The organism is Spirabiliibacterium falconis (assembly GCF_014885015.1).
GTDB lineage: Bacteria > Pseudomonadota > Gammaproteobacteria > Enterobacterales > Pasteurellaceae > Spirabiliibacterium > Spirabiliibacterium falconis.
Genome location: NZ_JABMIJ010000004.1, coordinates 173,015 through 228,765 on the forward strand (window position 1 = coordinate 173,015; position 55,751 = coordinate 228,765).

At 42.5% G+C, this 55,751-nt stretch carries 66 protein-coding genes and 4 tRNA genes (2 of these 70 running past the window's edge); 16 read left to right on the forward strand and 54 right to left on the reverse strand.

Annotated features, from left to right (window positions below; translation table 11 throughout):
- The 4 genes from HPC40_RS01820 to rsmC form a co-directional block, all read right to left on the reverse strand.
- A protein-coding gene (locus HPC40_RS01820) for a hypothetical protein (protein WP_208117776.1) crosses the window boundary here: on the reverse strand, positions 1–42 show its 5' portion. Its footprint begins 1,242 nt before the window's first position; only the first 42 of its 1,284 coding nucleotides appear in the window; its start codon is at positions 40–42; its stop codon lies off the left edge, out of view.
- Positions 39–626, reverse strand: a complete 588-nt coding sequence (dcd, locus tag HPC40_RS01825; RefSeq protein WP_208117777.1) for a dCTP deaminase — start codon at positions 624–626, stop codon at positions 39–41. Before dcd ends, HPC40_RS01820 begins: the two co-directional genes overlap by 4 nt.
- A 15-nt stretch (positions 627–641) precedes the next feature.
- Positions 642–1,289, reverse strand: coding sequence for a uridine kinase (gene udk / locus HPC40_RS01830; protein WP_208117778.1), 648 nt, complete (start codon positions 1,287–1,289; stop codon positions 642–644).
- Positions 1,290–1,350: 61 nt separating this feature from the next.
- Positions 1,351–2,349 (reverse strand): 16S rRNA (guanine(1207)-N(2))-methyltransferase RsmC, encoded by a 999-nt coding sequence (rsmC, locus tag HPC40_RS01835; protein WP_208117779.1) that lies wholly within the window; start codon positions 2,347–2,349, stop codon positions 1,351–1,353.
- 81 nt (positions 2,350–2,430) lie between these two features.
- Here rsmC and HPC40_RS01840 point away from each other — a divergent pair, with 81 nt between their 5' ends.
- Together HPC40_RS01840 and rimI are read left to right on the forward strand one after the other, a co-directional pair.
- Positions 2,431–2,856, forward strand: a complete 426-nt coding sequence (locus HPC40_RS01840; RefSeq protein WP_208117780.1) for a DNA polymerase III subunit psi — start codon at positions 2,431–2,433, stop codon at positions 2,854–2,856.
- On the forward strand, positions 2,846–3,286 hold the full coding sequence (gene rimI, locus HPC40_RS01845; RefSeq protein WP_208117781.1) for a ribosomal protein S18-alanine N-acetyltransferase: 441 nt from the start codon (positions 2,846–2,848) through the stop codon (positions 3,284–3,286). Before HPC40_RS01840 ends, rimI begins: the two co-directional genes overlap by 11 nt.
- A 38-nt stretch (positions 3,287–3,324) precedes the next feature.
- Here rimI and HPC40_RS01850 read toward each other — a convergent pair whose 3' ends face one another.
- Positions 3,325–3,663 (reverse strand): zinc ribbon domain-containing protein YjdM, encoded by a 339-nt coding sequence (locus HPC40_RS01850; RefSeq protein WP_208117782.1) that lies wholly within the window; start codon positions 3,661–3,663, stop codon positions 3,325–3,327.
- A gap of 54 nt (positions 3,664–3,717) precedes the next feature.
- On the reverse strand, positions 3,718–3,981 hold the full coding sequence (locus HPC40_RS01855) for a GrxA family glutaredoxin (protein ID WP_208117783.1): 264 nt from the start codon (positions 3,979–3,981) through the stop codon (positions 3,718–3,720).
- A gap of 131 nt (positions 3,982–4,112) precedes the next feature.
- Between HPC40_RS01855 and HPC40_RS01860 the strand changes: the two genes are divergently transcribed.
- Both HPC40_RS01860 and ycfP read left to right on the forward strand, forming a co-directional pair.
- Entirely contained in the window at positions 4,113–5,015 is a 903-nt protein-coding gene (locus HPC40_RS01860; RefSeq protein ID WP_208117784.1) for an ATP-grasp domain-containing protein, read from the forward strand.
- Between the two features lie 74 nt (positions 5,016–5,089).
- Positions 5,090–5,635, forward strand: a complete 546-nt coding sequence (gene ycfP, locus HPC40_RS01865; RefSeq protein ID WP_208117785.1) for an alpha/beta hydrolase YcfP — start codon at positions 5,090–5,092, stop codon at positions 5,633–5,635.
- Positions 5,636–5,649: 14 nt separating this feature from the next.
- On the opposite strand, the gene HPC40_RS01870 is transcribed toward ycfP, so the two are convergent.
- The 3 genes from HPC40_RS01870 to nfo all read right to left on the reverse strand — a co-directional run bounded on the left by HPC40_RS01870 (position 5,650) and on the right by nfo (position 8,209).
- A complete protein-coding gene (locus HPC40_RS01870) occupies positions 5,650–6,606 on the reverse strand; it encodes a hypothetical protein (RefSeq protein WP_208117786.1) in 957 nt (318 codons plus the stop codon).
- Between the two features lie 206 nt (positions 6,607–6,812).
- Complete coding sequence (gloA2, locus tag HPC40_RS01875; protein ID WP_408021814.1) at positions 6,813–7,202, reverse strand: SMU1112c/YaeR family gloxylase I-like metalloprotein; 390 nt, start codon at positions 7,200–7,202, stop codon at positions 6,813–6,815.
- Positions 7,203–7,348: 146 nt separating this feature from the next.
- Complete coding sequence (nfo, locus tag HPC40_RS01880) at positions 7,349–8,209, reverse strand: deoxyribonuclease IV (protein WP_208117788.1); 861 nt, start codon at positions 8,207–8,209, stop codon at positions 7,349–7,351.
- A gap of 79 nt (positions 8,210–8,288) precedes the next feature.
- Between nfo and HPC40_RS01885 the strand changes: the two genes are divergently transcribed.
- Positions 8,289–8,837 carry a TorD/DmsD family molecular chaperone gene (locus tag HPC40_RS01885; RefSeq protein WP_208117789.1) on the forward strand — a complete coding sequence of 183 codons (549 nt, stop codon included), beginning with the start codon at positions 8,289–8,291 and terminating at the stop codon, positions 8,835–8,837.
- Here the strand turns inward: HPC40_RS01885 and yccS are convergent.
- The 4 genes from yccS to HPC40_RS01905 all read right to left on the reverse strand — a co-directional run bounded on the left by yccS (position 8,834) and on the right by HPC40_RS01905 (position 12,657).
- Positions 8,834–10,990 carry a YccS family putative transporter gene (yccS, locus tag HPC40_RS01890; RefSeq protein ID WP_208117790.1) on the reverse strand — a complete coding sequence of 719 codons (2,157 nt, stop codon included), beginning with the start codon at positions 10,988–10,990 and terminating at the stop codon, positions 8,834–8,836. The genes HPC40_RS01885 and yccS overlap by 4 nt on opposite strands.
- A gap of 18 nt (positions 10,991–11,008) precedes the next feature.
- The gene (locus HPC40_RS01895) at positions 11,009–11,458 is read right to left on the reverse strand and encodes a YccF domain-containing protein (RefSeq protein ID WP_208117791.1); all 450 of its coding nucleotides are present in this window, start codon (positions 11,456–11,458) and stop codon (positions 11,009–11,011) included.
- Between the two features lie 9 nt (positions 11,459–11,467).
- Positions 11,468–11,929: a methylglyoxal synthase gene (locus tag HPC40_RS01900; RefSeq protein WP_208117792.1), complete on the reverse strand. Its 462-nt coding sequence runs from the start codon at positions 11,927–11,929 to the stop codon at positions 11,468–11,470.
- Positions 11,930–11,997: 68 nt separating this feature from the next.
- The gene (locus HPC40_RS01905) at positions 11,998–12,657 is read right to left on the reverse strand and encodes a curli polymerization inhibitor CsgI-related protein (RefSeq protein ID WP_208117793.1); all 660 of its coding nucleotides are present in this window, start codon (positions 12,655–12,657) and stop codon (positions 11,998–12,000) included.
- A 127-nt stretch (positions 12,658–12,784) separates the two neighbouring features.
- Here HPC40_RS01905 and HPC40_RS01910 point away from each other — a divergent pair, with 127 nt between their 5' ends.
- Positions 12,785–13,060 carry an acylphosphatase gene (locus HPC40_RS01910; protein ID WP_208117794.1) on the forward strand — a complete coding sequence of 92 codons (276 nt, stop codon included), beginning with the start codon at positions 12,785–12,787 and terminating at the stop codon, positions 13,058–13,060.
- 7 nt (positions 13,061–13,067) lie between these two features.
- On the opposite strand, the gene HPC40_RS01915 is transcribed toward HPC40_RS01910, so the two are convergent.
- The 8 genes from HPC40_RS01915 to rluD all read right to left on the reverse strand — a co-directional run bounded on the left by HPC40_RS01915 (position 13,068) and on the right by rluD (position 19,452).
- Entirely contained in the window at positions 13,068–13,910 is an 843-nt protein-coding gene (locus tag HPC40_RS01915; protein WP_408021816.1) for a metal ABC transporter permease, read from the reverse strand.
- Positions 13,911–13,914: 4 nt separating this feature from the next.
- Positions 13,915–14,766, reverse strand: coding sequence for a metal ABC transporter permease (locus HPC40_RS01920; RefSeq protein WP_208117888.1), 852 nt, complete (start codon positions 14,764–14,766; stop codon positions 13,915–13,917).
- Entirely contained in the window at positions 14,766–15,656 is an 891-nt protein-coding gene (locus HPC40_RS01925) for an ATP-binding cassette domain-containing protein (RefSeq protein WP_208117796.1), read from the reverse strand. Before HPC40_RS01925 ends, HPC40_RS01920 begins: the two co-directional genes overlap by 1 nt.
- On the reverse strand, positions 15,657–16,541 hold the full coding sequence (locus HPC40_RS01930; protein WP_208117797.1) for a metal ABC transporter substrate-binding protein: 885 nt from the start codon (positions 16,539–16,541) through the stop codon (positions 15,657–15,659).
- An 84-nt stretch (positions 16,542–16,625) separates the two neighbouring features.
- A complete protein-coding gene (locus HPC40_RS01935) occupies positions 16,626–16,937 on the reverse strand; it encodes a TusE/DsrC/DsvC family sulfur relay protein (protein ID WP_235972267.1) in 312 nt (103 codons plus the stop codon).
- Positions 16,938–17,021: 84 nt separating this feature from the next.
- Positions 17,022–17,681 (reverse strand): Bax inhibitor-1 family protein, encoded by a 660-nt coding sequence (locus tag HPC40_RS01940; protein WP_208117798.1) that lies wholly within the window; start codon positions 17,679–17,681, stop codon positions 17,022–17,024.
- Between the two features lie 62 nt (positions 17,682–17,743).
- Entirely contained in the window at positions 17,744–18,475 is a 732-nt protein-coding gene (pgeF, locus tag HPC40_RS01945) for a peptidoglycan editing factor PgeF (protein ID WP_208117799.1), read from the reverse strand.
- Entirely contained in the window at positions 18,475–19,452 is a 978-nt protein-coding gene (gene rluD / locus HPC40_RS01950) for a 23S rRNA pseudouridine(1911/1915/1917) synthase RluD (RefSeq protein ID WP_208117800.1), read from the reverse strand. Before rluD ends, pgeF begins: the two co-directional genes overlap by 1 nt.
- A gap of 166 nt (positions 19,453–19,618) precedes the next feature.
- On the opposite strand from rluD, the gene HPC40_RS01955 reads away from it, so the two are divergent.
- Positions 19,619–20,422 carry an outer membrane protein assembly factor BamD gene (locus tag HPC40_RS01955; protein WP_208117801.1) on the forward strand — a complete coding sequence of 268 codons (804 nt, stop codon included), beginning with the start codon at positions 19,619–19,621 and terminating at the stop codon, positions 20,420–20,422.
- Between the two features lie 77 nt (positions 20,423–20,499).
- Here the strand turns inward: HPC40_RS01955 and secF are convergent, their stop codons facing one another.
- The 12 genes from secF to murQ form a co-directional block, all read right to left on the reverse strand.
- Positions 20,500–21,468: a protein translocase subunit SecF gene (gene secF, locus HPC40_RS01960; RefSeq protein WP_208117802.1), complete on the reverse strand. Its 969-nt coding sequence runs from the start codon at positions 21,466–21,468 to the stop codon at positions 20,500–20,502.
- A 9-nt stretch (positions 21,469–21,477) separates the two neighbouring features.
- Positions 21,478–23,325 carry a protein translocase subunit SecD gene (gene secD / locus HPC40_RS01965; protein ID WP_208117803.1) on the reverse strand — a complete coding sequence of 616 codons (1,848 nt, stop codon included), beginning with the start codon at positions 23,323–23,325 and terminating at the stop codon, positions 21,478–21,480.
- Positions 23,326–23,349: 24 nt separating this feature from the next.
- Positions 23,350–23,649 (reverse strand): preprotein translocase subunit YajC, encoded by a 300-nt coding sequence (gene yajC, locus HPC40_RS01970; RefSeq protein ID WP_208117804.1) that lies wholly within the window; start codon positions 23,647–23,649, stop codon positions 23,350–23,352.
- A 127-nt stretch (positions 23,650–23,776) separates the two neighbouring features.
- The gene (gene tgt, locus HPC40_RS01975; protein ID WP_208117805.1) at positions 23,777–24,922 is read right to left on the reverse strand and encodes a tRNA guanosine(34) transglycosylase Tgt; all 1,146 of its coding nucleotides are present in this window, start codon (positions 24,920–24,922) and stop codon (positions 23,777–23,779) included.
- A gap of 44 nt (positions 24,923–24,966) precedes the next feature.
- Complete coding sequence (gene queA / locus HPC40_RS01980; RefSeq protein WP_208117806.1) at positions 24,967–26,049, reverse strand: tRNA preQ1(34) S-adenosylmethionine ribosyltransferase-isomerase QueA; 1,083 nt, start codon at positions 26,047–26,049, stop codon at positions 24,967–24,969.
- A gap of 71 nt (positions 26,050–26,120) precedes the next feature.
- On the reverse strand, positions 26,121–29,366 hold the full coding sequence (gene recC / locus HPC40_RS01985) for an exodeoxyribonuclease V subunit gamma (RefSeq protein ID WP_208117807.1): 3,246 nt from the start codon (positions 29,364–29,366) through the stop codon (positions 26,121–26,123).
- A gap of 56 nt (positions 29,367–29,422) precedes the next feature.
- Entirely contained in the window at positions 29,423–29,725 is a 303-nt protein-coding gene (locus HPC40_RS01990; protein WP_208117808.1) for a DUF5374 domain-containing protein, read from the reverse strand.
- Complete coding sequence (locus HPC40_RS01995; protein ID WP_208117809.1) at positions 29,706–30,368, reverse strand: DUF2572 family protein; 663 nt, start codon at positions 30,366–30,368, stop codon at positions 29,706–29,708. Before HPC40_RS01995 ends, HPC40_RS01990 begins: the two co-directional genes overlap by 20 nt.
- Positions 30,365–31,096, reverse strand: a complete 732-nt coding sequence (locus tag HPC40_RS02000; RefSeq protein ID WP_208117810.1) for a hypothetical protein — start codon at positions 31,094–31,096, stop codon at positions 30,365–30,367. Before HPC40_RS02000 ends, HPC40_RS01995 begins: the two co-directional genes overlap by 4 nt.
- Entirely contained in the window at positions 31,086–31,604 is a 519-nt protein-coding gene (locus HPC40_RS02005) for a prepilin-type N-terminal cleavage/methylation domain-containing protein (RefSeq protein ID WP_208117811.1), read from the reverse strand. Before HPC40_RS02005 ends, HPC40_RS02000 begins: the two co-directional genes overlap by 11 nt.
- Before the next feature lie 112 nt (positions 31,605–31,716).
- On the reverse strand, positions 31,717–33,138 hold the full coding sequence (gene murP, locus HPC40_RS02010) for a PTS N-acetylmuramic acid transporter subunit IIBC (RefSeq protein ID WP_208117812.1): 1,422 nt from the start codon (positions 33,136–33,138) through the stop codon (positions 31,717–31,719).
- 10 nt (positions 33,139–33,148) lie between these two features.
- Positions 33,149–34,057: an N-acetylmuramic acid 6-phosphate etherase gene (murQ, locus tag HPC40_RS02015; protein ID WP_208117813.1), complete on the reverse strand. Its 909-nt coding sequence runs from the start codon at positions 34,055–34,057 to the stop codon at positions 33,149–33,151.
- Between the two features lie 185 nt (positions 34,058–34,242).
- Between murQ and HPC40_RS02020 the strand changes: the two genes are divergently transcribed.
- Positions 34,243–35,592, forward strand: a complete 1,350-nt coding sequence (locus HPC40_RS02020; protein ID WP_208117814.1) for a GntP family permease — start codon at positions 34,243–34,245, stop codon at positions 35,590–35,592.
- Positions 35,593–35,618: 26 nt separating this feature from the next.
- Here HPC40_RS02020 and rsmI read toward each other — a convergent pair whose 3' ends face one another.
- Positions 35,619–36,467, reverse strand: a complete 849-nt coding sequence (gene rsmI / locus HPC40_RS02025) for a 16S rRNA (cytidine(1402)-2'-O)-methyltransferase (protein WP_208117815.1) — start codon at positions 36,465–36,467, stop codon at positions 35,619–35,621.
- A 78-nt stretch (positions 36,468–36,545) separates the two neighbouring features.
- Between rsmI and HPC40_RS02030 the strand changes: the two genes are divergently transcribed.
- The 7 genes from HPC40_RS02030 to HPC40_RS02060 are packed head-to-tail and all read left to right on the forward strand — an operon-like array spanning position 36,546 to position 42,430.
- On the forward strand, positions 36,546–38,297 hold the full coding sequence (locus tag HPC40_RS02030; protein ID WP_208117816.1) for a penicillin-binding protein activator: 1,752 nt from the start codon (positions 36,546–36,548) through the stop codon (positions 38,295–38,297).
- Positions 38,297–38,662, forward strand: coding sequence for a YraN family protein (locus HPC40_RS02035; protein WP_208117817.1), 366 nt, complete (start codon positions 38,297–38,299; stop codon positions 38,660–38,662). Before HPC40_RS02030 ends, HPC40_RS02035 begins: the two co-directional genes overlap by 1 nt.
- Complete coding sequence (locus HPC40_RS02040) at positions 38,659–39,267, forward strand: D-sedoheptulose-7-phosphate isomerase (protein ID WP_208117818.1); 609 nt, start codon at positions 38,659–38,661, stop codon at positions 39,265–39,267. Before HPC40_RS02035 ends, HPC40_RS02040 begins: the two co-directional genes overlap by 4 nt.
- Before the next feature lie 33 nt (positions 39,268–39,300).
- Entirely contained in the window at positions 39,301–39,897 is a 597-nt protein-coding gene (gene dolP, locus HPC40_RS02045; protein ID WP_208117819.1) for a division/outer membrane stress-associated lipid-binding lipoprotein, read from the forward strand.
- A gap of 27 nt (positions 39,898–39,924) precedes the next feature.
- Entirely contained in the window at positions 39,925–40,551 is a 627-nt protein-coding gene (gene lolB, locus HPC40_RS02050; RefSeq protein WP_208117820.1) for a lipoprotein insertase outer membrane protein LolB, read from the forward strand.
- Complete coding sequence (ispE, locus tag HPC40_RS02055) at positions 40,539–41,429, forward strand: 4-(cytidine 5'-diphospho)-2-C-methyl-D-erythritol kinase (protein WP_208117821.1); 891 nt, start codon at positions 40,539–40,541, stop codon at positions 41,427–41,429. Before lolB ends, ispE begins: the two co-directional genes overlap by 13 nt.
- Before the next feature lie 53 nt (positions 41,430–41,482).
- On the forward strand, positions 41,483–42,430 hold the full coding sequence (locus HPC40_RS02060; protein ID WP_208117822.1) for a ribose-phosphate pyrophosphokinase: 948 nt from the start codon (positions 41,483–41,485) through the stop codon (positions 42,428–42,430).
- Between the two features lie 106 nt (positions 42,431–42,536).
- On the opposite strand, the gene HPC40_RS02065 is transcribed toward HPC40_RS02060, so the two are convergent.
- From HPC40_RS02065 to HPC40_RS02130, 14 genes are all read right to left on the reverse strand, one after another.
- A tRNA-Lys gene (locus tag HPC40_RS02065) sits at positions 42,537–42,612 on the reverse strand.
- 17 nt (positions 42,613–42,629) lie between these two features.
- Positions 42,630–42,705, reverse strand: a tRNA-Lys gene (locus HPC40_RS02070).
- A gap of 15 nt (positions 42,706–42,720) precedes the next feature.
- Positions 42,721–42,796, reverse strand: a tRNA-Lys gene (locus HPC40_RS02075).
- Between the two features lie 15 nt (positions 42,797–42,811).
- A tRNA-Lys gene (locus tag HPC40_RS02080) sits at positions 42,812–42,887 on the reverse strand.
- Positions 42,888–43,060: 173 nt separating this feature from the next.
- Positions 43,061–43,528, reverse strand: coding sequence for a peptidoglycan-associated lipoprotein Pal (gene pal / locus HPC40_RS02085; protein ID WP_208117823.1), 468 nt, complete (start codon positions 43,526–43,528; stop codon positions 43,061–43,063).
- A gap of 12 nt (positions 43,529–43,540) precedes the next feature.
- Positions 43,541–44,845, reverse strand: coding sequence for a Tol-Pal system beta propeller repeat protein TolB (gene tolB, locus HPC40_RS02090; protein WP_208117824.1), 1,305 nt, complete (start codon positions 44,843–44,845; stop codon positions 43,541–43,543).
- A gap of 26 nt (positions 44,846–44,871) precedes the next feature.
- On the reverse strand, positions 44,872–45,963 hold the full coding sequence (gene tolA / locus HPC40_RS02095; protein ID WP_208117825.1) for a cell envelope integrity protein TolA: 1,092 nt from the start codon (positions 45,961–45,963) through the stop codon (positions 44,872–44,874).
- A 14-nt stretch (positions 45,964–45,977) separates the two neighbouring features.
- Positions 45,978–46,400, reverse strand: a complete 423-nt coding sequence (gene tolR / locus HPC40_RS02100; protein ID WP_208117826.1) for a colicin uptake protein TolR — start codon at positions 46,398–46,400, stop codon at positions 45,978–45,980.
- A gap of 11 nt (positions 46,401–46,411) precedes the next feature.
- Positions 46,412–47,098, reverse strand: coding sequence for a protein TolQ (gene tolQ / locus HPC40_RS02105; protein ID WP_208117827.1), 687 nt, complete (start codon positions 47,096–47,098; stop codon positions 46,412–46,414).
- A gap of 8 nt (positions 47,099–47,106) precedes the next feature.
- Positions 47,107–47,517 carry a tol-pal system-associated acyl-CoA thioesterase gene (gene ybgC, locus HPC40_RS02110; protein ID WP_208117890.1) on the reverse strand — a complete coding sequence of 137 codons (411 nt, stop codon included), beginning with the start codon at positions 47,515–47,517 and terminating at the stop codon, positions 47,107–47,109.
- Positions 47,518–47,667: 150 nt separating this feature from the next.
- On the reverse strand, positions 47,668–47,952 hold the full coding sequence (locus tag HPC40_RS02115) for a cyd operon YbgE family protein (RefSeq protein WP_208117828.1): 285 nt from the start codon (positions 47,950–47,952) through the stop codon (positions 47,668–47,670).
- Positions 47,942–48,055 (reverse strand): CydX/CbdX family cytochrome bd oxidase small subunit, encoded by a 114-nt coding sequence (locus HPC40_RS02120; protein ID WP_208117829.1) that lies wholly within the window; start codon positions 48,053–48,055, stop codon positions 47,942–47,944. Before HPC40_RS02120 ends, HPC40_RS02115 begins: the two co-directional genes overlap by 11 nt.
- Before the next feature lie 9 nt (positions 48,056–48,064).
- Positions 48,065–49,201: a cytochrome d ubiquinol oxidase subunit II gene (gene cydB / locus HPC40_RS02125; RefSeq protein WP_208117830.1), complete on the reverse strand. Its 1,137-nt coding sequence runs from the start codon at positions 49,199–49,201 to the stop codon at positions 48,065–48,067.
- Positions 49,202–49,215: 14 nt separating this feature from the next.
- A complete protein-coding gene (locus tag HPC40_RS02130) occupies positions 49,216–50,766 on the reverse strand; it encodes a cytochrome ubiquinol oxidase subunit I (protein ID WP_208117831.1) in 1,551 nt (516 codons plus the stop codon).
- Positions 50,767–51,213: 447 nt separating this feature from the next.
- Between HPC40_RS02130 and HPC40_RS02135 the strand changes: the two genes are divergently transcribed.
- Entirely contained in the window at positions 51,214–51,513 is a 300-nt protein-coding gene (locus tag HPC40_RS02135; RefSeq protein ID WP_208117832.1) for a DUF5339 domain-containing protein, read from the forward strand.
- Here HPC40_RS02135 and ruvB read toward each other — a convergent pair.
- The 6 genes in view from ruvB to HPC40_RS02165 are tightly spaced (at most 60 nt apart) and all read right to left on the reverse strand, a layout consistent with a single transcriptional unit that may run on beyond the window.
- A complete protein-coding gene (gene ruvB / locus HPC40_RS02140; RefSeq protein WP_208117833.1) occupies positions 51,510–52,526 on the reverse strand; it encodes a Holliday junction branch migration DNA helicase RuvB in 1,017 nt (338 codons plus the stop codon). The genes HPC40_RS02135 and ruvB overlap by 4 nt on opposite strands.
- Positions 52,527–52,533: 7 nt before the next feature.
- Positions 52,534–53,136 carry a Holliday junction branch migration protein RuvA gene (gene ruvA, locus HPC40_RS02145; protein WP_208117834.1) on the reverse strand — a complete coding sequence of 201 codons (603 nt, stop codon included), beginning with the start codon at positions 53,134–53,136 and terminating at the stop codon, positions 52,534–52,536.
- 60 nt (positions 53,137–53,196) lie between these two features.
- Complete coding sequence (gene ruvC / locus HPC40_RS02150; protein WP_208117835.1) at positions 53,197–53,763, reverse strand: crossover junction endodeoxyribonuclease RuvC; 567 nt, start codon at positions 53,761–53,763, stop codon at positions 53,197–53,199.
- Positions 53,760–54,737, reverse strand: coding sequence for a DNA cytosine methyltransferase (locus HPC40_RS02155; protein WP_208117836.1), 978 nt, complete (start codon positions 54,735–54,737; stop codon positions 53,760–53,762). The genes ruvC and HPC40_RS02155 overlap by 4 nt, the downstream gene beginning before the upstream one ends.
- A gap of 7 nt (positions 54,738–54,744) precedes the next feature.
- A complete protein-coding gene (locus HPC40_RS02160) occupies positions 54,745–55,584 on the reverse strand; it encodes an NgoPII family restriction endonuclease (RefSeq protein WP_208117837.1) in 840 nt (279 codons plus the stop codon).
- Between the two features lie 58 nt (positions 55,585–55,642).
- A protein-coding gene (locus tag HPC40_RS02165; protein WP_208117838.1) for a YebC/PmpR family DNA-binding transcriptional regulator crosses the window boundary here: on the reverse strand, positions 55,643–55,751 show its 3' portion. 632 nt of this gene lie beyond the right edge of the window; the window shows 109 of its 741 coding nt (coding positions 633–741); the start codon falls outside the window, past its right edge; it ends in the stop codon at positions 55,643–55,645.

Below are 55,751 nucleotides of genomic sequence, written 5' to 3' on the forward strand. Positions count from 1 at the left end.
TGCCAGCAATGCAAGTAAGCCATAGCGTTTCGCTTTGCTCACACTTTATCCTCACTAATACGGCTGGCGACCGCACTTTGCTGATTTTTATATTTAGCATTTGGGCGGTGATTATATGGGCGTGCGGCTTCACCACTTAAAATTTCAAAGCTCAAGGCACCAATCACCATTTTCGGGCGCAATGCCAATGGCAACTTACCAGAGTTGTAAAACTCCAGCACAATTTTACCTTCCCAGCCTGGGTCAATACGGTGAGCGGTTACATGCACCATCAAACCGAGCCGCGCTAATGATGAACGCCCATCAAGCCAACCAATAATATTCGCAGGCAATGTTACTGATTCATAGGTAGTTGCCAGTGCCAATACCCCAGGATGCAAAAAAAATGCTTCATCATCTTGCAAGATAATTTCATCGCTCATTACACTATCAAGCTGGCGTGAAACTTCTTCTTTTTCCCCGCTCAAGTCAATGTAGGGGGCACTATACTCTCGAAATACACGAAACGAATGCCCCAAGCGCACATCTACTGTCGCGCCATTAATTTTGTCATTATCTGGTCGCGGATCTAAACGAATAATGCCATCATCTAAGTACTTTTCAATATCACGATCACATAATCTCATAGCCGCTCCTGATGCTTATTTCAAAATTTGTAAAATCTGCGCTTTTAACATATTGATTGCAATGCGATTTTTTCCACCACGCGGCACAATCACATCGGCAAATTGTTTAGACGGCTGGATAAACTGCAAAAACATTGGGCGAACAGTCTTGCGATATTGTGATACCACCGATTCCATCGACCGCCCACGCTCTTGCATATCACGCTGTAAACGGCGAATAAAACAAATATCCAACGGCGCATCCACAAAAATAGAAGTGCTAATTTCATTGCGAATACGCTCATCCGTCAGTAGCAAAATCCCTTCTAAAATAATGATACGCTTCGGCTTAAATGTGTAAGTGCGGTTGGTCCGTGTGTGTTCGACGTAATCGTACTCAGGCACTTCAATCGCCTGACCTGCCTTGAGCTGCTGCAAATGTTGCACCAGTAAATCGTGATCCATTGAACTAGGATGATCATAGTTGGTTTGAATCCGCTGCTCAAACGTCAAATGGCTTTGGTCTTTATAATAAGAATCCTCACTGATGATGCCAATTTGGTCATCCCCCCCCACTTCTTCGCATAATTCTTTATGGATAGTAGAAGCAATAAGGCTTTTGCCCGACGCTGAAGCACCAGCAATGGCAATAATAACGGGTTTATTCGGCATAGTTTCGATCATAATGGTTTCCTGCAACACGTTTTGGCAATTATAGCAACTTTCTCGGCTAATTACAGCTAGCTTAAACAAACGCCGAATAGACTTTAAATTTATTACTCTGTGCAATCACCTTAAAGCTGCCAAAAGTGCGGTCTAGCACGTCAGGATAAGGCAAGAAAGCATTAGCAACAATTCGCAACTCGCCCCCTTTAAACAGATGATTTTTACTTTCATGAATTAAGCGTTCAGTGGCAGAAAATGCCGTAGTGAGCCCATCATGAAATGGCGGATTGGAGATAATTACGTTAAATTTTCCGTCAATATGAGAAAATACATCACTGGCCACCACTTGCCCTTGCAAATGATTTTCTGCCAATGTGCGTGTGCATGATGCGATTGCCATTGCATGAATATCACTTTGCACCAAATCAATCGCAGGATTATGCTGCTTCAAATAGGCACCAATCACGCCCGCACCACACCCCACATCAAGCACCCGCCCTGTCACCGCACTTTGCAATGTCGACAGTAAAAGTGCGGTGCCAGTATCCAATTCTGCACTGCTAAACACACCTGGAAGGCTGAAAATGCGTAACGTATTCAAATTTGGATGTTGATAAGTGCGCCAAAAGTCTTCTTGTGAAAAGGTAGGCACTCGCTCAAGTGTGAAATGATAAAGCCCACAACGGCGGGCAGAATCTATTTTTTGAACACGTCCAAAGGGGGCAAGTAACGTTTCTACTGAACGCACACCCGCACGGTTTTCGCCAACAATCAAGACCGTTTGCCCCACGCTCGCACCGCTTAATAATTGCAAGAGTTCAAACCGCACTTCTTGCTTATTTTTCCCCCAATAATATATCAGCATATCCGCCTGCCATTGGCTGTCTAAACCAAAATATAACTGAGGTAAAGTGCGGTTTTGCTGAATATAATCAAAATAAAAATTGCTCACAGACACGTTCTGAACACTCGCCTGTTGTGTGGGGAAATCATCACGCAAAAAACCGGCAAAATGCAATGATTTTCCTGCAAGCACCTCTCGATGACGTGCAATGACTTGACTTTCAACACTTAACACTACAAATCCTATTCTTTATTCGCTAAAATTGTGTCATTATACCGTTTTTTCTCGTAAATAACTCACTTTCAAGGGGCTTTTATGTCGCGCCAGCAATTTTTATTAGCCCAGATGGGCATTAGCACATGGCACATCCGTCGCCCTCAAGTGTTTCAAGGCGCAAGCCAATTGCAATTGTCGCACGACATCAAATTGCTGATTGTGCAAGATAACGCACAACTGCCCCACCCGTTTTTCGCCGACATTTTGCGTACACTCACTATCCAAGCACAACACTGCCATGTAGCAACGCCAGAGCAATTATCCCGCCTTGCCTGCCAGCATCCCATTTCGCTTTGGTTTGTTGGTACGCAAGCTAAGCTACACGCATTCAATGCTTCGTATGTCCAAAGCCAACTTGAGTTACCTGATTGGACGACATTAAAAACCGATAAACACGCCAAGCGACAACTCTGGCAACAACTGCAAGAAAGCCCGTTGCTAAGGGAAGATAATCATGCACATTAGCCCCGTCAACGAACATGATTTTACCGCACTTTATGCCATTGAATGCGCTGCTCATCACGTGCCATGGTCAAAAGGTACTCTGCTAAACAATTGCGGGGAACGTTACTGTAATCTCAAAATCTGTATGCAAAATCGTATTGTCGGCTTTGCTATTTGCCAAGTCGTGCTGGATGAAGCAACCCTATTTAATCTCGCCATCGATCCAAACGTCCAAGGGCAAGGCTTCGGGCAAGCATTGTTATCTGCCTTAATGGATACATTACGCGCAAAAGGCGTTACCACACTTTGGCTTGAAGTGCGCCAATCTAACCATAAAGCACAAAAACTGTATGACAAATTAGGGTTTCATCAGGTTAGCATTCGCCCCAATTACTATCCAACGCAAGAAGGTAAACGAGAAAATGCGATCATAATGGCGGCATATTTGTAACCGCACTTTAAAAGTGCGGTTAGTATGAAGATGAGAGATTAATTCGCTTTTTTCAAAAATTCTGACTTGAGCATCATGCTCACACCGTCGATTTTGCAATCCACATTGTGATCACCATCAACTAAACGGATATTTTTCGCTTTGCTGCCTTTTTTCAGCACTAGTGATGATCCTTTGACTTTCAAATCTTTGATTAAAATGACGCTATCACCATCGCTGAGTAAATTGCCATTTGCATCTTTGACGACAAGGCTGTCATCGTCCGTTATACGTTCATCAGGATGCCACTCAAAACCACAACTCGGGCAAACGAGATGTACGCCATCGCTGTAAACATATTCACCCTGACATTGTGGGCAGTTTGGTAAGGTTTCCATAATTCTCCTTAAAACGCCAAACGCACTGTCATAACAGTGCGTTTTATCCATCGCCTATGCCACAACTCCGAATTTTTCTTTTACAAAGGCTTCAAAATCCGTGCAACCGCCAATTGGGGTTTCATCAACAAAAATTTGTGGTACGGTTTCCACAGGTTTGCCAACTGATTTGGACAAATCTGCTTTGCTAATACCTTCTGCGATAATATCCACATAGCGATAGCTAAAGTCATCTTGATTTTTTTCCAATTTTTCCGCTAATTCTTTTGCACGCACGCAATATGGGCAGCCTGGACGACCAAAAATAACGACAAACATATTTGCTCCTTCAATAAAGTACATTAAAACAGCTTTATTTTAACTGAAATTGCCTTAAAATCGAAAAGTTTTTTCCCATTGCCGTAATTGGTGTAACATATCAATCAAATTAAACCGATAGAACAAAAAAGATGAACTTATTAATGTTGTGCCGTGAACCCCGCTTGTATAGCTGTCAACGGTTATTAGAGGCGGCGAAAAATAGTGGGCATCAGCTCGATATTCTTGACCCTAATCGATTTGTACTCAAGATCTGCAACAATCAACTTGCCTTTTTCTATCAACCGAAATACAACGAGCCTGCAACACCATTAGCCGAATACGACGGCATAATCCCCCGCTTTGGGGCTGCAAGCACGAAAATGGGTTGTGCGGTACTCAATCATTTCCACGCCCAAGGCACGCCTTGCCTTAACACCGCGCAAGCTGTTATCAATGCCCGCGATAAATGGCATAGCCTGCTTATGTTGCATCAACACCACATTCCCGTACCAAATAGTGTATTGGCTGGGCTAGAATGTGAAGCCAAATATGCGTTGGACTATATTCAAAGTCCCACCATTTTAAAAACGCTCTCTGGCGCGCAAGGCATCGGCGTGATGCTGGCAGAAAAAAAGCAAAGTGCGGTCAGTATTTTAGAAACGCTCAACAGTGCTAATATCCCGACGTTATTACAAGATTTTATTAGTGAAGCGCAAAGTGCGGATATACGCTGTTTCGTGGTGGATAATCGCATTATCGCCAGTATGCAGCGAAATGGGCAAAATGGGGAATTTCGTGCCAACGCACATCGTGGCGGGCAAGCCTGTCAAATTGAACTCAGCGAACAAGAAAAAACAATCGCATTGCAAGCCACGCAAGTGCTGGGGCTTGATGTTGCGGGCGTCGATCTCATCCGTTCGGCGAATGGCCCGCTTGTGCTAGAAGTCAACGCCAGCCCAGGGCTTGAAACCATTGAACGTGTCAGCAAAATTGACATTGCATTGCAAATGATCATCGCACTGGAAAAACGCATGGCACAAAAAAGCGATTAAGCACACACTTTTGATCTTTGCACATTGCAGCACAGGTCAAAATTAAGTAAGGTTAACACAAAAAGGAAAGCATTATGATTATTTATCTTCACGGATTTGACTCTAGCAGCCCTGGCAATCATGAAAAAATTATGCAATTAAAATTCATTGATCCCGATGTGCGCTTTATCAATTACAGCACGCTCCACCCGCGCCATGATATGCAATTTTTACTCAATGAAGTGCATAAATTGGTCAGCGAAAGCCAAGATAAATCGCCTTTAATTTGTGGCGTGGGCTTAGGCGGTTATTGGTCTGAACGCATTGGCTTTTTGTGCAATATCAAACAAGCCCTGTTCAATCCAAACCTCTTCCCACAAGAGAATATGCAAGGGAAAATTGACCGCCCCGAAGAGTACGAAGACATCAAAACCAAATGCGTAAGCCAATTCCGTGAGAAAAACCGCAACAACTGCATTGTTTTCCTCTCCACTAATGACGGCGTACTTGATTCTAACCGCACTTTTGAGGCACTCTCGCCTTACTATCAAATTGTTTGGGACGAAAATGAAACCCATAAATTCGCCAAAATCTCCCAACACCTACAACGCATCGCGAAATTTAAAAAAGGCGAATCGTAAATGAAAAAGTGCGGTCAAACCGCACTTTTACTCCCACCACAAACGGCCATTAGCCACTCAAGCAAGCCTGTAGTGATGGTAAATTGAGCAATATCACGTCCATTGATTAATCGTACACATTCACTGTATCCTTGTGGTACTGTCAAAGGTTTATCACTGGTATGATAGACATAATAAAATGCTTCGTAGTTATGCCTTTCTTGATCAAATTTTTGCAGATATGCCTCGAATTGTTCTTGTGATGTTTGCGATTTCACCTGAACGGCTGTATTTTGATTGGTTATAGGCATTCGAATCTCAAAATCAATAAATTCAATTTTTGCACCCAATGCGGAATAACGCTGCATGCCAAGACGAGAGAAAATCATATCTGCCAACATTTCAAATGTTTTAGGGTCAACAGAATACACTAATTCCTCAACGGATTTCATCAAGAGAGCATAACTCTCTTTCGCTTTTTTTACCGCTTCTGGCTCTTCGCCGTTAATTAGCATAAGAATACGCTTCTTATTTTCTTCAGAAAATTCACAAATTGTGCCTCGATAACCTGCTGTTTTAGTAATTCTGCCGTCAATTTCGCTGATCTTAAATATTCTGCCATTATCTATGGCACAGTTATGCCAGCCATCTACGGCTTGCCGAATCCGATAACCATCATCAACTTCAATAACCTCTTTTTTCGCACGGCACCAATACAGAGTTTGATTGTGAAACGTGATCCAAATAGCGTTTTCGTCAGCCGTGTAAAATGTTTTTATTTGGTTTAAATCTTGAGAAGCCACCCTCTCATTTTGATTCCGCTCTTTAACCCAATAATCTTTAACTTTATCCCAATCACCATTTAAACACATCTGGTGTTGATGGCTTATATACTTGAATTTAAGATAACCGCCCTCAATACATTCTTGGGCGAACTGACTCCCTTCCCCTAAACGGATAAAAAAAACATTGCTAGCAGTTATTTTATTCATAGCATCACCATAATTTGAGTATTAATTGACCAAATATCAATAAATTTCGCGAGTTTGCTTTCCATTTTAATTAACCTAATTAATGAAAAATGATAAGTTTTTCTTTTTTTGATAAAAAAACACTTGACATATTGACATTAAAGTCGGTTAATTTTACAGCACAGCACAGCACAGCACAGCACAGCACAAGCACTTCTTGTGCTTTTTTATATTTGGTAAAGCTCTAATGGGAGGTTGTCGGGGTCTTTGAAAAAGGTGTAGGCCTTTTGGGTAAGTGGATCAATGCGGATAGGTTCGCATATCACGCCTAAACGTGCCAGTTCAGTAACCGCACTTTGGATATTTTCCACCTTGAACGCAAGATGGCGCAAGCCGCAGGCTTCAGGCTGGTTGGGGCGTGCAGGCGGATTAGGAAATGAAAAGAGCTCAATTTGCACGCCATCTGGCAAAGCGAGATCAAGTTTGTAACTTTTTCGCTCAGCACGGTAAGTTTCTGCAATAATCTTCGCACCCAAAATGTCGGTATAAAACTGCTTCGATTTTGCATAATCTGAGGTAATAATCGCAATGTGATGTACTCCCAATAAAATAGCCATCAATACACCACCCGTCTCGCTTGGGCGTCATGTCGTTTCAAAATCACGCTGGCTAACACAATCATCAACCAATTTTGCCACATAGTTGTTCTCTTCTGATGTTAAGGTTATAACGTTGGCATTGTATAACCATTAGCCTTCCGTTGTCAGCCACAAACCGCATTTTTCGTTTCTAAACTGCGTAACCATGCAATTTCTGCTGCCCAATTTTCAGGCTCAATCGTTTCTAAAATCAATGGCATATCATCAAAGTGCGGTTGATTCATAATATAGTCAAATACTGCTGTGCCGAGTAATCCTTGTTGTAAACAATGGTGGCGATCAACACGGCTACCTAGTTCGGTTTTGCTCCCATTGAGGTGCATGCCTTTTAAATAGGTAAAGCCAACCAGACGATCAAACGCCGAAAATACCTGCTCACAGCCCTCAGGGGTTGAAATATCATAGCCACTGGCAAATAAATGACAGGTATCAAGACAAACGCCCACCCGTGTTTTATCATCAACTTGCTCGATAATCTCAGCTAAATGCTCGAAGCGACAGCCCACGTTCGAGCCTTGTCCTGCGGTGTTTTCAATCACAGCGATGACACTCTCCACCCGTTGGTGTGCCCAATTAATAGACTGAGCAACCTTGGCAAGGCATTCTTGTTCGCTAATCTGGCGCAAGTGGCTACCAGGATGAAAGTTCAATAAATGCAATCCTAGTTGCTGACAACGTTGCAGTTCATCTAAAAAGGCGTTGCGAGATTTCGCCAGCGCATCAGGATCTGGATGCCCCAAATTAATCAAATAACTATCATGTGGCAGCACATGGCGCGCACTAATGCCAGCCTCTTCCAACCGCACTTTGAATGCCCGAATACTCTGCTCACTCAATGGCTTTGCAACCCACTGACGCTGATTTTTCGTAAATAATGCAAAGGCATTTGCACCAATCAATTTTGCATTGCTAACGGCATTTTCTACACCGCCTGCGGCACTGACATGTGCACCAATGTATTTCATATGCTATCCTTACTCGTTTATATGATGTTGTGATACTATCAAAAAATATCTCACTGACCAACTTGAGGGCATTATCTGAATGAATGATTTTTCCATGCTAACCCGTTTATTTGGCAATTTATTTTATCGTGCACCGCAAGATCCTGTGCTAGCGGGTGTGCTAGACTGGCTCAATACAGGGCAACTCACCGCACTTTGGGCACTAAGTCTTGATGCACAAAGCGAGCAAGCCCTTAAACGGTTAACCCATATTGATAAAACGGCAATGCAATCTGCCTACCAGCAGCTATTTGCTGAAAATGGCTCTGTTTCGTGCAAAATCAGTGATTATAGCGACACGTTAGACGATTTTATTCAATTTCGCCGTGAGCGTGGTCTGCCTGATATTGCAGAACCTGACCATATTGCGCATCTATTGCTAAGTGCATCGTGGCTGGAAGATAACGTTGACAGCCTTGAGGCACAACGACAGTTGTTTTCCCAATTTTTATTACCAATACTCAAGCCCTTTTTAGGCAAAGTAGAAGCACACGATCAGGGATACTATCAGGCATTAGCACAATTATGCCGCGATAGTCTCAGTGCAATGGCTGACGAATTAGATGAAGAAAGTGAAAGTGCGGTTTAAACCGCACTTTCCAATTTGGCTTGCCGTACAATGCTCTGCTTTAATGGCATAATGAGATGGGTAATCATCAGTAACTGCTGGCTAATAACTTTATCTTGTAAGACAGATTTTTCCTGCGTATCACTCTCTAAGGTATGAGATAAACGCCGTTGAATCTCACTCACTTTTGCCTGTAATTGTTCATCATTCAGACTCTGAATTTGCTCCAATAAATCAATAATTTGACGAGATGCTGGATACAGATCGAGTAAGAAATATTTGTCATCGCCACGCTGACTCATCGTATAACGCAATGCTCCGAGGGACGATATATACCCCAATAAGCCATAATTTTCTTTCAGTAGCTGAAAGCCATTTTGCAAATACACATGGTATTTTTGTGGCTCACTGTTCATATCCGCAATCAAGGTGCTCAGCTCCGCCGCACTTTTGTTTGCTGCTAGGCGAACGCTACGATAATTGACATGATTTTGCTCACCAAATAACAGTTGAGTCATCACATAGAGTAAATAGCGAGCATTATTTTTAATGCTCAAACCAATAAGTCGCCCGATTTTCATATATTTCCAATCGGGCCATAGATAGGATACTGCTATGCCTGCAATAAACGCCCCCACGATGGTGTCAATCATTCTTGGCCACATTGCGGCATAAATATCAAAGCCGCTGATGTCAAAGCTAATCAGTACTTGAATGGTGATAAAACAGGTTGAGAAGCTATAATTATTATTCTTAAAGAAGAAAAATAACGTGCTGCTTGCAGCCAACAATCCCAATTTTGCCGCTAATGTCGCGGTAAAAAAGGGAATCAGCGAGCCAATTAATACGCCTGCAAGCGTACCGATAATGCGTTCACGCAACCGTTTCTTAGTTGCCGAATAATTTGGCTGGCATACAAACACTGCGGTAAGTAAAATCCAATAACCTCGTTCAAGATCAATATTAACCACAATTAAACTACACGCCAACACAACGATAGATAAACGCACGGCATGACGGAACAATTGTGATTCAAACGTGAGATTATTTTTTAACGCTAGCCACATTGCACGCAAGCCACGAATGCGATCGATGCTGATAATATGGCTATAACTGTCTTGAATTTGTCCGTCATTTTTGCCTAAAAACAAAATCTGCCACTGAATGGAATTAAGATTATCCATAACCGTGGAGAGATTATTTAATTGTGCATTATGTGGGTGTTGCTGCTCAAACAATGTAAAAGAGTGCTTCAATCCCGCTGCCGCACGTGCTAACCGCACTTTAGGCGTGTATGGTTGTTGATGTAAAATTGCGTTGGCAATATTACGACAAGCATCTGCTTGCAATTCAATCATTCGCTGAATGCGAAACAGTAACGCATTATTTTGCAATTCATTGACTAATTTGGCATAGTCGAAATGCGATGAACTCGCCCGTTCTAAAATATCTTGTGCGGCATAATAATAGCGGATTAATTTTGCCATTTTACTTTGAGGGTGCTGTCGCCCTAATCGCACAAATAAAGACTGTTGACAGACACTAAATGCCACGATCACGGCACCATTTAACCGTGCTAATTCAAGTTGTAACGCCTCTATCTCATCAGGATTATCTGGATCAAAACAATTCGCTTTACCATCAAGATAGTCCGCTAACGCCAAGAACGCATTGGCAAGGCTTTCGTCCACCTTATAACGCGGGAAAAAGAGGTAAACCACAATGCTGGACAAACTGTATAGTAACGTGCCAGTGATGATCATAAATGGATTTAGATACCATGGCGTTTCAGGCAAATATGTCAGTGCGGTATAAAGTGCCACGGCCAGTGTGCCAAATGCAATTGTGCTATACCGCTGCCCAAATGCCCCCATCATAACCAGCATAAAGGTAAATACGGTGATCATTAAAGAATATAACAACGGATCACTTAACGCATATTGTGCGCCAAACGTGCAAAGCGTGAATGCAATGAGCGTGATGATGATATTTTGTAGTTTTCCTGTTAAGTTATGATCCAGATCCACCAAAGCTGCGGCAATAATCCCCAACACAAACGGCATGGCACCTGTTGAAATATCTAACCAATAGATAAAAATAGAGGCGATATTTAAGGCGATAAATACTGGAATAACTGAAATCACTTTGTTATTCAACCAGCCTAATCTTTTCACAGCGAACCTAAACCTTTTTTATTTGCGACTATCAAATTGATCACGAGCGTATTGAAGCTTGATATTCTCTGCCACATCGCTATCCACCACTCGCATTCCGACAGGAAATAGCGCGATACTAGCGAGTTTAAAGTGTGCGATACCACTTGGAATACCAATAATCGTCAAACATTGCGCGATGCCAGTAAAAATATGCATTAAACACAACCACCAGCCAAATAAAATAAACCACACAATATTCAATACACCGCCAATGCCATTACCCACAGCACTGGTCGGTTCTAAATACTTCACATGCACAATTTGATGACCAAATGGCACTAACGCCATTTTAGTGATTTCCCAACAGCTGCGTGTATAAGGGAGCGTTATGACTAAACAGACACTCAACACTGTTGCCAACAACCAACCGATGACAGTACTGAAGCCGAAAAAAACAAAATTAAAAATATTTAAAAGTAAACTCATCACGCTATCCTATGATTTTGTACGTTCAGCAATATAGCCCGCATAATCAGGAATCGCAATGTCAATCGCTTGACTAAAGTGCGGTGAAGAAATTAAGAAATCCGCAGTGGCTTCGTTGGTGGCAACAGGAATATTCCACACCGTTGAAATACGCAATAATGCTTTGACATCAGGATCATGCGGCACCGCATTCAACGGGTCCCAAAAGAAAATAAGCAAATCAATTTCACCTTCCGCAATTTTTGCACCAAGCTGTTGATCACCGCCCATCGGTCCACTTAATAATGCAGTAACCTCAAGCCCTGTTTTTTCATTGATCAATCGCCCAGTCGTTCCCGTTCCCCATAAAAAGTGCGGTCGCAACTGTTCTCGATGTGTTAAACACCAACGAACCAACAATGCCTTGCAATGGTCATGTGCTACTAGGGCAATATTTTTTCTTACCCCAACTGTTCTGTGAATCTGATTCATATGCTTCTCCATAAAAAAAGCGAGCACAAACGCTCACTTTTTTGTATTACGTTATTGTGAGCCTGAACTTATTGTTTTTTAGCCCAATTTAAAAAACGTTTTTGTGTTTCTTTATCTGCTTGCTGGAACCAATATTGCAATTGTTGTTCGGCAACATTTTCACCTTGCACCGTCACTTTTCCTTTCTGTGCTTTGCCCACGCCAGACATACCTGCCATCACAGGCATATTCGCCACCGCAAAGCTAGACACCGATGCTGTTTTGTTGCTGCTATTATAATTGCTTAAATTTTCTTGTAAATTTCGATTTGGGAACAGCCCTTCTTGATCAAGCAGTTCTTGAGAGCTGGCTAAGACTTGCCCTGATTGAGTGACCACACTCACTTTAGGATTGCGATCAAAACGCGCAGCGGCATCATCAGTACCTAAATTTTCAGCCTTGATCACCACATTTTCAGTACCTGTGTTGAATTTAACCACAATAGGAGACGATTCATAAAAACGGCGATCAGAACCAACACGTACAATTTCTTCCACTTTCACAACCACTTGGTGTACGGCATTATCAGATGCCTTAATACTTTTGTCTTTTTGAAAAAGTCCTTTGCTGATTTTCTGACCATCAAACGCCAATAGTGTCACATTAGATGATGTACTAATATCTGCTGCAACCGCACTTACACCTGTTGCCACAGCAACCACAGCTAACGCTAATCGGGTTAATTTCATAATTTTTCCTCAATAATTAACAAATCAAATGGCTTTAAAGCACTGCCATCAAGTCAACAAACCTTTGACTATCCTATGCTAAATCATTATAAAATAAAATAGCAATTAACAAAAATCAGGAGAAAATATGACGTTAACCACACAATTTACCGTTTTTGGGCGAGTACAAGGTGTTGGATTTCGGTATTTTACTTGGCAAAAAGCAATGCAATTGGGTCTACTTGGCACTGTGCGTAACCTCAGTGATGGCAGTGTCTTAATTATTGCGCGTGGCACGCAAACCCAACTTGACACACTCTCACAGTGGCTAAAGGCTGGTGGACCTCGTTCAGCCCGCATAGATACTCTACAAGAACACCCCTTTACGGGCGAATTTCCTTTTCAAACGTTTAAAATTACGTAATATCGATCTATTGTGCACTTCGACGCTGTTGAGCATATCCTCGTCGTATAGCTCGCATGCAAAGTGCGGTTATGAAGAGCAATGACTGTACCAATACAATAGTGGGGCCTGTGGCAGCATCAAGATGATAGCTCAATAATGTACCAATGAATGTCGAAAGCACAGAAACGAGGATGGCAATGCGCAACATCATATCAAAACGCGTTGTTAAGCAAAAAGCGGTAATGCCTGGTGCTATCAATAACGCAACCACTAAAATCACCCCCACAACTTGCATCGCAGCAATGATAGTCAGCGCAAGCAACGTTAATAGTGTGTAATGCAGGAATTTCACGGATAACCCAACAATTTTTGCCTGAATCGGATCAAAGCAATACAGCAAAAAATCTTTGCGTTTGGCTAACATAATCACACTAGTTATCACGGAAATCAACAAAATCAAGATAAAGTCATCTTTAGGTACGCCAAGCAAATTACCAAATAAAATATGCAGTAAGTGCTGATCCGTTTCAACTTTGACAAATAAAATCAATCCTAAGGCAAACATCCCTGAAAAAACGATGCCCATCACCGTATCTTCTTTTAATCTTGAATTATGTTTTAAATAGCCTGTCAAAACGGCACACAAAATGCCTGAAAAAAACGCCCCTAACGCTAATGGCAGCCCCAAGACGAATGCCAACACAATGCCTGGCAACACCGCATGAGAAATCGCATCCCCCATCAATGACCAACCTTTGAGCACCAAATAACATGATAATACCGCGCACACAAATGCCACTAAAAGTGCGGTCAGCAATGCTTGTTGCATAAACGGATATGATAGCGGTTCATAAAACCAATTAAACATCGCATCAAGCATTGGTTTTTCCTTTTAGATTGCGTTGTGTCAACAAGCCATATTTCGGCGAAAATAAAAATGCCAGCAAAAATAAACACGTTTGCAAAAACACGATCAAACCACCTGTTGCGCCATTGAAGAAATAACTGATATATGCCCCAACCGCACTTGTGCCAACCCCCAGCGATACCGCAATGGCAATCAAACGAGGAAAGCGATCGGTTAGTAGATAGGCGGTCGCACCAGGAGTGATTACCATGGCAATCACTAAAATTGCCCCTACCGTTTGCAACGCAGCGACAACGCAAGCACTGAGTAAGGTAAAAAATAACACTTTCAAACGCAGTGGTGAAATACCAACCGAAACGGCATGGCTTTCATCAAAAAAGACCAATAACAAATCTTTCCAAAATAGGATTAAAAACGCCAAACTCACCGCAATGATGATACCCACTTGAAGAATATCATTATCATCAATGCCTAGAATGTTACCCAACACAATAGATTGCACATTAACCGATGTCGGATTCAGCGACACAATAAAAAGCCCTAGGGCAAAAAAAGTTGAAAAAATAAAGCCGATAATCGCATCTTCACGCAATTTGGTAATCGCTTTCACCCACAAAATCGCCAATGCAGCTAACAGTCCTGAAATAAAGGCACCAAGTGCATACGGCAAGGAAAGCGCATAAGCAATCGCCACACCTGGCACTACCGCATGAGAAAGTGCATCACCAATCAGCGACCAGCCTTTTAGCATCAAATAGCACGATAAAAATGCACACACGCCCCCTACCAAGCTACTCACCACAATCGCTTTGGTCATATAGTCATAGTGAAAGGGTTCTAGTAGAAGATCAAACATCATTTATCGCCCTGCACTGACCGCACTTTAGGGGATTTAGGCGGCAATTCTTTGCCATCTTCACCATAAAAAACCAGTGCGTGCTCGTCGTCAGTAAGCACTGTTAAAGCGCGTTTATCTTCATCATCATGCAAGTCCGATCCTGCCAGTGTTAAATGACGCAATACGCCACCAAAAGCACGCTCCAAGTTGCGTTGCGTAAAGGTGCTTGGCGTATCGCCCTTGGCGATTAATGTGCGATTAATCATCACCACCTGATCACAAAAGTGCGGTACGCTGCCCAAATTATGGGTGGACACCAATATCAAATGCCCTTCTGCACGCAGTTCACCAAGTAAATCAATGATGGCATTTTCGGTTTTTACATCCACCCCTGTAAACGGTTCATCCAACAAAATGATGCGACTTTCCTGCGCCAATGCGCGCGCCAAAAAGACACGCTTTTTCTGCCCACCTGACAGCTCACCAATTTGGCGATCTGTTAGATGGCTAATGCCCACACGCGCCATTGCTTGCGATACTTTTTCTTTATCTTGGGCAGATGGTCGACGCAGCACATTCATATAGCCATAACGTCCCATCATCACAACATCATAAACAGAAACAGGAAATTGCCAATCCACCTCCTCGGTTTGTGGCACATATGCAACTAAATTCTGTTTAAGTGCGGTTTTTACCGGCATTTGGCATAAGCTGACGGAGCCTGTCAATGGCTTCACCAGCCCCATAATACTTTTAAATAGCGTAGATTTTCCGCTGCCATTCACACCCACTAAAGCGCAGGTGGTGCCTGCGCCTAATGTGAATGAAACATCATAAAGTGCGGTATGCCCGTTGTTGTAGCGAACAGCTAAATGATCAACAACGATACTGGGCGTGATTTGCCTCATTTAATTTTCAAATCCTTTTACTATGGTCGAAACCGTTGTGTTCAACAAATCTAAATATGTCGGTACTGGGCCGTCTTTGGCGGAAAGCGAATCAACATAGAGCACACCGCCATACTTCGCACCACTTTCTTTCGCCACCTGTTTGGCAGGCTTATCCGATACCGTACTTTCACTAAAGACAACGGGAATATGATGCGTACGCACCTGTTCAATTAAGTGGCGTACTTGTTGTGGTGTGCCTTCTTCGTCTGCGTTAATTGGCCACAGATAAAGCTCATTAAAGCCATAATCCTTGGCTAAATAACTAAATGCGCCCTCACTAGTGACTAAATAGCGTTTATTTTCTGGCACTTTTGCCAATTGTTCACGCAATGGAGCATCCATTGCTTTCACTTTTTCAGCGTAGGCTTGCGCATTTTGGCGATACGTTTGGGCATTCTCTGGGTCATATTTGCTCAACGCTTTTTCGATATTATCAATATAAATCAACGCATTTTGCGTTGACATCCACGCATGTGGATTCGGTTTGCCTGTATAAGGCCCCTCATAAATTGACAGTGGCTCAATTCCTTCTGTCACCACCACAGAGGGCACATTTTTCACGTTTGACAAGAAACGCTCAAACCAACGCTCAAGATTCATGCCATTATACAACACCAAATCAGCAGATTGTGCTTTTACAATATCTTTTGGCGTAGGTTGATAGTCATGGATTTCCGCCCCAGGCTTGGTAATGGATTCCACTTTCGCTTTATCCCCTGCCACATTTTGTGCAATATCTTGGATAATGGTAAAGGTGGTAAGCACTTTCAATTCCTTCGCTTGCACGGAAAGTGCGGTCAAGGCTAAAGCAGATGCCAACAAGATGCTTTTTTTCAGTTGCATAATAGCTCCTTTTTTATATGGTTATCAGTCATGGCGTTATCTTAACCAATACCACTCAATTTTGCAAATGATAATTATTATTATTTATAAACATTTTGCAGGTTTCGGAAGTCCTGCCAACTTGCTGGCTTGTTTGGCAGGGCCTTCTGGAAATAACCGCTGTAAATAGCGACTGTTGCCCTTTTCTGCCCCAAACTTAGCTGCCATTGCTTTCACTAACATACGGATAGCTGGAGATGTGCCATACTCTTGATAAAAATCACGCACAAAATAAATGACTTCCCAATGTGCCTCATTGAGCACAATTCCTTCTTTTTCGGCAATCACTTGGGCCACTTCAGCATTCCACTGGCTGGCATCTCGCAAATAGCCCTCTTTATCTGTTGCTAACTCCATATTTACCGCACTTTTATTTTTGATAAAAGTATGCCCCTAAATAGGGGCATAACAAATTTGTTTTTAACAATCATTGTTATCGGCTTAATCTCTCGCAGCGGATAACAAATTCAATAGGCTGATGAAAAGATTATACAACGACACATAAATGCTAATTGTGGCACGGATATAATTTGTTTCACCACCATGAATGATGTTGCTTGTTTCATACAAAATTGCCCCTGTTGAGAACAAGACAAACAGTGCACTCAGTGCTAGATGTAGCCCTTGAAAATTGAAAAAGAGGCTAGCAACGACACCAATAACAAGTACGATAAACAACGAAAACAACATACCACTTAAAAATGACATGTCTTTTTTCGTGGTTAATACATAAGCAGAACACGCGAAAAATACCGCCGCTGTGCCCGCAAACGCTAGCACGACTGTATCACCTAAGCCGTTACCAATATACACATTTAAAATCGGCCCTAGCGTATAACCCAAAAAGCCAGTAAAAGCAAACGTGGACAAAATCCCCCAAGCACTATTTGCAAGGCGGTGAGTCAAAAAGAGCAAGCCATAAAATCCAACTAGCATCACAATCAGTCCAGGACGTGGCAAGTTCATGCTCATTGAAAGATATGCCGTTAATGCCGAAAACGCGACACTTAACGCCAATAAGAAATAGGTATTACGCAACACCTTGTGGGTTGCCAGAATGGAATCATGAGTTCGAACATCGGTTACGATACGTGGTTGCATTCAATTTCTCCTTTAGTCAATCACCTTTTAAAGGTAGCGATAATGATAAAAAATGTCAATCATTATCGATGGTTAAAATAAATAAAGCTCGCCATTCGCCCTGTTTGTTTGGCACGACGATAAGAGAAAAAACGTGCGTCATTTACTGTGCAATATGTACCGCCTCGAATGTCTGTTATACCGCACTTTTGCAACCGTTGACGCGCAAGTTGATAAATATCTGCCACATATTTATCTTGGGCACTAGGATCTATAACAAAAGCACTCGCTGCCTCTGCATTAGCGCATATAAACGCCTCTCGCACCTCTTCCCCAACTTGAAATGCACTCGAGCCAATTGCCGGCCCAAGATAGGCAACAATATCACTGGCTGGGCTGACAAATTGTGCAACAGTATTTTCCAAAATGCCATTGCATAATCCACGCCAGCCTGCATGTGCGGCTGCAACCTCTTGGGCATTTTTAGCAGCAAATAACACAGGTAAGCAATCCGCGGTTAACACGGCACACACCATACCTGCTTGATTTGTATAAGCCGCATCAGCATTAGGAATAGTCTCAATACTGGGCAAGTGTACAACATCAATACTGTGCGTTTGGTTTAAAAACGTCGGCATGTGTGGCAAATTCGCACGCTGCACCAATAAAGTGCGGTTTTGCTCGACCGCACTTTGCTCATCACCTACATGTGTGGCAAGGTTAAAGCTATCAAACGGTGGTTGACTAACGCCACCTTGCCGTGTCGTGATGCCAGCATAAATGCCAGCGATATTAAAATCAGGTTGTAAAATCATCAATAATCCAACTCATCTTTATGTTGCTCATAATCCGCTTTCAATGCGTCCACCAACTGGATAAAATCCTCGGGTAAGGGGGCGAACCACTGCATTGTTTCGCCTGTTATGGGGTGTTCGAGTCGTAGCATCACGGCATGCAACGCTTGACGTTTAAACCCACGCAATACATGCAAAAAATCCTCACTGGCATTTTTCGGTGGGCGCGGTCTGCCGCCATAGACAGGATCGCCTAACAAAGGGTGGGCTATGTGCGCCATATGCACCCGAATTTGATGCGTACGCCCTGTTTCGAGACGCAATCGCAAGCGGGTGTAATTACGAAAACGCGCCATAATACGGTAATGGGTCACCGCTGGTTTACCCATCGGGTGCACCGCCATTTGTGTCCGTTTCGTTGAATGACGTGCCATAGGCTCGTCCACCGTCCCCCCTTTGGTCATAATCCCAAACGCAATGGCTTCATACTCACGCGTAATCTTGCGCTTTTGTAATGCACTAACCAAGCGTGTTTGTGCTGGGATGGTTTTCGCTACCACCATCAACCCCGTGGTATCTTTGTCTAAACGATGAATAATGCCAGCCCTTGGCACTTGCGCAATCGGCGGATAGTGATAAAGCAGTGCGTTAAGCACGGTGCCATCAGGGTTACCTGCACCTGGATGCACCACAAGACCCGCAGGCTTGTTTATCACAATCAAATCATCATCTTCATACACAATATCCAATGGAATATTTTGCGCCACAAAGCGATTTTCGTCCTCCACCTCAACGCAAATTTCAATATGCTCATCGCCCATCATTTTTTCGCGTGGTTTATTGACCACGACACCGTTGACGCGCACTAAATCTTGCTCAATCCACGTTTTCAGCCGCGAGCGTGAATAATCTGGCAATAATTCCGCTAACACCTGATCAAGGCGTAGCCCAAGTTGTTGTGGTGTTACATCTACCGCTAAGGTTAATTGTTTTGTCATAATTTGATTATTTCACTTAATTCTGATTTGCTTATTTGCTAATGATCGTTACAATACTAAATCATACAATGTGTTGTCCAATATTGTAGCTGAAGTTTGCTATTGTGTAACCTTTTGCAACATCAAGGCACATTAAATTGTTAATTAAAATATGTAGGATCGATTTATGAAATTAAACACAATTGCCCTAGCACTTATGACCGCACTTTCACTTTCTGCCTGCTCTAGCAGTGATAAAAAAGTTGAAGAAGGCAGTGTTGAACAACTCTACGCCAAAGCAAACACCTATTTGCAAGACGAAAATTATTCACAAGCGATCCGTTATTTTGATGCAGTGGATAGCCGTTATCCATTCGGTGCATACTCTGAGCAAGCACAGTTAAGTTTGATCTATGCCAACTACAAGGCGGGAGAATACACGCTAGCACTTGCCGACGCTGAACGCTTTTTGCGTATGCACAGCACAAGTCAACACCTTGATTTTGTACTTTATGTGGCGGGTTTGATTAACTCAGAACTGGGTCGTCATTTTATGTTAGATACCTTTGGAGCCGATCAGGCGTTGCGTGATCCTCTGCCAATGACCAATGCGTTGAATAATTTCGACACCTTAGTCCAAAATTTCCCAAATAGTCGTTATGCAGCCGATGCAAAAGCGCGTATTTTATACTTGCACAATGCGCTTGCACGCCACGAGTTGGAAGTTGCCCGCTTTTATTTCAAACGTGATGCACATGTTGCGGTTGTAAATCGTGTTCTTGCGCTTGTCGATCACTATCCAGACACGCAGGCAATGTACCAAGCTCTGCCGTTGTTAGAAAAATCGTATCTTGCAATGAATTTGCCAGAGCCTGCAAAACAAATTGCAACTGTAATTGCACAAAATAAAGATAAAACATTTCCAAAAATCCCTGTGCCTGAGCGCGATGTTGATTTACAAGTCCCTAATGTACTAACGCCCGCACAATAAAATATAAAAGTGCGGTGTTGACCGCACTTTAAACACAGCATAAAAAACCGCACATTAACGTGCGGTTTTTGTTTCCCCTATGGCATAAGTGGTTCACTGTCTGCGCCTTCTTTTTCAATTTTAGGCGGTAACATATGCTCACGGCTGAGTCCAATATCATAGGCTAGCGCAATGGCAATATAGATGGATGAATATGTTCCAAATCCAATCCCAATCAACAATGCGAGTGAGAAATTATGGATACTTGGTCCACCAAAAATAAACAACGCCAATACCACAATTAAGGTCGTAAACGAGGTCATTAAGGTTCTTGATAATGTTTGTGTCAACGAAATATTAATGATCTCTTCCGTTTCAGTACGGCGAATTTTACGGAAATTCTCACGCACTCGGTCAAACACCACGATACTATCATTTAGAGAATAACCAATCACCGACAAAATTGCAGCAACAAAGGTTAAATCAATCTCAATTTGCAGCATGGCAAACACACCTAGCGTTACAATCACGTCATGCGCAAGTGCTAAAATCGCCCCTGTTGCCAAACGCCATTCAAAACGAAAACTCACATAGGCAAGCAACATAATTAAGGTCGCTAATGTCGCATAAATCGCCGCTTCTGTCAGCTCTTTACCCACATTTGGACCAACGTATTCCACGCTGTGTACGGTGATACCACGATCGAGGTCTTTAAGCACATCAATCACCTTCGTGCCAATTTTAGTATCCCCTTCCGCAGTGGAAAGGCGGATCATCACATCGCGCGTACCGCCTGAGGCTTGAACAATTGCACTACCAAAACCGCTATCTGCCAATGTTGACCGCACTTTTGGTAAATCTGCAGGTTGTGAGAATGAGGTTTCAATTACTGTACCACCCGTGAAATCAAGCCCCCAGTTAAAACCTTTGGAGACGATAAAAAAGAGCGATACCGCCACAACTAGCACAGAAAAAACATAGCCAATAAGGCGGAATTTCATAAATGGGATTAACCGACGCGCCAATTTTACGCTACCTTCGGTTTCATTGCGTTTTGCTGTTACCATTTCCGCCCCCTAAATGGATAGTTTATTAATGCGTTTGCCGCCATAAAGGAAATTCACGATTGCCCGCGTTCCTGTGATAGCCGTAAACATCGAAATAGCGACCCCCAGTGATAAGGTTATCGCAAAGCCTTTCACAGGACCTGTCCCCACCGCATAAAGGATAAGTGCGGTCAAGATTGTGGTTAAATTGGCATCAAAAATACTGGAAAATGCGCCTTTATACCCTTCATCAATCGCTTGTTGCACTGTACGCCCATTACGGATCTCTTCTTTTATTCGCTCAAAGATCAAAACATTAGCATCCACCGACATCCCAACCGCTAATACAATCCCAGCAATACCTGGCATCGTTAAGGTCGCACCTGGTAATAAAGACATCACCCCGATTAATAAGACAATATTCAGTACCAATGCAACATCGGCAATCAAGCCAAATTTGCGATAAACCACGACCATGAAAAGAACAACAATCGCTAATCCCCAAATGCTGGCGTCCATTCCTTGCTCGATATTTTGCTTTCCTAAAGACGGCCCAATCGTGCGCTCTTCCACGATTTGAATCGGTGCAATCAATGCGCCAGCCCGTAATAAGACAGATAAATTCAAGGCTTCAGCAGGACTATCAATGCCACTGATTCGGAAATGATTGCCAAGGCGATCCTGAATAGTCGCAATATTGATGACTTCATCGTGCTTTTCTAAGATAGGATGACCTTTCTCATCAACTTTACCACTATCTTTATATTCGCTATACAATGTCGCCATCGGTTTGCCAATCGCATCACGCGTTGCTGCTGCCATCATATTTCCCCCCTCACTATCAAGGGAGATATTAACCTCTGGACGCCCTGTGTTGCCATCACTGCCAGATGTTGCACCCGTAATATGTTCGCCGCCTAAAATCACACGACGATACAGCACCACAGGATTACCGTTACGATCCAATTTCACTTCAGAATCTGATGGCACTAGGCCTTTTGCAGCAGCACTAAGATCCGCACTTTGATTTACCATGCGAAATTCTAGTGTTGCTGTTGCGCCCAGAATTTCTTTCGCTCGCGCGGTGTCTTGCACCCCCGGCAACTCAATCACAATGCGTTCAGCCCCTTGACGCTGTACAACAGGCTCCGCCACGCCAAGCTCTTCCACCCGCTTACGTAAAATGGTCAAGTTTTGCTCGATCGCATGTTCACGCACTTTAGCCAGCTCAGCTTCAGACATCCCTACCGTTAGCACATTACCGTCTTGGTGTATTTCTAACGTTGGATCAATTTTTTGTACAATACGTCTCGCTTCCCCTACCTGATTTTCATCGGCAAGGGTAATCATTGTGGCGTAGCCGTCTGCCGCACGAATATTGCTATACCGCACTTTAGCTTTACGCAAGTCAGTTCGTAGATTGTCTTCACGCTGGGTTTCCATTTTTTCCAATGCAGAACTCATATCTACCTGCATTAAAAACCGCACGCCACCACGCAAATCCAGCCCCAATTTCATTGGGCTACCACCAATATCAGTCAACCATTTTGGTGTCGCGGGTGCAAGGTTAAGTGCCACAGAATAGCCATCGCCCAATCCCTCAGCGAGCTTGTCTTTTGCCAATAGCTGATCATCTGTGCTATCAAATTTTGCCAACACAGAGCCTTCTTTTAATGCAACAGATTTTGCTGGTAAATTATTTTGAGCGAGGATGGCTTCAACATCTTTGTAAGTTTGTTCAGTGGCTTGATGTCCGCGGGTACCTGAAACTTGCACCGCAGGATCTTCACCATAAAGATTTGGAAGGGCATATAAAACGCCAATGGCGACCAAAATGATCACCATTAGATTCTTCCATAAAGGAAAACGATTTAACACAATGTTACTCCAGTGTGTATTGAATTAAAGTGATTTCATTGAGCCTTTTGGTAAAACTGCCACAACAAAATCTTTTTTGATGGTGACTTCCGTGCTGTCATTTAAGGCAATCACGATATAATCATTTTCAGCAGACACTTTTGTCACTTTGCCAAGCAGACCACCTGATGTGAGCACTTCTTCGCCTTTTGCCAATGAATTCATCAAGTTACGATGCTCTTTATTACGTTTCGCTTGTGGGCGATAGATCATAAAATAGAAAATCAATGCGAAGATGACCAAAATAAAAATCATCTGAATGCCGCCGCCTGCTTGTTGTTCCATAACTAGTCCTTATTGTTTGTGAATCAAAATTGTCAGATAGCTAAAAATAGCACAAAATCACGATAAAGTGAAAAAATCTTACGGAAAAATCATCAAGTGCGGTCAAACCGCACTTTTTGCCTAAAAATTATTCATCTAGTGGCGTTAACGGTGGCACTGCCTTCCCTATTCGGGCATAGAATTCCTGCACAAATTGCTCTAACTCACTGCGCTCAATAGCCGCACGCAATTGTGCCATTAGACGTTGGTAATAACGCAAATTATGGATAGTATTCAGCCTTGCCCCCAAAATCTCACCGCACTTGTCTAGATGATGCAGGTAAGATTTCGTATAATTTTTACAGGTATAACAATCACACTCAGGATCAAGTGCGGTGGTATCATCACGGTATTTTGCGTTGCGAATTTTCACCACGCCGTCGGTCACAAATAAGTGTCCATTACGTGCGTTACGCGTTGGCATTACGCAATCAAACATATCAATACCACGACGCACCCCTTCCACCAAATCCTCAGGTTTGCCCACCCCCATCAGATAGCGAGGTTTATCGGCTGGGATTTGAGGGCAAATGTATTCCAAAATACGGTGCATATCAGGTTTTGGTTCTCCTACCGCCAAACCGCCCACGGCATAGCCATCAAAACCTATCTCAAGTAGCCCTTCAAGCGATTTTTTACGCAATGGTTCATAAATGCTACCTTGAATAATGCCAAAGAGTGCATTTTTATTACCTAATTCATCAAAACGTTCTCGGCAACGTTTTGCCCACCGCAATGAAAGCTCCATTGAGGTTTTTGCGTAGTCAAAATCGGCAGGATAAGGCGTACACTCATCAAAAATCATCACGATGTCTGAGCCGAGATCATATTGGATTTCCATTGATTTTTCAGGCGATAAGAAAATTTTGTCGCCATTAATTGGATGACGAAAATGCACGCCATCTTCTTTGATATTGCGGATATCTGCTAAGCTAAATACTTGAAACCCACCAGAATCGGTTAAAATCGGCCCATGCCATTGCATAAAATCGTGTAAATCGCCATGCTTGCGCATGATTTCTTGCCCTGGACGCAACCATAGATGGAACGTATTGCCAAGTAAAATCTGTGCACCTGTAGCTGCAACCTCTTCGGGGGTCATTCCTTTAACGGTACCATAGGTGCCCACGGGCATAAATGCGGGGGTTTCCACCGTATATTCCCCATGCGGGCGGGAAAACGTTAAACGTCCACGGCGCGCCCGCCCGTCTGTTTTATCTAATGTGTATTTCATTTTGACTCCAACGAATAAACAGTTCGAAAGACAATGTGAGCCAGTTATTCTAGCCCACGAACATCTGGATTTTTGGTAATGAACATCGCATCACCATAACTAAAAAAGCGATACCGTTCACGAACCGCACTTTGGTATGCTGCCATCGTGTGGCGAAAGCCCGCAAACGCACTGACCAACATTACTAAGGTCGATTGCGGCAAGTGGAAATTCGTAATCAACGCATCGGTTACATAAAATGGCTTTCCTGGGTAAAGAAAAATAGCCGTATCTGAAAAAAACGGCTCGAGCAGTTGCGTTGAACCACACTCTTTCGCCGCACGTGCGGCACTTTCAATGGAACGCACCGAGGTTGTACCGACGGCAATAACACGTTTGCCTGCAGCTTTCGTTGCAAGAATAGCGTCAACCGCACATTGTGACACTTCTACATATTCGGCGTGCATATGATGATCTTCAATATTTTCCACACGCACAGGCTGAAATGTTCCAGCCCCTACATGCAACGTAACAAATGCCATATTCACGCCTTTTTCCCGCAATTTTTCTAACAAGGCGTCATCAAAATGTAAGCCTGCTGTTGGCGCAGCTACGGCCCCTGGCACTTTATTATAAACGGTTTGATAGCGTTCTTGATCCAACGCCTCATCAGGGCGATCAATATACGGCGGCAATGGGATATGCCCAGCCTGCTGTAAAATCTCCAATAACGGGGCATCACTTTCGAGCATAAATAACGCCCCCTCTCGCCCGATCATCCGTAAAGCAATGCCATTGCTCTGCCCTAATTTGTCTTCCCCAACAATCAATGTTGTGCCTTCTTTCGGCGATTTAGACGCTCGCACATGGGCTAAACATTGCGTTGGCGAAAGCAATCGCTCCAGTAATATTTCAATCTTACCGCCACTTTCTTTACGCCCATAAAGCCGTGCAGGGATCACGCGTGTATTGTTAAACACTAGCAAATCGCCGGTGTTAATTTCATCTAGCACATCAGCAAAATGGCGGTGTTGCACGGCACCTGTTATGCCATTTAAACACATCAACCGACTACTCGTACGCTCGGGCTTTGGATAGCGTGCAATCAGGTCATCGGGTAATGAAAAATCAAAATCAGAAACTCGCATTTTTTCACCTTATTGAAATCAGCCCCACAGTTTAATCTGCCCGATTGTCTTAAGCAAGCGAAACCGCACTTTTATCGTTGGCTTGCCACCAGTAAAGCAAACCAATTCTGCGCCAGCGTATAAAGTGCGGTTTTTTCGTCTACGGTGATACATTGCTGAGAAAATAAGCGTGCCCAATACCGATTTTCACCTTGTTGTGTCAATACCTTTGTCATGACGTCCTCTATCTCCTCAGGTGTTTCTGGCAAGTTTTTAACCGTCATAAAATGACTCACCAATGCTTCACTTGGCATAGGTATAATCTGCTTTAATGCCTGTTGGTAGGCATGAAGATAAACCTGAAGCTGATGTTTCGCCTGCGTAGGCTCAAGCAGTGCAAATTCCAGTTTATCATTGATTGCCCAGAAACATGATGGCTGACTGACCGCACTTTGTGTACACAATGCCAAGTGGTGCAACCAAACAGTAATATAATCTTTACTGCGTAATTTGCCTGCACGCCAGTTGACATATTGTTGTGCATAAAGATGCCCCACCACGCCGTCTAACTGCCAGCCGTCGCTGTCTAATGTGAAAACATGCTGACTTGGCGTTTGGGGTAGATAAGGTGCGATCTGCTGAGCCAGCGGCTCGGTTTTTGCCATTTGTTCTTGGGCAACTAACTGCGCAAAATGCGCGCGCGGCAGTTTGCCTTGCAACCTGATATGCTCAACCGCACTTTGCCATTCATTATAGGGATGCTCAAGTAAGGTATCGCTCACATGAAATTGCCCAAGAGAATCTAATGTAAAATTTTCACTATCAAGGAATTGTTGCGATCGATCAGCCCAGTACACCCCTAATTGTTGCTCAAAGAAAAATGTTACTGGATCGGTAATAAATTTGATTAACTGATCAAGGCTAACACGTTGATTTTCTTGCTCAATACAATTCGGCAATGGCTGAATAAAATCACGCAGTTGCACCTCACCTGTAAGTAACCATTCCTTGGCATACGAACGTTTTTCGCCTTGGAAATTTCGCATACTAAACGCCGTCATCGGTTGCTCACAAATAAGGCTTTCTGCTGAGACCCGATCGTCATCAGCACATTCCACAATATAATCGATTAATTGGCTAATCAGCACTGAGGGTTGACGCAGCTCATGTTTGATCATCGAACGCCCAACATAACTTAAATACATGTGTTGCTGTGCTGAAAGCAATGCTTCTAAAAAGAGATAACGATCATCATCACGCCGTACGCGATCCCCAGCACGTGTTGCATATTGCATTAAATCAAAACTGGTTGGCGTGCTTACACGTGGATATTGCCCCTCATTCATGCCCAATAATGCCACAACTTTAAATGGAATCGCTCGCATGGGCAGTAACGTACAAAAATTGAGCTTGCCCGTTAAGAAATTAAATGCGAGATCTCGCTCATCAAGTTTTTCTTGTAAATAATCTGCCATCACAGTGGCACTAATTGCCTGTTGGCAGTGACTGTGTTGAATTTGTGCGAACACCTCATCAAGTTGTTTATAAATCCAATGCAATGTTGGCTGTGTTTGCGCATTTTGCACAAAAAAATCATCTAATAGTGCCATTAATTGTGCCTGCCATTGCGCTAAACTATAGCGTTCATTTAATCTTGCCAACCATTGGCTCAGTGTATCTAAAAACTCGCCTAATTTCCCACAAAGTTGCGCGTGTAAACCATAACTTAACCCAAACGGCATAATATCAAGCCATGCGCCATCCTCAGGGCGCATCGTGCTGCCAAGCAACATTCGATTAAGCCCGCTTTGCCACGCATTCCAATTTTTCTCCACGCCTTGGTTAGATTGATCATCCAGTCCATAGCGAATATCAACGGCAATCACCCATTGACGAAGCTGCGCAAGTTCATTTTCACTAATACCAAAACGTTCTCGCACAGCACTCACATCAAGCAGTGCAAGCACTTGCTCAGCACTAAATTGGCTATCATTTAGCCGTAATATATTTAAAAATGTGGCAACGATATGATCGCTATGACTTAAAGTGCGGTCAGCAATCGCATAAGGAATATAGCGTTCGTCCTCTTTTTCATAACGCGAAAACACTGCATGAATATAAGGCACATACTGCTCCACATCTGGCAACATCACCACAATGTCCTTAGGTGTGAGACTGCTGTCTTGCTCAAAATAACGCAATAATTGCTGTTGTAGCACCTCCACTTCACGCATTGGGCTGTGGCACGAATTAATAATGACACTATCATCACCGACAGTAAACTTGGGTGTTTGCTCAAGGTGCAAAATCGCATTTTGAATTTGCCCTAGCAAGGTGGTTTTACTGTGTTCAAGATACCCCAGATCATCACTATTCGGATGCTCGCTCAGTAAATTGAAAAAATCACGCCCCATTTTGCCCCAACTTGCCAGCAACGGATTACCTATATCAAAATACTGCACCGCACTTTTTGCTTCCATATTGCGTGTTTCACGCAGTTGTATGCGAGAAAAGTGCGCTTCATCAATAATATCGCCCCAAAAATGCTGACAGGGATTATTATAAAACACATGCACATCGCAATGCTCAGCAATCGCTTGTAGCATTTGCCAAAAACTCTCAGGCAGTGCCGCAATGCCAAACACAAATAATCGTGGTGGAAAATACCGCACTTTCCCTTGTTGCAGTTGGATTAAATACTGTTTATGCAAGGCCGCACGATGCCACGCATTGCCGTTATTACCTTGTTGAATGCGTTTAAATAATGTACGCCACAACGTGCCTTGTGCCTGTACCGCACGTCTAATTTCAGCCAATAATGACGCGTTTTCAATTCCCTGTGCACGCAATCCTTGATGCAATTGTTCGAAAACAACATCCTCATGACCACTCTCCCACGCCTCAATCCAATCCATACGATAAACCAAATATTGGTCAAACAGCCCTGCTAAGGTGTTGCACAACTGGAAGCGTTTTTGGTCATTGTCATCCTGTTCCAAATAATGTTTAAGCTGAGCAAACTCGGGTTTTCCGAGCAAATCAGGTAATAACGCCATGATATGCCACAACATTGCATCACGTGTGAATGCGTTATGCTCAGGAATATTATCCAAGGCACGGTGATATTGATTCCAAATAAAACTGGCTGGCAGAGGGAAACTCACATTCGCTGAGATACCTTGTGCCTGCGCAATATTTAATTTCAGCCACTGCGCCATACCTTGGCTTTGCACCAAAATACGTTCACTTTGAAAAACACCCCCAAGTGGCTGACGCAAAATCGACAGAAGTTTATCTTTATGGCAATTCAGATCATTGGAAAAATAGAGATATAACACGCTTCGCTCCTTAGCTTTGCTCTATTGTGAGCGAATATAACACGCTATGCAACTGATTAGTTCGCCGTTAATGCCACTTGCCCCAACGGATACACCACTTCAATTTTACCTTGCGTGCAACGGATCTGAAATGTGATTCCATTGCGTTGTTGCTTTCCTAAACACCCCAAACCAAGCTGCGTTCGCACACCTTGATTATGCGCAATTAACAGTGCTTGTTGGCGTTGAAAAATAACCGCACTTTGTCTATTTTGCGCCTGTTGCCAGCGGCTAATGCTCAGTATGATGCCCGAAAACAGTACGATAGCGAGCAACACACTAAAAATACTGCTGCCGTGTTTATAACGCACTAAAATCATGCCAACTTTCTGCTTGAATCTGCCAAAATCCGTTTGCATCAAGGGCGTGTTTAACTACAGAAGGATTCAATTCTACAGCTACGTCAACAGATATTTTCCCCTGTGAAATGACCACACCATGCACTTTGCCAGTCCCACTAATACGGCTATTAGCTTGTGCAAACACCACGCCGTAAATATCCTCATCCACTTGCCATTGCTCCCCATCTTTCAACCACCAAATATGGACTTTCTTTGCTAGAGAGTCGGGATTGGGCATAAATTTTTCACCGAGTTGTTGCCAATGCCGCTTCGGTATCAAGGTTTCTAATGTGGTCAAGTGTGCTTGTTTGAGTGTAGTCAAATCCAAATAAGGCAGATACACACAAACTACCGATTGCCTCAAAGTCGCGTAGGCGTTGTCAGCTTGCCAGCTTAGCTTAAAGTGCGGTTTAACCGCCACTGGCGATGTGGCACATTGTGTTTCAAGTGTGCGGCGATCTTGAGTGTTCAATGTATAATCTAGTGCGAAATAGCCCTGTTGTTGTGCAAGGTGTTGCCGAAATTGCGTTAAACGGAATTCTTGAAAGAAAAATACCGTTGTTAATAATAGGCAAATCACGGCTAATACGCCAAGCTCCGCGCTGCCTTGTCGTATCATCATAGCCATTGATTTTGTAGTGTAATGACAACCGCACTTTCATAGTCAATATGCCGCCAGGCTTTTTCTTTAAAACGCCCGCGCAGCATGACTTGCAACGCTTTATTTTTCACAAGCCATTCAAATTGCAATGTTGTTATTTCGTAAACACTGCTGTCCATTAAATCCCCCCATCCTTTCGTATCACACCCCTTCTCTGATAAAAAAATTTGGCACGCTGTCCCCTTGCAATCTTGTGGGGTTCCCCGTTTATACATAATGCGTGTTTCTACCATTTTGCTGTTTAAACGATAACCTAAAAGCTCTGTTTGAATCTCTAACGTGCGGTTTCGCCCCTCTTTTTGGCAAATATTATCGTGACGAGTACCGACACAGCCGCTTTGGTCGAGATCATACCAAAATAGAAAACAACTGTTCGCAGGTGCACGATTAGCGGCTGTAATAATGCCCGCAGGCGACCGGCTATCGGTCATTAACCCTGCATTAGAAACCAATACCTGCTCATATGCCGCATAGCCGCTGCGGGCAATGTCTTTCGCCATTAAATTCAGCACACGATGGATTTCACCTTGCAGTTGCAAGCGTTTATTGTGGCTTTGTTGTAAGTACAAAGTGCGGTTGAAAAAGTGGATCATAATCATCAAAAGCACTGCCATTAGGGCTATTGTTAGCATTGTTTCAAGCAAACCAAATCCACGTGCGGGGCGAAAATGTGATGCACTAATTATCATACACACACGCACTTAACGATTGATTATCTTTTATCCGCAAACTGCCCACATTAAACAGTGAAAAAATTGACCGCACTTTGCCTGCCTGCAACACAAAACACGCCGATGAAAACGTATCTCGAATGCCGTTAATACGCGAAATCTCCTCTGGATAATATTTTTTACTAACAATGCGAGTTTGACTAAATTTGGGGTAATAAAATTGTGCTTGCAGCTGTGCTGGGCACTGTTCTGGGGCAAAACAATCACAGAGATAATCATCTTTTTTCTGCATACTGACACACCACTGTTTTTTATCCGCCTGACGCTGAATCAAAATAAACCAAATCTGAGCACTATTTTGGGCTTTAATTTGCCCATAGCGTAGAAATTGTAACAATCCTTGCTGTTCAAGGGTTAAAGCATAATGCGCCGAGATGTGCTGCACACTCGGCACCGCAACTAGTGCAATAATACTCAGCAATGTCATCGCCAATAAGACTTCAAAAAAGGTAAATCCCTTTGCCATACTCGCTCCTTTTGGCGAAGAGTAGCAAAGTGACATCGGCTAGCAAGAGTCAAAGTGCGGTTTTACGATCAGGATCGAAAAAGGGGCTGATTTCCGCCCCTTAGTCATCGTATTAACGTAAATCTACGTCTTTGGCAAAAAGATAGGTTACAACAAAACCTGTGATATATGCCGTTGCTGTGCCTGCAAGGTAGATAGCAATCGCTGTGAAGACACCATCATTTGAGGTAAGCAATGGAATGGCTAATAATCCAGATGGTCCAAATACGCTATTTAGTCCCATTGGTAAGCCAAAATAAGCGATAAGTCCAATTACAAATCCCCCTGCCGCACCGCCAATACAGGCCGTAATAAATGGTTTCACGCGTGGCAATGTTACTCCATAAATTAATGGTTCACCTATGCCCAGAAAACCTGGAATGATTGCACCTTTAATCTGATTACGTAACTGTGCCTGTTTGTCTGCCATGACATACAACGCAATAGCTGCCCCTACTTGTCCAGCACCTGCCATTGCCAAAATAGGGAACAAGGCATTAAAACCTTGCGTTTCCACTAAGGCAAAATACACTGGCACAAAGCCTTGATGAATACCCAGCATCACAGAAATCAAAAATAGCCCAGCCAGCACCGCACTTCCAATCGGGTTACCGTTTAAATGGGTGAAAAGATAGGACATACCATTAAATAACACCACGCCAACAGGCATAATGACCAAGAAGGTAAACATGCCCATAATCAATAATGTTATAGTTGAGGTCAGCAACATATCCAGATTTTCAGGGATAAACTTACGCACCCATTGCTCAACCTTCGCCCCTAAGATAGCGGCAATCAATACGCCAATAACATTGCCCCGAGGATCGATTGTCATGCCAAAAAAGTCACTCATGCCAGAGTAAATCCCTTTGGTCGCCTCAGGGTTGTAGCCCAAAATAAAGAGACTTGCAATAATTGCGCCATTGACTCCTGTCCCACCAAAGGCTTTAGCGGCATTATAACCAATCATAATACTCAAAAAACTAAACAAACCTTTGCTGAAAATTTTCAAATAAGCAATGAAATCCACCAAGATTGCATTCGGATTATCCACTCCTGCAACAAAAGATTGTTGCAACACGGTAGCAATCCCGAGTAATAATCCTGCACCAATAAATCCAGGAATTAATGGTGTAAAAATCGTGGCAAATTGCGTAAAAAATTGATGTACTGCGGTCGTGTGTTTCTGCTTAATCTGCTGTTTTTTTTCGTTAGCAATGTGCGTGAGGCTTGCGCCATTGTTTTCAAGCAGCGTCTGGCATAAACTTGCTGCCTTGCCCGCTTTGCCTGGCCCGAGAATAATCTGCACCTGCTCTTGTAAGTCAACCACGCCCATTACACCGTCAAGTTTGCGCAAAGCTGCGTTATCGACGCGACTTGCATCATGCAACTTGACACGCAAGCGTGTCATACAATTACCCACACTGACAATATTTTCACTTCCCCCTAAATACGCTACAATTTGCGCGACAAATGTTTGTGTTATCTCTGCCATAATGTGCTCCTTATTGCTTAAAATGTGTCGCAAGTGCTTGTCTAATAAAGCCATTATGCGCTTGCAGTAGTGCACTCGCCGCTTGGGCATCAAGTGCGGTCAAGATCATCAAAATAGCCGTTTTGCAATGCCGTCCACAGGCATTGAGTGCCTGCTCGGCTTGCGTTTCATCACAATCCGTTGCCTGCATAACAATGTTAATTTGGCGTGCAAGCAATTTTTTATTACTCGGCTGCACATCCACCATTAAATTGCCATAAACTTTACCAGATAAAATCATCGCCCCCGTTGAAAGCATATTTAACACCAATTTTTGTGCAGTGCCTGCTTTCATACGCGATGAACCACTGATGACCTCCGCGCCAACAATCGGCGCAATAGCAATTTCAACCATACTCAATAAAGGCGAAGTGCGGTTACACGCCACGCCCACCGTCACACAGCCGAACTCTTTAGCGTATTGAATCCCGCCTAGCACATAAGGAGTGCGACCACTGGCGGCGATACCAACAACCACATCGCGCGCACTAACATGTATCGCCTCTAAATCTGCTTGCCCAGCATTAGCGTCATCTTCTGCATTTTCCACCGCCTGAAAAACCGCACTTTTACCCCCCGCAATCAGGGCTTGAACTTGTTCGGGGGCTGTACCGAACGTTGGCGGACATTCACTCGCATCTAAAATGCCTAACCGCCCTGATGTGCCTGCGCCAAGGTAAATCAAACGTCCGCCTTGAGCAAACGCATCCACAATAGCATCCACCGCACTTGCGACTGCAGGAAGTGTTTTTTTCACCGCCATGGCGACGGTTTGATCTTCATCATTGATCATGTTGACGATCTCAAGGCTAGTTAATGTGTCTATCTCTCGGGATTTAGCCAACCGACCTTCCGTCGTTAGTTGTCGAATATTTTCCACCGTACCCCCTCCTTTTTCTTTACTGTGGCACAATGAAAGAAAATTTCTAGCGAAAAAATACTATTTTGTGAGCTAGCTTACATTTAAATTATTTGATCTTATTCGCAATTTTATGCATTAACGCTATTCAAACACAGATAAAGCCAGTATGTTAATAGACTGTAAAATCATCAAAAGGAGGGCGTATGAGTGGTTTAGGTTTGGTTATTCTATTACTCTTTGGCATTGCATTTATTGTGGTTTCCACGGCAAAATTTAAGCTACATCCATTTATCGCATTGTTAATTGCCGCTTATGGCATTGCACTAGGATCAGGCATTCCCCTTAACGATACCGTAAAAACCATCACGTCAGGTTTTGGTGGAATTTTAGCCTATATTGGCATTGTGATCGTGTTGGGGACAATCATTGGTACGATTTTAGAAAAAACGGGGGCTGCGATTGCCATGGCAGACTTTGTTTTGCGTACAGTTGGTCGTCAACGCCCAGCCTTAGCAATGACCATTATCGGCTATATTGTCTCTATTCCTGTATTTTGTGATTCAGGTTTTGTCATTTTATCCGCATTGAAAAAATCGCTGGCAAAACAGACAGGAAAATCAGCCGTTACGCTCACCGTCGCACTTGCAACGGGACTTTACGCCACACACACCCTCGTGCCACCAACGCCTGGTCCTATCGCTGCAGCGGGCAATCTGCATGTGGATAATTTAGGGCTTGTGATTTTATTCGGGCTTGGTATCTCTATTTTTACCGCACTTGCGGGTTTTGCTTACGCACAATGGGTTGGCAAACGTGTCGTATCAGGCGAAGATAAAACGATTCAATTGCGTGAACACGACGATGTACGCACGCAATATGGCACATTACCCTCAACATTAAATGCCTTTTTGCCAATCATCGTACCCATTGCATTAATTGCTCTGGCATCGATCTTCAAACTGGTGTTAGGCGACAGCGAACATATCGTACTCACCACCATTTATTTCTTAGGGCAACCTGCAACCGCACTTTTAGTCGGACTATTCTTTGCCCTTCGCCTACTCCCTGCTTGGAATCAAGAAACACTCAATGAATGGATTGGCAAAGGCGTGAAAGATGCGGGTAGCATTTTGATCATCACCGCCGCAGGTGGTGCACTTGGCAGCGTATTGAAAGCCAGTGGTATTGGAGATTATCTCGGCACAACATTGCAATCTATGAGTTTAGGTATTTTTGTTCCCTTTATTATTGCCGCAGCACTCAAAACGGCACAAGGCTCAAGCACCACCGCACTTGTTGTTACCTCAACCATTATCTATCCATTGCTACAACCATTAGGGCTTGACAGCACTGTTGGCTCCATTCTCACGATAATGGCAATAGGGGCAGGTGCCATGACCGTATCACACGCCAACGATAGCTTTTTCTGGGTGGTCGCAGAATTTAGTGAAATGGATGTAGCAACCGCTTATAAATCTCACACTATCGCGACACTGGTGCAAGGCTTAGTCACCATTGCCATCGTGGCAGTGCTAGCGTTTTTATTGCTATAGCACAGAAAGTGCGGTCAACCGCACTTTCAACCTTTCAAATGCACAATGCCATATTGGTAGAGTGCATTTTTTTTCACGTCGAAGAGTTCAGCGGCGATAGCGGCAGCTTTTTTGAGGGGCAGTTCACGGCTGAGTAGTGTGAGAGCGTGGATCGCTTGCGTCGGTAACTCGTCTTGCTCAACCGCACTTTTACCTTCTACAATCACGACCATTTCCCCCTTACTTCGATTGGCATCCGCATTGACCCATTCACATAACGCCTTTATGTGATCGCCATAAATTGTCTCCCACGTTTTGGTCAACTCACGAGCAAGGACCACATAGCGATCCTCGCCAAAAATGGCGCACATATCCGCCAAAGTATCTGCTATGCGATGTGTGGATTCATAAAAAATCAGCGTTCGCGCCTCGTCACGCAATGCGTTGAGCTTATCACAACGGGCTTTCGCTTTAGCAGGTAAAAAACCTTCAAAACAGAAGCGATCTGAAGCAATTCCCGCCGCACAAAGTGCGGTTATCAATGCGCAGGCACCCGGTATAGGCACAATTCGAATGCCAGCTTGGCGACAAAAACGCACGAGATGAAAGCCTGGGTCACTGATCAGCGGTGTCCCTGCATCCGAAATGAGGGCAATATTTTCGCCCCGTTTTAAACGTGCTAATAACTGTGCCATTTTTTCGCGTTCATTATGATCGTGTAGGGCAAAGAGCGGTTTTTTAATGCCGAAGTGGTTTAACAGCCCTGCACTGTGGCGTGTATCTTCCGCTGCAATGAGATCAACCGCACTTAAGGTTTCTAGTGCACGTGCGCTAATGTCTTGCAAATTCCCGATCGGGGTTGCCACAATATATAAATTTCCAGATTCAATCGCCATAATTTACGCTCTTTGATTGATTTTCATGCGTGAGATAAGTAAGATCATGCAAGCTATTCTAACCAATTTGGAGCTACTATGCCGACTAATTTTACTCATCGCAATAAAATTAAACATTTTGTTGCCACGACGGCGATGGCATTATTGCTATCTGCATGTGGCACATCGCTATTTAATAATCCATCTGCCATTTTATTACACGATGCCAATGGCAATTCAGAATTTTATCTTAACCGTGCCGAACAAGCACAAGATGTGGTCGAAAAGCAAAATTTCCAATTGCTCGCCGCTCGTGTGTTATTAAGTGAAAATAAAGTGCGTCAAGCGGAAGTGTTATTAAATGAAATAAATGATAAAGATTTAAGCGAAGAGCAATTATTGGATAAAAACTTAGTCAGTGCGCACATTGCTGCGATTAAAAAGAAAAATAGCAACGCTAGCCAAATGCTAAAAGCGTTGCCATTAGACAAATTGAGTGCCTCGCAAAAAGCACGTTACTGGCAAATTCAAGCTCGTATTGAACGTAATCAACATCATACGATCGATGCCGCGCGTGCATTAATTCATGCTGACAGCTTAATCACGGATAGCGAGCGAAAACAACAAAATATTAATCAAATCTGGCAATTATTGCGATCCGCTAATGCGGGCAAACTTAATGCAACTCAGCCACAAGCTGGTGAAACCGCACTTGCTGGTTGGCTGGCGTTAATCAACACTTACAACAGCCATATTTCTCAGCCTGAGAATATGAAAAGTGCGGTCGAAAATTGGCGAGCACAATACGCAAATCACAGTGCAGCTTATATGTTGCCGTCTGAGCTACAAAACGCATTAAACTACCAACACGTTGCACTCAATCATGTGGCGTTACTTTTACCATTAAGTGGAAATGGTCAAGCCTTTGGCGATATTATTTTGAAAGGATTTAATGATGCTAAAGGGGCAGAAAGTGCGGTGAGTGTTACTACGCTTGATACCGCCTCTGGTACGCCTGTATCCGACTTAATTGAACAAGCCAAACTCAACGGTGTTGAAGCCGTAGTTGGACCATTACTCAAGCCGAATGTGGACGGCATGCTCAGTGCCAACACCGCTGGTTTACAAGTGTTAGCGTTAAACAGTACCGCAAACAATCGCCCTGCTGTCAACATTTGTTATTACGGGCTTTCCCCTGAGGCAGAAGCACGCTCGGCTGCCAATAAAATGTGGTCGGATAATATTCGCGCACCGCTCTTAGTCGTGCCACAAAATGATCTAGGGCAACGCACGGCGGCAGCCTTTAACCTACGCTGGCAACAGCTTTCAGGCTTGGATGCTCAAACACAATTTTATAACACCTCGGCGGATATTTTATCTGCGCTGCAAAGTGGGCTTGCCAATAGTGTAAATGGTGAGCAACCTGCGGTGTATATCGTTGCGAATAGCCAAGAATTACTCGATATTAAAAACGCAATTAATAATGCTGGCTACAACACGAATTTACCACTTTACGCGAGCTCACGTAGTAATAGCCCTAATAATGGAGCTGACTATCGCCTCACGATGGACGGCTTGAAATTTAGTGAAATTCCATTTTTAAGTGATGCGCATTCCAGTCAATATGCACAAGCTAACAGCTTAACTGGTGGCGACTACACCATGATGCGCCTTTATGCAATGGGGGCTGATGCGTGGTTATTAATCAACAAATTCAATGAATTACGCCAAGTTCCAGGCTTTAGCATTAACGGCTTAACAGGAAAATTGAGCGCTGGTAATGGCTGTACCATTGACCGAGATATGAGCTGGTTGGAATACCGCGGCGGTCAAATTCGCGCCTTAAATTAATGCGTAATTCCCGTGCAACTGGTGCGGCGTACGAACAACTCGCACGCCGCTTTCTTGAGCGACAAGGCTTGCGCTTTATTGAAGCCAACCGCACTTTTAAGGGCGGTGAGCTAGATTTAGTGATGCAAGCAGGTCAAACGATCGTGTTTGTTGAAGTGCGGTTACGTAACAACAGTCGCTTTGGCAGTGCATTAGAAAGCGTTTCAAGCAGTAAGCAAGCACGTTGGATTCACGCCGCTGAAATGTGGTTACTTGAACAAAATCAGAGCTTAGAAACCGCACTTTGCCGCTTTGATTTAGTCACCTTTGATGCAAACCAAGTTACTCCGACATGGTTTCCTCACTTTATTGAGTTTAATTCATGAATGCTGATATAACTGCAACGCCATTACTTGAGAAAGTCAAAAGTATCTTTAACGAAAGTATTCAAATTCAAATTGCGACTGACCAAGAGTTGTCAGTATCGTTAGTTTCTGCGGCCCAGAAAATGGTAACTTGCCTATTGTCAGGCAATAAAATTATGGTCTGTGGACAAGGACGCGCCTACGCAAATGGGCAATTTTTAGTGGCGAACTTATTACATCGTTATCATCTCGAACGCCCTAGCTTGCCTGCAGTTTTGTTAGGGTTAGACGGTGCGGTTGGCTCTGCAATTTTTGCTGATCATAACCCTGCTCAACTATTTACACGCCAACTTGAAAGCCTTGCTCAAACGGGTGATATGTTGGTTATCCTCGCCCCTTTTAGCATCGATGAGAGCATATTAAATTTAATCCACACTGCCAATAGCCGTGAAATTCCTATTATTGCCCTCACTGGACGGCAAAATGATCATCTTCACGGTGCACTGGGTGAGTATGATCTCGATTTAGCAATACCTGCGCAAAAAGAAGCGCGCATTTTGGAAAATCATCTTTTAGTTATCAATATTCTGTGTGAATTAATTGAACACCAGCTATTTTCCCATTAATATAGTATCAATCAATTCTCAAGGGAGATGTTTATGTTAAAACCAGTTTTGATGAAAAGGCTTAAACTTGCAACCGCACTTTTCGCTTTAGCCAGCCTACAAGCCTGCGTAACAGCTGCGGTAGTGGGAACAGGTGCTGCCGTTGCCACTAAAGTCGCAACTGATCCTCGCACCACTGGCACCCAAATTGATGACGAAACATTAGAAGTAAAAGTGGTTTCAGCGATGAATAAAGATGCTGAAATTAAACAGGATGCGAATGTGAATGCCGTATCTTATAACTCACGCGTATTGTTAATCGGGCAAGTACCAAATGATAGCTTGCGTGAAACAGCAAAAAATCTTGCCAGCGGCGTAGATGGTGTTACTGATGTTTATAATGAAATTCGCGTTGGACAAAATATCGGTATCGGACAAAATAGCACAGATACTTGGATCACAACGCAAATTAAATCTAAACTGTTGGTTAATTCTGAAGTAAAATCAACCCATATTAAAGTAGTAACAGAAAACGGTGAAGTGTTTTTAATGGGGAATGTTACCCCAGCACAAGCCAATGCTGCTGTGGACGTTGCACGCCATATTGCTGGCGTGAAAAAAGTCGTAAAAGTCTTTTCTTATATTAATTAAGCACTAATAGCCCTTTTAAGGTGATTTATGCCATTACGCATACTGACATTTTTCGGAATAACCGCACTTTCACTAATTATTGCTGGCTGTGCTGGCGATACAATCGTGCAAACGCCAGTTAAAACTGTATCGCAAAACGATGCCCAATGGCAACAACACTTGATACAATTGCATAATATCAAGCAATATCAAGCACAGGGGCAGCTTGGATATATCAGTGCTAAAGAGCGGTTCTCCACACAATTTGACTGGCAGTATGTGAATGATAGTAACTACCAACTGTTTTTATCATCGGGTTTAAGTCGTGAGACTTTAACCTTAAAAATGACTCCAATGGGGCTGGTGGTCAGCGATAACAAAGGAAACCAACGCACCGAAAAAGATGCACACATTTTGCTGCAAGAGATTGTCGGTATGGATTTTCCAATCGAGCTATTTAGTTACTGGCTCAAAGGTGAGCCTAAAGGCACACAAAACTATAAAGTGCGGTCAACAGACCATCTACTAAATGAATTTGATTACACTGTTAACGGTCAGCGTTGGATTGCAAACTATGGTGAATATCATGCGGGCACGCCACCATTGCCGCAAAATATTGTTATTCAAGGTGATGCAAAACAACTTAAAGTGCGGGTAGATAAGTGGACATTCTAGCACCGCACTTTGATCTAAACGCCGCTCCGCATGATTGGTACCCAAGCCCGGCCAAGCTTAATTTATTTTTATATATTACCGCCAAACGTGCTGATGGCTATCACGAATTACAGACCTTATTTCAATTCTTAAATTATGGCGACTGGTTAAAAATCACACCACGCACTGATGCCCAAATTTTAGTTTCTCCCGCACTTGCTGGTGTTCCGAATGAACAGAATTTGATTACGAAAGCCGCAGCATTACTCCAACGCCATACGCATTGTCGCCAAGGCGCAGAAATAACCTTACAAAAAAATCTACCGATGGGCGGTGGTATTGGTGGCGGATCATCGAATGCAGCAACCGCACTTTTAGTGCTAAATCAGCTCTGGGGATTACATTTACCACTTAATGAATTAGCACAATTAGGCTTGCAACTCGGTGCGGATGTCCCCATTTTTATCCATGGACATACTGCATTCGCAGAGGGCGTGGGCGAGATTATCACCCCTTGCCAAGCACCAGAACACACATTTTTAGTTGCCAAACCGAAGCATGTCAGTATTGCTACAGCAGCCATTTTTGCCGATCCTCATTTGCCACGCAATACGCCCAAAAGAACAATGCAAGCCTGCTTAAATTTATCATTTAGTAATGATTGTGAAAAAGTTGTCTGCTTTCACACGCCAGAGGTTGAACAACTACTACACTGGTTGCTAAAATATAGCACAGCGCGATTAACAGGAACTGGGGCATGCGTGTTCGCCCCATTTGAAAATGAAATGGCGGCACACACGGTATTGGCGCAATTACCATCGGATTTTTCTGGATTTGTTGCCCAAAGTTGTAACCGCTCACCGTTACATACACTGTTAGCACAACGATTTATGCCGTAAAATTTGCCGATTGTTCATTCAATCATAAACTTTCATCGACTTGGGGTAACACAATGCCTGATATGAAGCTTTTCGCTGGTAATGCAACGCCTGCACTAGCACAAAAAATTTCTGAACGTTTATACACCTCTCTAGGTAAAGCTACCGTAGGGCGCTTTAGCGACGGAGAAATCAATGTTCAAATTAATGAAAATGTACGTGGAAGCGATACTTTTATCATTCAATCCACCTGCGCGCCCACTAACGACAATTTAATGGAGCTCATCGTAATGGTCGATGCCTTACGCCGCGCCTCTGCTGGACGGATTACGGCTGTCGTTCCTTATTTTGGTTACGCTCGACAAGATCGCCGTGTACGCTCAGCGCGTGTGCCAATTACCGCAAAAGTTGTGGCTGATTTCTTATCCAGCGTCGGTGTTGACCGCGTTCTGACTTGTGACTTACACGCAGAACAAATTCAAGGCTTTTTCGATGTACCCGTAGATAACGTTTTCGGCTCACCTGTTCTTCTCAATGATATTATTAAAAAACAAGATTTGGTCAATCCAATCGTAGTTTCTCCTGATATTGGAGGCGTGGTGCGTGCTCGAGCGGTTGCCAAACTCTTAAATGATACCGATATGGCAATCATTGATAAACGTCGTCCACGTGCAAACGTATCCCAAGTCATGCATATCATCGGGGAAGTTGCAGATCGTGACTGTATTTTAGTAGATGATATGATCGACACAGGGGGAACATTATGTAAAGCCGCAGCAGCATTAAAAGAACGCGGCGCACGACGTGTCTTTGCTTATGCAACCCATGCTGTATTTTCAGGCAACGCTGCAGAAAATATCGCTGGCACTGAATTAGACGAAATCGTCGTAACTGACACTATCCCACTCACACCTCGTATTGAAGCACTGGGTAAAGTCCGAGTACTGACATTATCTGGTATGCTGGCTGAAGCTATTCGTCGCATTAGCAATGAAGAATCCATTTCTGCGATGTTCGACTAAGGGTAATCATTTTTCTCACCAACCGCACTTTAATGTGCGGTTTTTTTATCGATAAACTAGATCAATAAAAATCAGATAAGTTCGGTAAATTAATATTGAGGTAATTTGGTGGGTCGTGAAGGATTCGAACCTTCGACCAACGGATTAAAAGTCCGCTGCTCTACCGACTGAGCTAACGACCCCTATAAGGAGTTTGAAGTGGTGGGTCGTGAAGGATTCGAACCTTCGACCAACGGATTAAAAGTCCGCTGCTCTACCGGCTGAGCTAACGACCCATCAGGGAGCTTAAGTGGTGGGTCGTGAAGGATTCGAACCTTCGACCAACGGATTAAAAGTCCGCTGCTCTACCGGCTGAGCTAACGACCCATCAAGGAACTTAAGTGGTGGGTCGTGAAGGATTCGAACCTTCGACCAACGGATTAAAAGTCCGCTGCTCTACCGACTGAGCTAACGACCCACTTTTGCTACATCACTGTAACGAGCCACTATGATACTTATTTCACAGAACATATCAATCAAAAATTGCATTTTTTTGCTTGATTGTCTGATTTGTCAACAATTCGCACAGAAAATGGCTTAAAAATAAAAAACCTCAGCTATGTGCTGAGGTTTTAATCACTTCATTTTGGATTAGTATGCTAACACCGCACGACGGTTTTTAGCATAATCAGCTTCTGAATGACCAAGTACTGCTGGTTTTTCTTCACCGTAAGAAACTGTTGAAAGTTGGTTACCATTTACGCCTTTATTGACAAGGTAGTTCACAACTGCATCAGCACGGCGTTGACCAAGTGCAATATTGTACTCAGGTGTACCACGCTCATCAGTATTTCCTTCAACTAATACTTTGCTAGTTGGAGTTGCAGTTAAGTATAATGCGTGTGCATCTAATAATTGTTGGTATTGACCTTCAATTGAGTATTGATCAAAGCCGAAATATACAGTGTTATAGCGTTGTTGCAAATCTGCAGCACTATAATTACCAAACATTTGACCGTTGTTTTGACCTTGAGATGCAGACTCATCAGATGAGCTTCCACACGCTGTTAAAACAAGCGCAGGGGCTGCGATCATAAGCACTTTTGCAAGTTTTTTCATTAAGATTACTCCTTAGTTTTTAGTAAGAAATGGAGACCAAGCAGGGAACTTAATTTGACCGTCCACACCTGGCAACCGCGCTTTAAAGCGTCCATCGGTAGACACCAATTGTAGCACTTTACCTAGCCCTTGGGTAGAGCTATAAATAATCATAATTCCATTTGGTGACACACTTGGACTCTCGTCTAAGAATGTTGAACCTAACACTTCAACCTTTCCTGTTGCGAGATCTTTTTTCACAATATGATCAGAATCGATCATAATTAAATTTTTACCATCTGCTGTAATTTGTCCACTATAACTGCGACCACCACTACCAACATAGCTTGCTCCGCCGCCATTTGAGCTCATCATATACACTTGTGGGCTACCACTTCTATCAGAAGTGAATACAATTGAGCGGCCATCTGGAGACCAGCTTGGTTCTGTGTTGTTACCTGCATCACGCGTAAGTTGCACTTCACCACCGCCATTAATATTTTTCACATAAATATTCAGTTTACCATCACGAGATGAAGCATACGCTAAGCGTGAACCATCAGGTGAGAAAGCGGGTGCTCCATTATGACGTGGTGCGGATGCAACGACCTTGCGAGCACCAGAATTGAGATCTTGGGTCACAATTTGTGATTTTTTATTCTCAAAGCTCACGTAGGCTAATTTTTTGCCATCTGCTGACCAGCTTGGTGACATGATAGGTTGTGAGCTACGATTAACGATAAATTGGTTATGTCCATCATAATCGGCTACACGTAATTCATACGGTTTTGATCCACCATTATGTTGTACAACATAAGCAATACGCGTGCGAAATGCGCCACGAATACCAGTAAGTTTTTCAAATACTTCATCACTTACAGTATGTGCACCATAGCGAAGTTGTTTATTATTTGGAATATGGTAGCTATTTTGCATCAATACAGAACCCGCGGCACCTGCACCACCAATTGTATCAACTAGTTGATACGCTATGTTATAACCTGAACCGTCTGGCGTAATTTGCCCAACAATAATTTCACTAATACCTAGCGCAGACCACGCTTCAGGATTTACTTCAGCAGCAGATGCTGGTTTTTGCGGCATACGAGCAGGAGCGATTGGGTTAAATTTACCGCTATTACGTAAATCTGCGGATACAATATCTGCAATATCCACTGGTGCACTGCCCGGACCATTCCATTTAAAAGGCACGACTGCCATAGGTTGTGCACCGTCGACCCCTTCATCAATCACAATACGCACTTCTTCGGCTTTCACGCTGGCTACCAGCACAAACAAAAAGCCAAGTGCGGTCAAAATTTGTTTAAGTTGTTTCATTCAAACCACCTGTTAATCAATTGTGTTTATTTTAAATCAAACTCAATGGTTGGATTTTTATACTTATTGTAAACCGCATCAGAAGGTGCCGCAGGGACTTTACGTGTTCCCTTAATTGCTCTGAGTGCTGAATTACAAATATCATTAGGACCAGATACCTTATCATAGCCCAAAATCGTTCCGTCACGCGCAAGTGAAATACGAACACTACACACTTTACCCGCAAAGCTCGGATCGCGAATAAATCGACGCTGTATCACCCGTTTAATGACACCAGCATACTGATCACCGACTTTATCACCATTTCCATTGCCCGCAGCAGCACCCTGTCCTTGTGTTCCCTTACCATTTTGATTAGAACCACGATTTGCCGAACCACCACCTATGGTGCCATTATTGATCAAATCATCCAGTGCAGCTTGCTGAGCTGCTTTTTGCTCTTTTGCTTTCGCTGCTGCTTTTGCCTTAGCTTCTGCTGCCGCTTTGGCTTTGGCTTCAGCCTCTGCTTTTGCCTTAGCTTCTGCTACCGCTTTGGCTTTAGCTTCAGCCTCTGCTTTTGTCTTAGCTTCTGCTGCCGCTTTAGCTTTGGCTTCAGCCTCTGCTTTTGCCTTAGCTTCTGCTGCCGCTTTGGCTTTGGCTTCAGCCTCTGCTTTCGCCTTGGCTTCTGCTGCCGCTTTGGCTTTGGTTTCAGCTTCCGCTTTCACCCTAGCTTCTTCTGCCGCTTTGGCTTTAGCTTCAGCTTTCGCTTTTTGCTGCTGTAATTTTTCCTGCTCAAGCATTTTTTGACGTTGCTCTTCACGTGCTTGCTCGGCTGCTTTTTCTTCTAACTCACGTTGCTTTTGTTGCTCACGCTGCGCTATTTCACGTTTTTCTTGTTCTTGTTTTGCTCGTTCAATATCGCCTTTTTGCTGTTGTTTGACACGACCAAGCTCTCGTGCTACTTGTCCTGTATCAACCATAACAACACCCATAGTCTCACCATCACCTTCGCCGCCACCCATTGCGGGCATATAGTGATACCAAAGTGATCCTAAAATCAACGCAAGAAAGAGTAGTGCATGCAAGAAAACTGAAACAAAAACAGCACGACTTAACTTCTTATTTTTATCACTTCGCACACTGCATCCTTTAGTTAGAGCGGATTGGTCATTAAGCCTGCTTTATCAACACCAGCCAAATGCAACAAACTCAATCCTTTAATAATTTCTTCATAAGGTGCTTCTTTTGCTCCACCGACTAAAAACGTCGTTTCTTTATCCTTATCAAAAATCGCCTTTGTCATCTCTGTGACCGCACTTTCACTTAAATTTTCATTGCGTTGTCCATCAATGACCAACGTATATTCTCCAACCCCTGTTACCTCTAGTATTACGGGTGTTTTATCTTCATTAGACACGCTTTTGCTATCAGCTGAATCAGGTAACTCAACTTCAACACTTTGGCTAATAATCGGTGCAGTTGCCATGAAAATAAGCAACAGCACCAGTAATACGTCTAAAAAAGGCACAATATTGATTTCTGATTTGACATTTCGTCTTTGACGTCTATATGCCATAACGCCTCCGATTATGCTGTATGCTGTTTAGCAAATGCTTGGCGATGTAAAATCGTCGTAAACTCATCAATAAAATTACTATAATTTTGCTCAAGTTTACTCACTCTTAGGCTTAAGCGGTTGTAAGCCATAACAGCTGGAATTGCCGCAAAAAGCCCTATCGCTGTTGCAATCAAAGCTTCTGCGATACCAGGGGCAACCATTTGTAATGTAGCTTGTTTCACATTACTTAATGCCATAAATGCGTGCATAATTCCCCATACAGTACCAAATAACCCAATATATGGGCTAATTGACGCTACCGTTGCCAAAAAGGGAATGCGATTTTCAACATCTTCAATTTCGCGATTGAGCGTTAAGTTCATAGCGCGCGTTGTACCTTGAATCACCGCTTCTGGAGAACTGTGCGTTGACTGTAAACGTAAAAATTCTTTAAAACCGACATAGAAAATCTGCTCACTTCCACTTAATCCGTCACGACGATTTTCAAGTCCATCATACAGCTTATGTAAATCTTCACCTGACCAGAACCGATCTTCAAACGTCGCTGATGATTTGAGTGCCTGACGCAAAATAGCACTACGCTGAATCATAATCGCCCATGAAATAATGGAAAATAAGATAAGAATACCGATTACAATTTGCACTACGATACTCGCATCTAAAAATAATTGTAGAAAGTTTAACTCATTTGACATTCAAAACCTCAATCGTCAATATCACTACTGTGTAAAATAAAAGCACTACGAATATCGCTCGGCAGTGCCATAGGTTTCATTTTGCTTATATCGACTGCTGCAATTACCACATTAGCTTGTGATAAGCAGCAATCATCCCGCCATAGGCTTTGCGTAAAAACTAAACTTGCGCCTTTAATTTGGCTAACCGCACTTTGTACGATTAATTCATCATCAAGTTTAGCTGGAAAGCGATAATCCAACGCTAATTTTTTGACCACAAACGCAAGTTGCATTTTTTCAAGCAAGATTTTTTGCTCAAAGCCAAGTTGACGTAAAAACTCTGTTCTCGCACGTTCAAAAAAGTGTAGATAACGGGCGTGATAGACTACGCCACCTGCATCCGTATCTTCATAATAAACTCGCAATTTAAAACACAGCACCGTGCGAATCCTCGCTATTTAAAATGTGATATTATCAAGAATTGCTATGCGATTGTCTAGCACTATCCAATATATTACGCTATTAGACCGCACTTTTATCAGATTGTTCTGTAAAAAAGCACCTCTTTTGAGATGCTTTCAACATTACTATAAATATAAAAAAATAAGCCCTGATATAGCAGCAATATAGCCTATTAGGGGATTAAAGATGAGCTTCCATCGCGTTTTGATAAGATCAAGCCCCATACCATGAATCCATAAAATAGATGTTCCCCAGATTAAAAATGAGGTAAATAATGGTGATGGTCCACCAAAATCAAGGGCAAAACGCTTGGCGTTCAAAAACATTGTTACCATTAAAACGGCAGCCAATATAAGTGAAAGGGCTCGCCACGAGCCCTTATTTACCGATTGATAAAGTTTATTTAACATTACTTTCATCATCAAATGTGCCTGTTTTTTCAGCACTAATGGTTACAATAGCTGAAAACATAACAGCAAGCATAACCCCTAAAATCCATACAACGTAATACATTATGTCCTCCTAGTAAAGTGAGCTTTTGTTGTTTTCAATGAAGTTACTATCAATACGTCCGAACATTTTGATATAAGCCCAGATGGTATATGCAAGCAAAATCACAACAAAAACTAATGCAAAACCAAGCATTAAGGTTAATGTTAATTGACTTGAAGTTGCATCCCACATAGTTAAACTTGTATTAGGTTGTGTAATAGATGGCATAATGAATGGGAACATTGCTACGCCACAGGTAAAAATGATACCCGCCATCGTTAATGACGAAAATAAAAATGCAAAACCTGAACGATTCGCTTTGGAAAACACAATATTCAACAATGCACTTACAAGCCCCAATGCTGGAATTGCCCATAAAATTGGCATTGCTTTATAATTATTGAACCATGCTCCCGTTTCAAGTACAACTTCTTTGCCTAACGGTGTTGAAGCAGCATTATGATCCATAACGCTGGTGATAACAAAGCCATCTTTGAATAATAACCATACGCCCGCTAATGCAAAAGTGATCAATGTTGCAAATGCACCAACTTGCGTTACCATTCTTGCACGATCACGCAAATCGCCAGTTGTTTTCATTTGTAGCCACGCTGCACCTTGAGTCGTTAACATAGACAGGCTAATTAATCCACACAGTAATGCAAATGGATTTAATAATTCCCAGAATGAACCTGTATATTTTACTTGTAAAATATCATTAAACTCAAAAGGTACGCCTTGGAGCAAATTACCAAATGCCACACCAAATACTAATGAAGGTACTAAGCCACTAATACAGAGCCCCCAATCCCATGCGGTACGCCATTTTGGACTATCAATTTTAGCACGATATTCTAACCCTACTGGACGGAAGAATAGTGCTGCTAGCACCAAAATCATGGCAATAAAGAAACCTGAGAAAGAGGTTGCATAAACCATCGGCCAAGCTGCAAACATTGCACCACCTGCAGTAAGTAACCATACTTGGTTACCATCCCAGTGCGGTGCAATAGTATTGATCATCACACGGCGTTCAACCTCTTTTTTTCCTGCAAAAGGAAGTAAGGTTAACACCCCCATATCAAAACCGTCTGTTACTGCAAATCCTAACAGCAATACGCCAACCAGCAGCCACCAGATAAAACGGAGAATTTCGTAATCAATCATCTTTTGTCTCCTGCTTATTTCGCTGTTTGTTCAAAATAGTAACGACCTGTTTTTAATGCACTTGGCCCTAAACGACCATATTTAAACATTAAATACATCTCTGCTACCAAGAAAATACTGTAGATCGTACAGATAGTAATAATAGAGAACCAAAGATCGCCAGTTGTTAGATCAGAATGTGCCACACCCACTGGTAACATATTATAAATAGCCCAAGGTTGACGACCATATTCTGTTAAGAACCAGCCGCTTTCAATCGCAATCCAAGGTAGTGGTAAACTCCACAATAACACTCGGTGCACCCAGCGACGTTGTCCAATTTTTTTACTGATAGTCGTTGCAAATGCAGCAATTAATAACAGCAACAGCAAACCACCCACAGCCATCATTACACGGAAAGCATAAAAGGTTGGACCTACTTTAGGAATAGTATCCGCGGCGGCTTGCTTAATTTGCTCATCAGTCGCATCAAGTACATTATCAGTATAACGTTTTAGCAACAATCCAAAGCCAAGATCTTTTTCATATTCTTTAAATTGTGCCTTATCTGCCTCAGAATAATCCCCACTACGCAATTTATGTAACAACTCGTAGGCAATCATACCGTTACGAACACGTTGCTCATTTTCCACTTTTAAATCACGTAACCCCGTAATTTGTTCAGTCAATGAACGCGTTGCAATAATCCCTGCTGCATAAGGAATAGAAATCGCAAAATCATTTTCCATTTCTTTTTCATTTGGAATTACAAATAAATTCCATGCTGCTGGTGCTGGCTCAGTGTGCCACTCGCCTTCCATTGCCGCTAATTTTACAGGCTGAGCTTTACCAATATAGTAACCAGACTCGTCTCCCATAATCATTACAGAAATAATCGCAATTAAACCAAATGGTGCAGCAACGGAGAATGAACGTTTCGCAAAGCCAATATCACGTCCTTTTAATAAGTAATAAGAACTAATACTTAATACAAAAATTGCACCACAGACATAACCTGCTGATAACGTATGCATAAATTTAGTCTGTGCAATTGGACTTAACCAAAGATCTAAGAAACTGGTCATTTCCATGCGCATTGTTTCAAAATTGAATTCTGATCCCACTGGTTTTTGCATCCAACCATTCGCCACCAAAATCCACATTGCTGATAGATTTGAACCAATCGCCACAAGATAGGTTGAAAGTAAATGTTTACCTTTTGATAAACGATCCCAACCAAAGAAGAACAAACCAACAAATGTTGATTCCATAAAGAAAGCAAGCAACGCCTCAACCGCCAATGGCGCACCAAAAATATCCCCAACATAGTGAGAATAGTATGACCAGTTCGTGCCAAATTGGAACTCCATTGTTATCCCTGTGGTAACCCCTAAGGCAAAGTTGATACCAAATAGTTTACCCCAAAATTTGGTCATATCTTTATACACTTCTTTGCCAGTCACCACATAAAGTGTTTCCATAATCACCAGGATAAAAGAAAGCCCTAATGTGAGAGGCACAAACAAAAAGTGATAAAGTGCGGTTAATGCGAACTGCAATCGAGAGAGTTCAACAATATCTAACATCTCAACTCCTTGTAAACACTACAAGTTTTAGTGTTTGATTACATAATGTAATCACCCCAGACATTTCAAACGAAATGCCACATAAAACTCACCGCACTTTTCTTACAAAGAGCTGAAAATCAATTAGTTAGTAAGAAAAGTGAGAATAAGTAAATAACCCTATTTATCATACCTGTAATCAGGTATAAAAAACAGAAATTTTAATATTTCTTTCACATTTTATTACAAAGATCAAAAAATCACGAAACCAAACTGGAGTCAAAAATTGATATAAATCAACTTTATGAAAAATATCTTACTTTTTAAACATATACCTTATTAAATTACTTGGTTATTTATTCAAAAATTTACGTTATTTTAATGAGAAAAAATAGACATTACCGCATTAATTTGTTACTTTTGAACAGATATTGCAAATCATCCTAATAAACTTTGGAAAGGGCGAATATGGGACAGAAAATAACATTAATACTCGGGGTAATCGTTGGATTCAGTGCGGTTTCTTTGAATGCACAAGCAGAGCAATTGCCAACACAATGCAAAAAGCTATTTAATGAAACAGAGCAATTGATTAAGGAAGCTGAACAACAACCAGGAACCCATACCCAATTCGCATCAATTAAAAATAAACTTTCACAAAGTAAAAAACAAATTCTTGCACTAGATCGCGACGTTCAAATTAAAAGTTGTGATAAAGGCTTAACCGCACTTAATAATTTGAAAAATAAAGATATTAGCAATAATTAATAGCGTCTATTTTCTGGATAATCTAGCCCTAGATGTAGATACGTCTGCGCTGTGGCAATTCGACCACGAGGTGTACGCTGTAAAAATCCCTGCTGAATTAAAAACGGCTCTAGTACATCTTCGATGGTTTCTCGCTCTTCCCCAATGGCTGCAGCCAGACTATCCAATCCAACGGGACCGCCTGAAAATTGTTGAACCAATGCGAGCAGTAATTTTCGATCTAAATAGTCAAAACCTTGGTGGTCAATATCGAGCATTTTCAACGCATCTTTCGCAACATCAACCGTAATCACGCCTTGATTTTTCACATCGGCAAAATCACGCACGCGTCGTAATAACCGATTAGCAATACGAGGCGTGCCACGTGATCGCTTCGCCACTTCAAATGCAGCATTTTCTTGCAGTTTAAGTTGTAAACACTGGCTGCTGCGTTTCACAATAGCAGTAAGATCGTCAATCGAATAAAATTCTAAGCGTTGTACAATCCCGAAACGATCACGCAAAGGTGACGTTAATGAGCCAGCCCGCGTTGTTGCTCCAACCAATGTGAACGGCGGCAAATCTAATTTTATTGAGCGAGCGGCAGGACCTTCACCAATCATAATATCGAGCTGATAGTCTTCCATTGCAGGGTAAAGAACTTCCTCAATCGCTGGTGAAAGCCGATGAATTTCATCAATGAACAGAACATCATGCTCCTCAAGATTTGTTAGCATTGCGGCTAAATCCCCTGCCTTTTCAAGAACGGGACCTGATGTCGTGCGAATATTCACCCCCATTTCATTGGCGATAATATTTGCCAGCGTGGTTTTGCCAAGCCCTGGGGGACCAAAAATTAAAAGATGGTCGAGCGCATCACGGCGTAATTTGGCAGCTTGGATAAAAATTTCCATCTGTTCTCGCACCGCACTTTGCCCAATATAATCTTGCAATAATTTCGGACGAATAGCACGATCAATGGTATCCTCTCCCCCGAGGTCAACTGCGCTAATAATTCTATCTGCCTCTATCATCTCTCACCTATAGTGCGCTTTTTAATGCCTCACGAATCAACATTTCACAGCTAAAATCATCTTTCGCTACACGCTTAACCATTTTCTCAGCCTCTTGTGCCTTGTACCCTAGCGCAATTAATGCTGCTACGGCTTCGCTGCTTGGATCCTCCATTGGCACCGCACTTTGCATATCAGTGATATTGGCAGTATCAAAATGATGTTTTACGTCTTTAAACTTGCCCTTAAGTTCAACTAACAGCCTTTCAGCTGTTTTTTTCCCGACACCAGGAATTTTAACTAGCTTAGAAAGTTCTTCACGTTCAATCGCATAAGAAAAGTCATCAACCGACATCGCTGACAAAATTGCCAACGCTAATTTTGGACCAACACCATTTGTTTTAATCAGTTCACGAAATAAAGTGCGGTCACGCTTTTGCACAAAACCAAACAAGAGATGTGCATCTTCACGAACCACTAGATGGGTAAATACGCTGACATGATTACCCGTGTCTGGTAACTGATAAAAACTGGTCATCGGCAATAACAATTCATAGCCCACACCATGAACATCCAGCAAGATCTCTGGCGGTTGCTTTTCAATTAACACGCCTTGTAAACGCCCTATCATCCTCTTCCTTTACTCTATTTGCATGCTTATAGCATAAATAAAAACTGTATAAATATCCAGTTATTTTTCTGCTTTTAAACGAAAACGACCACGGCTATAACGTGCTTTTAAACTAACCGCACTTGAAGTTTGTGCTTGCAATGCTTGATTGATATGTTGTGAATGCAGTGTGCTATGGGCGTGAGTAATGGCGATCGCAAGTGCATCCGCAGCATCCGCTTGTGGCGGAGATGAAAGTTTCAACATTGCACTCACCATATGCTGCACTTGCACCTTATCTGCTGAACCAATGCCTACAACGGTTTGTTTCACAAAACGTGCGGCATATTCAAATACTGGCAAATTACCGTTCATTGCGGCAACAATGGCGACCCCGCGGGCTTGCCCTAACTTCAATGCTGAATCCGCATTACGCGCCATAAACACTTGCTCAATAGCGAATATATCAGGCTGAAATTGTGTAATAATTTCACTCACCCCCGCATAAATACGCTTTAAACGATTCGGTAAGTCATCCACATTCGTGCGAATCGCACCACTGCCAAGATAAGCTAATTGCTTACCTGTTTGGCGAATCACCCCATAGCCCGTCACGCGTGAACCAGGATCGATACCAAGAATGATCATTGCTGTAGCTGTTCTTTTATACTTTGTGCAATTATACTTGCCATCTCCACCGGCACTGCATTTCCAACCATTTTATATCCATTATCGACTTTATCATAAACAAATTCAAAATCATCAGGAAATGTCTGTATTCTAGCACATTCTCTTACTGTCATGCGGCGATAAAGATGTTCGTATCCTTGAACAAAAATATGCTTATTTTTTCCAACTTTTGGCATAATAGGAGCCTGAGGATGTAACTGTGCTTGCCGTCCACTTGCTTGCACAGTAAACCCAGCTTCATTCCACGATCTAACTCTATTTCTACTCATAAAAATCGAGGAAAAACCACCAATAAAATATTCATGATTCAATATCTCCAAATTAAGATTTGCCATATTTTTATCTAAGGCGGGCACAGCAGAATCTTTTAAATCATAGATACTTTGTTTTAATGTCTTTTTTATCTTTTTTTTCGCTGGAAAAATAAATTTTCTATTTAAATCTTTTCTAAATCCTATATAAAAAACACGTTTTCTATCTTGAGGAATCCCATAGTCGGATACGTTAACTAGCGTAACATCTAAATTATAGCCACAATCAATAAACATCTTTTTAATGGACTCTACTGCATCTTTATGTCTCGTAGAAAGCATTCCAACCACATTTTCTGCAAGAAAAAATTTAGGTTGTTTATCCTTTAAAATACGAATATAGTCAAAAAAAAGTTTCCCTCGCTCATCATCAATACCTTTTAATGCGCCAGCTTCTGACCAAGATTGACAAGGCGGTCCACCTATAATTCCATCACAGTCAGGTACTTCTGAGGACAATATATTTCTAATATCTCTTGTATCAAGATAAGCAGAATGATTTTTTTTATAAGTATCCCAAATGGTTTTATCATATTCATTAGCAAAAACCACTTCAAATCCTTGCTGAATGAATCCTAAATCCAATCCACCAGCTCCTGAAAATAAACTAACAACTTTCATCCAAAACCTATCGAGAAAACGTAATCAATTTTGCTTTTTTTAATTTCACTGGATTATCCGGATCTTTAATCTCAACATTTTCTATTATTACAGCAGTCTCATTTCTTATTTTCTCTAAAAAATCCTGTCGATTTTTAAATGTTGAAAATTTTTCATCGCTAATCAAAGCCATAAAATTAAATTTTTTGTTCTGTGGTTTATAAATGTAAGAAAATACCCTAAATGGATTTTCTATCCCCCACATTCCTCTAACTCGTAAATATGTAATCCCTAATGGATCCACTCGATTAATCCGTCCTAATTCATTTGTTTTAGCAAACTCAACACCAGGAATTTGCTCAACACCGTTTTTTATCACAGAACTAATACGTTTATAAATTTCTTTATCAGCACAATATTCATCACCATAAACAAAACACAATGCCCGTAACTGATTATTATCAACACAACCTATCACATAAAGCATATCTTTCACAGCCCAATCTTCAGCTTCTCTGCACGCATTACTTATCATAGAATTATCAATAAATAATTTCTTTTTAGGATAACTACTATTTAATGCTATGGGGGAGTTAATACGTTCTATCTTTTTAATTTCAATTGCATCACCATCTTTTAGCATAGCATCAGGTGGATTATTTTGATTACCTAAATAGCTAAATATTTCCGATAACTTCTTGAGTCTAATTGAACTATCATTTTCTTCGACCGTGTCTGCAAATAGATCTTTAATATACTCTTCTAACGCTTCTCCCATATTGTTAGCACGGTTGTGCGAATTTGTACTATTCATAAGCTCAAAGTTAGGAGAAGCGATAAGAGATAATATTGCATTTAAAATGTTCACATTAAAACCTCAAGAAAATGATGAATAGCCCTATTCCTAGGGCTACTATGAATAAATTTTATAGCAAAGCTGCCACTTCGTCGCTGATGTCGCCGTTGTGGTAAACGTTTTGTACATCGTCACAATCTTCGAGCATATCGACTAAACGCATTAATTTTGGTGCGCTA

What these genes read in the sequence shown, in the direction of transcription:
- dcd (WP_208117777.1), bottom strand. Translation starts at nt 626, where the DNA reads ATGAGATTATGTGATCGTGATATTGAAAAGTACTTAGATGATGGCATT.
- udk (WP_208117778.1), bottom strand. Translation starts at nt 1,289, where the DNA reads ATGATCGAAACTATGCCGAATAAACCCGTTATTATTGCCATTGCTGGT.
- HPC40_RS01840 (WP_208117780.1), top strand. Translation starts at nt 2,431, where the DNA reads ATGTCGCGCCAGCAATTTTTATTAGCCCAGATGGGCATTAGCACATGG.
- rimI (WP_208117781.1), top strand. Translation starts at nt 2,846, where the DNA reads ATGCACATTAGCCCCGTCAACGAACATGATTTTACCGCACTTTATGCC.
- HPC40_RS01850 (WP_208117782.1), bottom strand. Translation starts at nt 3,663, where the DNA reads ATGGAAACCTTACCAAACTGCCCACAATGTCAGGGTGAATATGTTTAC.
- HPC40_RS01855 (WP_208117783.1), bottom strand. Translation starts at nt 3,981, where the DNA reads ATGTTTGTCGTTATTTTTGGTCGTCCAGGCTGCCCATATTGCGTGCGT.
- HPC40_RS01860 (WP_208117784.1), top strand. Translation starts at nt 4,113, where the DNA reads ATGAACTTATTAATGTTGTGCCGTGAACCCCGCTTGTATAGCTGTCAA.
- ycfP (WP_208117785.1), top strand. Translation starts at nt 5,090, where the DNA reads ATGATTATTTATCTTCACGGATTTGACTCTAGCAGCCCTGGCAATCAT.
- HPC40_RS01870 (WP_208117786.1), bottom strand. Translation starts at nt 6,606, where the DNA reads ATGAATAAAATAACTGCTAGCAATGTTTTTTTTATCCGTTTAGGGGAA.
- gloA2 (WP_408021814.1), bottom strand. Translation starts at nt 7,202, where the DNA reads ATGGCTATTTTATTGGGAGTACATCACATTGCGATTATTACCTCAGAT.
- nfo (WP_208117788.1), bottom strand. Translation starts at nt 8,209, where the DNA reads ATGAAATACATTGGTGCACATGTCAGTGCCGCAGGCGGTGTAGAAAAT.
- HPC40_RS01885 (WP_208117789.1), top strand. Translation starts at nt 8,289, where the DNA reads ATGAATGATTTTTCCATGCTAACCCGTTTATTTGGCAATTTATTTTAT.
- HPC40_RS01895 (WP_208117791.1), bottom strand. Translation starts at nt 11,458, where the DNA reads ATGAGTTTACTTTTAAATATTTTTAATTTTGTTTTTTTCGGCTTCAGT.
- HPC40_RS01900 (WP_208117792.1), bottom strand. Translation starts at nt 11,929, where the DNA reads ATGAATCAGATTCACAGAACAGTTGGGGTAAGAAAAAATATTGCCCTA.
- HPC40_RS01905 (WP_208117793.1), bottom strand. Translation starts at nt 12,657, where the DNA reads ATGAAATTAACCCGATTAGCGTTAGCTGTGGTTGCTGTGGCAACAGGT.
- HPC40_RS01910 (WP_208117794.1), top strand. Translation starts at nt 12,785, where the DNA reads ATGACGTTAACCACACAATTTACCGTTTTTGGGCGAGTACAAGGTGTT.
- HPC40_RS01915 (WP_408021816.1), bottom strand. Translation starts at nt 13,910, where the DNA reads ATGTTTAATTGGTTTTATGAACCGCTATCATATCCGTTTATGCAACAA.
- HPC40_RS01920 (WP_208117888.1), bottom strand. Translation starts at nt 14,766, where the DNA reads ATGTTTGATCTTCTACTAGAACCCTTTCACTATGACTATATGACCAAA.
- HPC40_RS01925 (WP_208117796.1), bottom strand. Translation starts at nt 15,656, where the DNA reads ATGAGGCAAATCACGCCCAGTATCGTTGTTGATCATTTAGCTGTTCGC.
- HPC40_RS01930 (WP_208117797.1), bottom strand. Translation starts at nt 16,541, where the DNA reads ATGCAACTGAAAAAAAGCATCTTGTTGGCATCTGCTTTAGCCTTGACC.
- HPC40_RS01935 (WP_235972267.1), bottom strand. Translation starts at nt 16,937, where the DNA reads ATGGAGTTAGCAACAGATAAAGAGGGCTATTTGCGAGATGCCAGCCAG.
- HPC40_RS01940 (WP_208117798.1), bottom strand. Translation starts at nt 17,681, where the DNA reads ATGCAACCACGTATCGTAACCGATGTTCGAACTCATGATTCCATTCTG.
- pgeF (WP_208117799.1), bottom strand. Translation starts at nt 18,475, where the DNA reads ATGATTTTACAACCTGATTTTAATATCGCTGGCATTTATGCTGGCATC.
- rluD (WP_208117800.1), bottom strand. Translation starts at nt 19,452, where the DNA reads ATGACAAAACAATTAACCTTAGCGGTAGATGTAACACCACAACAACTT.
- HPC40_RS01955 (WP_208117801.1), top strand. Translation starts at nt 19,619, where the DNA reads ATGAAATTAAACACAATTGCCCTAGCACTTATGACCGCACTTTCACTT.
- secF (WP_208117802.1), bottom strand. Translation starts at nt 21,468, where the DNA reads ATGGTAACAGCAAAACGCAATGAAACCGAAGGTAGCGTAAAATTGGCG.
- yajC (WP_208117804.1), bottom strand. Translation starts at nt 23,649, where the DNA reads ATGGAACAACAAGCAGGCGGCGGCATTCAGATGATTTTTATTTTGGTC.
- tgt (WP_208117805.1), bottom strand. Translation starts at nt 24,922, where the DNA reads ATGAAATACACATTAGATAAAACAGACGGGCGGGCGCGCCGTGGACGT.
- queA (WP_208117806.1), bottom strand. Translation starts at nt 26,049, where the DNA reads ATGCGAGTTTCTGATTTTGATTTTTCATTACCCGATGACCTGATTGCA.
- HPC40_RS01990 (WP_208117808.1), bottom strand. Translation starts at nt 29,725, where the DNA reads ATGATTTTAGTGCGTTATAAACACGGCAGCAGTATTTTTAGTGTGTTG.
- HPC40_RS01995 (WP_208117809.1), bottom strand. Translation starts at nt 30,368, where the DNA reads ATGATGATACGACAAGGCAGCGCGGAGCTTGGCGTATTAGCCGTGATT.
- HPC40_RS02000 (WP_208117810.1), bottom strand. Translation starts at nt 31,096, where the DNA reads ATGATAATTAGTGCATCACATTTTCGCCCCGCACGTGGATTTGGTTTG.
- HPC40_RS02005 (WP_208117811.1), bottom strand. Translation starts at nt 31,604, where the DNA reads ATGGCAAAGGGATTTACCTTTTTTGAAGTCTTATTGGCGATGACATTG.
- murP (WP_208117812.1), bottom strand. Translation starts at nt 33,138, where the DNA reads ATGGCAGAGATAACACAAACATTTGTCGCGCAAATTGTAGCGTATTTA.
- HPC40_RS02020 (WP_208117814.1), top strand. Translation starts at nt 34,243, where the DNA reads ATGAGTGGTTTAGGTTTGGTTATTCTATTACTCTTTGGCATTGCATTT.
- rsmI (WP_208117815.1), bottom strand. Translation starts at nt 36,467, where the DNA reads ATGGCGATTGAATCTGGAAATTTATATATTGTGGCAACCCCGATCGGG.
- HPC40_RS02030 (WP_208117816.1), top strand. Translation starts at nt 36,546, where the DNA reads ATGCCGACTAATTTTACTCATCGCAATAAAATTAAACATTTTGTTGCC.
- HPC40_RS02035 (WP_208117817.1), top strand. Translation starts at nt 38,297, where the DNA reads ATGCGTAATTCCCGTGCAACTGGTGCGGCGTACGAACAACTCGCACGC.
- HPC40_RS02040 (WP_208117818.1), top strand. Translation starts at nt 38,659, where the DNA reads ATGAATGCTGATATAACTGCAACGCCATTACTTGAGAAAGTCAAAAGT.
- dolP (WP_208117819.1), top strand. Translation starts at nt 39,301, where the DNA reads ATGTTAAAACCAGTTTTGATGAAAAGGCTTAAACTTGCAACCGCACTT.
- lolB (WP_208117820.1), top strand. Translation starts at nt 39,925, where the DNA reads ATGCCATTACGCATACTGACATTTTTCGGAATAACCGCACTTTCACTA.
- HPC40_RS02060 (WP_208117822.1), top strand. Translation starts at nt 41,483, where the DNA reads ATGCCTGATATGAAGCTTTTCGCTGGTAATGCAACGCCTGCACTAGCA.
- pal (WP_208117823.1), bottom strand. Translation starts at nt 43,528, where the DNA reads ATGAAAAAACTTGCAAAAGTGCTTATGATCGCAGCCCCTGCGCTTGTT.
- tolB (WP_208117824.1), bottom strand. Translation starts at nt 44,845, where the DNA reads ATGAAACAACTTAAACAAATTTTGACCGCACTTGGCTTTTTGTTTGTG.
- tolR (WP_208117826.1), bottom strand. Translation starts at nt 46,400, where the DNA reads ATGGCATATAGACGTCAAAGACGAAATGTCAAATCAGAAATCAATATT.
- tolQ (WP_208117827.1), bottom strand. Translation starts at nt 47,098, where the DNA reads ATGTCAAATGAGTTAAACTTTCTACAATTATTTTTAGATGCGAGTATC.
- HPC40_RS02115 (WP_208117828.1), bottom strand. Translation starts at nt 47,952, where the DNA reads ATGTTAAATAAACTTTATCAATCGGTAAATAAGGGCTCGTGGCGAGCC.
- HPC40_RS02120 (WP_208117829.1), bottom strand. Translation starts at nt 48,055, where the DNA reads ATGTATTACGTTGTATGGATTTTAGGGGTTATGCTTGCTGTTATGTTT.
- cydB (WP_208117830.1), bottom strand. Translation starts at nt 49,201, where the DNA reads ATGATTGATTACGAAATTCTCCGTTTTATCTGGTGGCTGCTGGTTGGC.
- HPC40_RS02130 (WP_208117831.1), bottom strand. Translation starts at nt 50,766, where the DNA reads ATGTTAGATATTGTTGAACTCTCTCGATTGCAGTTCGCATTAACCGCA.
- HPC40_RS02135 (WP_208117832.1), top strand. Translation starts at nt 51,214, where the DNA reads ATGGGACAGAAAATAACATTAATACTCGGGGTAATCGTTGGATTCAGT.
- ruvB (WP_208117833.1), bottom strand. Translation starts at nt 52,526, where the DNA reads ATGATAGAGGCAGATAGAATTATTAGCGCAGTTGACCTCGGGGGAGAG.
- ruvA (WP_208117834.1), bottom strand. Translation starts at nt 53,136, where the DNA reads ATGATAGGGCGTTTACAAGGCGTGTTAATTGAAAAGCAACCGCCAGAG.
- ruvC (WP_208117835.1), bottom strand. Translation starts at nt 53,763, where the DNA reads ATGATCATTCTTGGTATCGATCCTGGTTCACGCGTGACGGGCTATGGG.
- HPC40_RS02155 (WP_208117836.1), bottom strand. Translation starts at nt 54,737, where the DNA reads ATGAAAGTTGTTAGTTTATTTTCAGGAGCTGGTGGATTGGATTTAGGA.